Source organism: Pseudomonas sp. HTZ2, from assembly GCF_033173945.1.
GTDB classification, from domain to species: domain Bacteria; phylum Pseudomonadota; class Gammaproteobacteria; order Pseudomonadales; family Pseudomonadaceae; genus Aquipseudomonas; species Aquipseudomonas guariconensis.
In genome coordinates, this window is the sequence record NZ_CP137332.1 from 2,223,727 (window position 1) to 2,280,943 (window position 57,217).

Genomic DNA, 57,217 nt, shown 5'->3' on the forward strand with positions numbered 1-57,217 from the left:
GCGGTGGGCGAGCCCAAGGTCGCCGATGTCCAGGCCAGCGGCGAGCGCGCCGTGTTGCTGACGGCGGTCGGGGCAGGCAATACCAGCCTGATGCTGTGGACCGCCTGTGCACCGGCCCCCCACCGGGCCATGCTGTTCGTCAAAGGCCGGGCCAGCGCGGACATGGCCGAAGACACGATGCTGCCTTCCCAGGACCCTCAATTGCCCAGCCAAGTGCAGGCCGATATCCGCTTCGTCGAAGTGCAGCGCAACAAATACAAGGAAGCCGGGGCGCGGCTGTTCTTCAAAGGATCGAACAACAGCCTGATCGGCTCACCGGGTACTGTGCCTGGGACCCGCGTCACACCTGGCGCTGTGCCGATCGCCCGGCCGTTGATTCCGCTCGACGACAACGTGTTCAACATTGTCTGGGGCGGTGGCAGCAGCCGCTTTCTGGCGGCGATCAATGCGCTGGAAACCAGCGGCTTCGCCTACACCCTTGCCCGTCCGAGCCTGACCGTGCTCAGTGGCATGACCGCCAGTTTTCTCGCGGGCGGCGAAATCCCTATCCCGGTGCCGAGCACCGGCAGCGACAGCGTGTCGATCGAATACAAAGAGTTTGGCGTGCGCCTGGCCCTGACGCCGACCGTGGTCAGCCGCGACCGCATTAATCTGAAGGTCGCGCCGGAAGTCAGCGAGCTGGATTACACCAACGCGGTGAATATCGCCGGCACCCAGGTGCCGGGGCTTAAAGTCCGGCGTACCGACACCAGCATTTCGCTGGCCGATGGGGAAAGCTTCATCATCAGTGGCCTGGTCAGCAGCAGCACCCGCTCGGGTGTGGACAAGTTCCCGGGCCTTGGCAACCTGCCCATTCTCGGTGCGTTCTTCCGTCAGTCGACGGTCAATCGCGAAGACACCGAGCTACTGATGATCGTCACGCCTCACCTGGTCCAGCCGCTGGCCGCCAATGCCCGTTTGCCGGAGCTGCCGGGCGAGCGTCTGCGCACCTACGACCCCAGCTGGGGGCAGCTGTTTTTCCTGGAAAACGGCAATTTCGAAGGCCGTAGCGGGTTATCACGATGAGCGAGAGCCTGAACCAGACCTACCTGGCCATCACCCGCAACGAGGAGGACCTGCGCTGGCTGCAGGGCGCGCTCGCCCCGCTCGGCCAAGTGATCGGTGCCAGTGGCGGTAGCCTCGACGAGTTGCTGGCTTTGGTCGACGTGACCTTCAGCAACCTGCTGTTCATTGGCCTGGACCGCGAGCAGTTGATCAATCAGTGCGCTCTGATCGAGGGTGTGCTGGAAGCCAAGCCGATGTTGGCCATCGTGGCCTTGGGCGATGGCATGGACAACCAACTGGTCCTGCACGCCATGCGCGCCGGTGCCCGTGACTTCGTCGCCTACGGCTCGCGCGCCAGCGAAGTGGCAGGTTTGGTGCGGCGCCTGAGCAAGCGGCTGCCGGCGGTCACCAGCAACCCAAGCCTGGGCGGGCTGACGGTGCTCTACGGGGCCCAGGCCGCAGCCGATGGCGCATTGCTGACCACCCACCTGGCGCGGGTGGTGCAGGAGAGCGGCCAGCAAGCCTTGCTGCTCGACCTTGGCCTGCCGCGGGGGGACAGCCTGACTTTGCTCGGGTTGGAGGCATCGTTCTATTTCGGCGACGCCCTGCGCCATTTGCGTCGGCTCGATGGCACCCTCATCGACAGCGCCTTCCCTCGTGACAAGGGCGGTCTGCGCATCCTGGCCTACGCCGACAGCGACGATCCGCTGCAACAGACCAGCGCGGCCGAGCTGTACATGTTGCTCAGTGCCCTGCGCCAGCACTTCCAGCACATCGTGGTCAACCTCACCGGCCAGGCCGACAACGATGCCTTGCGCACCATCGTCAGCCATTGCGACAAGCTGATCGTCTATACCGACCAGAACATCCTCGACTGCCGGCGCAACCTGGAGGTGCTCGAGCAGTGGCGCGACCGGGGCATCAAGCTCGACCATGCCGTGCTGCTGGTGGACCGCTACCTGCGCAACGTGGCGCCGGATGCCGATGCTTTGGCCAAGCGCTATGGCCTGACCTTGCTCAAGGCGTTGCCCTACAGCCCTGAGGTGCGCCTGAATGCCAAGAACCAGGGGCTGAGTCTGTTCGAGCTGGCCCCCCGGGAGAGCCTGACCCAGGCCTTGCATTACCTCGGCGAGCGATTGGCGCGGCGCTCGGAGCACCTGGCCAAGCCCACCCCCACTACCTGGCTGCGCCGCCTGTGGAGCCATAAATGAGTGCCGACGAACCCTTTGGCGGCCCGCGCCACGCGGGGGCCGACCCGCAGGCACTCAAGCGTGCCCTGCACCGCTTCGTCATCGATGCCATCGAAGACAGCGGCCGCAACCTGCTCGAAGGCGCGCGGCCTGCCCTCACCCAGTTCGTCGTGGAGCAGGTCGGCGACTACGTGGCACGCCTGCACCTGGCGCTGTCGCGCTACGAGACCGAGCGCCTGGCCGAGGAGCTGGTCGATGAGCTGACCGGTTATGGCCCGCTGGAGGTGCTGCTGCGCGATGCCAGTGTCACGGAGATCCTGGTCAACGGCCCGCACCGGGTTTTCGTCGAGCGGGCCGGGATGCTCCAGCGCACCGACCTGCGCTTCATCGACGCCCATCACGTGGAGCGAGTGATGCAGCGCATTCTCGCGCCGCTCGGGCGTCGCCTGGATGAATCCTCGCCGATGGTCGACGCCCGCCTGCCCGATGGCAGCCGTGTCAATGCGATCATCCCGCCGGTGGCGCTGGACGGGCCTTGCCTGTCGATCCGCAAGTTCCGCCAGGACATGCTCAAGAGCGCCGACCTGCTGGCCACCCGTGCCATCGACCAGGCCATCTTCGACTTCTTCGAGCGGGCCGTGGCTCGGCGCTGCAATATCCTGGTCAGCGGCGGCACGGGCACGGGCAAGACCACCTTGCTCAACATCCTCAGCCAGATGATCTCTCCCCATGAGCGCCTGGTGACCATCGAAGACGTGGCGGAGTTGCAGCTGCACCACCCGCACGTGGTGCGCCTGGAAACCCGGCCACCGAACGCCGAAGGGCATGGCGAGATCAAGGCCAGCGAGCTGATCCGCAACGCCTTGCGGATGCGCCCGGACCGCATCCTGCTCGGCGAGATCCGCGGAGCCGAAGTGCTCGACGTGCTCACCGCGATGAACACCGGGCACGATGGCTCGATGAGCACGGTGCACGCCAACACCGCGCAGGATGCCTTGCTGCGCCTGGAGACCCTGGTGGGGCTGACGGGGCGCCAGGTGGCCGAGAAGACGCTGCGCCAGATGGTCTGCGCGGCGCTCGATGTGGTGATTCAGCTGACCCGCCTGGCCGATGGCCGGCGTTGCGTCAGCGAGGTGCTGGAGGTGGTCGGGGTGCGTGACGACGTGTATGTCACCAATACCTTGTTCCGCCTCGACCGGCGCGGCGGCGAGGGCTTCTTGCGCGATGCCCCCAACCCGGCGGGCGCCAAGCTGCGCCAGGACGGGGTGATGTGATGGGCCCGCTGCTGCTGGCACTGGCGCCTTTGTTGCTGGGCGTGGCCTTGCTGCTGTTTCGCCGAGGTCAGTACAAACGCCGCGAGGAGCGCATCCTGCAGCGCTTGGGACGTGCCTACCAGAGCGTGCGAACCGCCACGGTGCGGCGTGACTGGCTCGACCCGTTGTTGCAGCGTGCGGGGCTGGCCCAGGGCGAGTTCAGCCTGCGCCCTTGGTTGACAGGCTGGCTGGGCCTGGTCGCGTTGGCCTTGTTGTTGGCCGGCTGGGTCGCGGCCGTGCTGGTGCTGACCGCGCTGCCACTGCTGGCCTACCTGTACCTGAGCTGGCGCTGTCGCCGCCGTCTGGCGCTGATCGTCGAACAACTGCCTGGGCTGCTGGACTACAGCGTGCGCAGCCTCAAGGCCGGCCGCACGCTCAGCGATGCGGTGCTCGGTGGGATCGAAGGCACGCGCGAGCCGTTGCGTTCGGCCATGGGCCGTGTGCAGCGCAACGTGCGCATGGGTGTGCCTCTGGAGGAGGCCGTGCATGAGCTGGCTGAACTGTACGAGCAGGACGAGCTGCGGCTGTTCGCCTTGGGGCTGCGCATCAACCAGCATTATGGCGGCAACGCCAGCGAGCTGATGGAGAACCTGATCAAGCTTATCCGCGAACGTGAGCAAGGGGCTCGCCAGCTCAGGGCCATGACCGGTGAGACACGGATCACCGCCTGGATTCTCGGCGCTTTGCCGCTGACCATGGTTGGCTACTTCTTGCTGGGTAACCCCGGCTACCTGATGGCCATGTGGCGCGACAGCCAGGGGCAGATGATGTTGCTGTTCGCCTTCGCCCTGCAGGCGGTGGGGTGTCTGATGCTGTGGCGCATGATGAGGAGCCTGTGACCATGGCCTGGCTGATCTGTGCCCTTTGCCTGTTCGCAGGCTTTGTCCTGTTGAGCTTGCAGGCGCTGCGCCAGGTCCGCGCCCGGCAGATGATCGCACGGCGTTTGCAAGGCCAGCTGGCCCGTGAGGAGCGGCTGGGAGACTGGCTGCATTGGCTGGGCAACTCGGCCTTGGGCCGACGTCTGCAGACCCTGGACAGCGAAACCCAGACCCTGCTGGAGCGAGTGGGTTGGCGTCGTAGCCGTCACCGGGCGTTGTTCGCGGCCGTGCAACTGGGGCTGCCGGTGTTGGCGGCGGGCCTGACGCTGTTGCTACAGCAGGGCCTGGTGTCGGGCGGCTTTGGCCATGGGGTGGTGTTGCCCCTGTGTGCCCTGGGGGTGGGCTACCTGCTGCCCAAGCGCCTGCTGGCGATGGCCGCATTGCGCCGCCAGCAGCGCATCGCCCAGGAGGTGAGCCTGGTGATCCCGCTGCTGCGCATTTTGTTCGAGAGCGGCTTGGCGGTCGAACAGGCCCTGCGGGTGCTGAGCCACGAGAGCCGCACGTTGGTGCCGCATGTGAGTGAAGAGCTGCGGCTGGTCCTGCAACGCGTGGACTCCGGGCTTGCGTTGGGGCCGGAGTTGGAAAAGACCGCACGCCTGCTGGCGGTGGACGAATTCATCGACACCTGCGTGATCCTGCGCCAGTTGCTGGTGCAGGGCAGCGGTGCGATGAAGTCGCTGCTGGGCCTTAAGACCTTGCTCGATGATCGGCGCCTGACGCGTCTGCAGGAGCGGGTTTCGAAGATGTCGGCAAAGATGTCGGCGGTGATGATGATGTTCTTGTTCCCGGCCTTGATCATCGTCCTGGCCGGACCGGGTTTCACCGCACTGACGCGGGCCCTGGCGTTCTGAGGAAGGAAGAGTCGGATGAAAGCGATCCTGTTGTTCACCGGTCTGTTTTTGCTGGCAGGCTGTGCGGGCCAGCCACCCGAGGGGTTTGCCAGGTTGCTGGGCACCTCGTCCTGCGGCAAGCCCACCGCCGACCAGCAACTGGCACTGAACCTGGCGGACGAGATGCTCAACGACGGGCGCCCGCACGCCAGCTATGCGCACCTGCAGCAACTGCCGGACGACCTCGATCAGGTGCGCTTGCGCAAAGCCAAGGTGCTGCGCCTGCTTGGGCGCAGCGAAGCCGAACCGCTTTACCGCAGCCTGCTCGGCGGCTGCCTGGCGGCCGAAGCCGAGCATGGCCTGGGCCAGCTTGCCTCGGCGCGGGGGGACGATGTACAGGCGCTGCGCAACTTGCAGCGGGCGGTGCTTCTGGCGCCAACCGACGAGAAGGTGCGCAATGACCTGGGAGTGGTGCTGATGAACCTGGGCGATCATGAACAGGCGCGCTTCGAGTTCCTGACCGCCATCGAGCTCAAGGACGACAACCCGCTGCCGGCAGTCAACCTGGTGACCCTGTCGCTGGTCGAGGACAATTGGCAGCAGGCCGCCGACCTGGTGACCCGGCTAGGGCTCAAGCCGGAGCAGTTCGCCGAGGCCCAGGCGCGGGCCAAGCAGTTGAAGGAGACCGGGCGTGGCTCGGTGGGTTGAAGACAAAGGAGGCGTTGCCATGTTCAAGCCAATGATGGTTGTGCTCTGCCTTTCCTGCCCACTGCTCGCTCAGGCCGAGGACCCACCTCGCCGGCCGCCGCCGGACACTGGCGCCGAAGCCTGGTTGCGGGTGCAGGCGAGCAACCAGCAGGCCTCGCCGAAACCCCAGAGGCAGAGCGCGAAGGAGCGGGAGTTGTCCCTACAGCGCTGGCTGGACAGCTACAAGTATCCGATCCCCGATGCCTTCCGCTATCAGTCGATGAGCACCACCGGTAACTGACGCAGCCAACGCCTGCCGGTCCTGCGCAGACCATGAGCGCGGCACGCTACCTGTGGGAACGGGCATCGGCGAGCGAGCCGGCAACAGGCTACAAGCCTGTGCCGTTCAGTGGGTGGAGAAGCGCTGGCTCAGCGGCGAAGCGCCTGGCATCAGCGCCAAGGCCAGTTGGGTGCGGTTGTGCATGTGGGTCAGACGCAGCACCTGCGACACGTAGAGCTTGACGGTGTTCTCGGTAATCCCGAGCTCACAGGCGATCTGGTAGTTGGTCTTGCCCTTGCCCACGAGCCTGGCCACTTCCAGCTGACGCGGCGAGAGCTTGTCGAAGACCGGGGGCAGCTCGGCCTCGGGCTCTTCGAGGTCCGTGGCGCGGCGATGCATGCCTTGGCCGCGGGCTTTCTCCAGGTCTTGGTAAAGGATATCGATGGACTCGGCCAGCTCCTGCAAGCGTTGGTTCAGGTGCCCCAGTTCATGAATGTTGCGTTGGCGTTCGAGCAGCGCTTGCTCCTGGCGTCGCACGCCTTCGAGCAGCTCCTGCAGGTCGACGGGCTTCTGGTAGTAATCGGCGAACCCTTCCCGCAGGGCGCGGATGATGTCCTGCTTCTCGGCTTGTCCGGTCAGCATGATCGCTTCGAACACGCGCTGGCGACCGGTGAGTTTCTTGAGCGCATGGACCATCTCGATGCCATCGATCTGGGGGAGGTGTAGATCGCACAGGACCAAGCCGATCTGCTCGTCGGCCTGGTAGCGCTCAATGCCTTGCATGGCGCTGTTGGCCGGGGTGCAGGCGTAGCCGTGAAGTTCGAGATATTCACACAGCTGTTCGACCACCTCTGGCTGGTCATCGACGACCAGAATCTTCACCGTGCTGGGCTGTTTGTTCACGATCAACTCCCTGTTCGTTCTGGGCCCTTGTTCCTGCGCATGAACGCTAAAGACGGTAGCTGGTGTTGGTGGTTTTGTACAAGGTTTGTATAGTTTTTGGTGTCGTTACTGAATCCATACGGCTGTCAGCAGAAAACCCACCAGCACATAGGGCGCGAAGGGTTGTTTGTCGCCGACTTCCTCGGCCAGTTTCTGCAGGCGCTTTTTCACCTTGGGATTGAGCAGGATCCACAGCCTGCGGCGGCCAAGCAGCCAGGCCAGCACGGTGATGCCGGCGCCGATGAAAGTGCCAAGCACGTACGGGGGGCTGGTGGCCAGGGCCAGGGCGCCCATCAGCTTGACGTCGCCAGCGCCGAAGCGGCCAAGCATGTAGCCGGGGAGGGTGAGCAGCATGACGATGGCCAGTGCCCAACCGGCATCGCTGGGTTCGGCGCCGATCCAGCTGCGCCCGGTGGCGAACAACCAGACCAAGGCACAAGCCGCAACGCCCAGGGTCAGAGCGTTGGAGAGCTGCCGTTCGCGGATATCTTGTTCGGTGCACAAGGCAAGCCACATCAGGAGAACAATGCTTTGCATTGGCAAAATGCCATCCCTATTCGTTGAACGGTTCTATGCTGTGTTTCAGGTGTCATAGTCAGGGTAGACGCGAACATGAAAGCAAGCCTGGCAAGACGGCAAAAAGGTGCGGCTGCCATCGAGTTCGTCGCAGTCTTCATGGTTTTTTTCGCGGTGTTCTACGGGTTGGTCAGCTATGCGTTGCCGATGCTGATGGTGCAGTCGTTCAACCAGGCGGCCAGCGAGGCGGTGCGCCGCTGCGTGGCGCTCGAGCCCGGCAGCGCCTTGGCCAGCTACAGCGCCGTGGCACAGCAGGCGATCGACCAGCAGCTGTCCTGGATGCCCGCGGCCTTGGGCTTCAGCGCGGTCAAGGATGCCAAGGTCGAGTTGAGCGGGAAGCTGTTGACCGTAACCATTCAATACCCGCGTGAGCGCCTGACCCGCGTGTTGCCATTGCTGGTGCTGCCTGTGATCGGTGAAGTACCACGCTTGCCCGAGCAGTTGCAGGCCAAAGCGAGTCTGCAACTGTGACCGGGCTGTTCGACCGTTGGCGCGGCGGCACGCAGCCAGCTGTTTCCGAGCCTGAGGCGCCTGCCGCCGTTGGCCTGCAACTGTGGCTCGATGGGCAAGGCAGCGTGCAGCGCTTGTCTGGGCCGTTGCGCACCTTGTTGGCGTTGCCCTTCAAAGGTGGTGGCCGGGTCCAGGACTACCTGGAGCGGCACAGCTGGCTGGTGCTGGAAGGGCAGCCTGCCGATTGGCAGGGGCAACCCTTGGATCTGGATTTTCGCACTGCCACGGGCAACCCCCTGTGTACCCGTGGCTGGGTGATGCGCCAGGGCGATGGCTGGTTGTTGCAGCTGTTCGATATCGGCGACCTGCTGCTCGAGCGGACCCACGCCTGGCAGCATCAAGGCGAGTGGCAGTTGGCAAAGGACATCGACCGCGCCTTGCGCGAGTGCAGCGCGGAGCGTTTGACCCAATGTGTGGCGGTGCAATTGCAGCATCTGGCCGAGCACTGGCATGTGCCCGCCGTGCGCCTGATGCTGCCGCAGGCTTCGGGTTGGCGCACCTTCGCCGGTAACGAGACACCTTGGCCGTGGCCGGGCGACGCCCGCCTGCAATCCTGGCTGGACGGTCTGTCGGCGCAACCTCAGACAGCCGCCACGCTGCCTGCAGAACTGCTGACCCTGTGTGGCGGCGTTTCGCTGTTCGTGCTGCCGTACCTTGAAGGCTCGCAGGTCCAGGCCTGGCTGCTGTGTGCCGGCGGGCAGCAGATGCCCGCCGATGCGCACCTGTTGTGGCAGGCCTTGATCGAACCTGTGCTCAGCCGTTATCGGCATGCCCGGCTGCAACAGCAGAGCGGTTACCTGGCGCAGTTGCAGCAACAACTGGGCGCAGGTTGGTGGGCCTGGTCACGCGAGGACGGCCTGCACCTGGACCCGACCCTGGCCGCGCGTCTTGATCTGCCCCACCACCCCAGCCTGGAGCAGTGGCTTGCGCGGCTTCACCCTGCCGACCGGGAGCCGGCGCGCCTGGCCCTGGAGCAGGCCTGCATGGGCGATGACTTGAGCCTGAGCGTGCGTGTGCCGGCGCTCCAAGGGCATGGCGATCCGGCCTGGCTGCATTGGGTGGGCCGGTTGCAGGGCAGCGAGCTGCGCGGTTTTCTGCTCGACATCAGTGCGCTCAAGGCGCAGGAGCTGCAGACGAGCGCGGCGCGCACACGCCTGGAAAGCCTGATCGCCAGTTCACCGGCGGTGATCTACATACAGCGCTACGCCGAAGGTGCGTTGCACAGCGAATTCTTCAGCGCCAGCTTGATGCCGCTGCTGGGCTGGACGCCGGACAGCGAACAGGCCCGCCAGCCGGGCCTGGCCGTGCATCCGGACGACCGCGCATTGTGGCTGGAGCGTACCCGCACCTTGCTGCGCGAGGGCCAGGCCCGTAGCCGCTACCGTCTGCGCGATAGCCGGGGTGGCTACCACTGGATACTCGATGAGGCGCGACTGCTGCGCAACGATATTGGCCAGCCGCTGGAGGTGGTCGGCTTGTGGCTGGATGTCAGCGAGGCCACCGAGGCCGCCGACCGGGTACGCCAGAGCGAGGAGCGCTACCGGGTGCTGGTAGAGGACTCTCCGGCGATGATCTGCCGTTATCGTCCAGACCTGGCCCTGGTGTTCGGCAACCGACCCTTGGCCGACTACCTGCACTGCGCGCCGGAGCAACTGGAGGGTATGAACCTCGGCCAGTGGCTCTCGCAGGAGCAGCGTGAAGCGTTCCTGGCGCGGCTGCAACTGCTGACCCCCGAGCAACCGATGAGCAGCGCGGAGATCTGCCTGCAGTTGCCTGGTCGCGAGCACGCCTGGTGGGTCTGGGCCGACCGCGGGCTGTTCGATGAGCAGGGGCGGCTGCTGGAGATCCAGGCAGTGGGCCGTGACAACACCGAAGTGCGACGCAGCCAGCGGCACCTGCTGCAAGGCGCCAAGATGGCGACGCTCGGCGAGTTGACCACCGGCCTGCTGCATGAAATCAACCAGCCACTGAACGTCATGCGCATGGCGGCGGCCAATGCCCTGAAACGCCTGGAGAACGGCACGGCCGAGCCTGCCTATCTGGAGGATAAGTTGCACCGCATCGAAGCGCAGATCGAGCGTACCGCACGGCTGGTGGACCACATGCGCGTGTTCGGGCGCCGCTCCGAGGTCGAGCGTCAGCGCTTCGCAGCCTGGAGCGCGGTGCAGGAGGCGACGGCGATGCTCGAGGAAAGCCTGCGCGGCAAGGGCGTCTCCCTGCGGATCGAGACGCCCGAGGACCAACCGCAGGTGCTGGGGCACAAGGATCAACTGGAGCAGGTAATGATCAACCTCATGATCAATGCCCGCGATGCCCTGCTCGAACAACGCTGCGCCGAGCCCTGGATCAGCATCCGCCAGACCTTGCAGCCTGGGCAGCTGTGCCTGTGGGTGGAGGACAACGGCGGCGGCATCGACCCGCAGGTCCAGGCGCGTATTTTCGAGCCGTTCTTTACCACCAAACCGGCGGGTGTCGGCACCGGGCTAGGACTGTCGGTGAGCCATGGCATCATCGAAGCCATGGAAGGCAGCCTGAGCGTGGCCAACGGAGCCGAGGGCGCGTGCTTCAGGGTGTGTCTGCCGGTTTACAGCACCAACTGAGCGCGGCCGCTGGAACAACTGAGGTTCGCCCCGACTTCGGCGTTGACCAGATCGATGCCGAGCATCTTGAGGAGCATTTCCACCAACGGATCGATGATCGGGCTGAGCAGGTTCTTGATCAGCGGTTCGAGGATGCTCTTCACACCGTCGAGCAGGCCTGCGGTCAACACCAAGATCTTGCCCAGGCCACTGTTCGCAGTGGGTTCGTAGGCCTCCAGGTGGATCCCCAGCAAGGTGTCGCTGAGGCTGCCCACCACATTGCTGTTGGCGGTCGCCATCGCCTGATAGCGCGGATCGAGACCAATATCGGGCGGCTCGCTCGCGCCTTGGAAGACCAAGTCATGTTCGCCCTGGCCGTACCCCAGTACCTTGCTGTCGACACGCACGCCGATGCCGCCACCGGCGAAGGGCACGCGGGTGCCGCAGACTGGCGGCAGGATCAACACGCGGCTGCAGACATTGGTGCCGATGTCGATCAAAGGCAGGGCCTTGTTCGCAGCGGTGCCCTGGGCGAAAAACGTGTCGGGCGAGTCGAACCTGCCCACCGAGATCTTCACGGCGGAGCGGTCGGTGAGGGTAGTGAGGCGCTTGGGGGAGCAACTGTAACTGCTCGTCAACGGCGGCTTGAGGCGGCTGGTGGCTTCGCCTATCTCCAGGCCGATATCCAGGTGAAGCTTGTCCGGCATCAGCTTGATGTCGCTGACCTTGCACGGAATGCCCAGGCTACAGGTCAGCGATTGCACGGTGCCGAACAGGTTCAGGCTGAGCAGATTGTTCAGCACGTTGGTCAAGGGGGCCGCCAGGTCGAGCACGGCGTTTACCAGGCCGACGACGCTGTCCAGCAACGGCAGATCGACCGACACCAGGACTTTGACCTGGGCGGTATGCACCCTGAGCTCATCTTTTGATGGGTCACCCACCGAGGAAATCTGTTGTGGCTCTATGACTTTCACCCGTACTCGACCATTGGCCAGGCCAAGCACGCTGGGCGAGAGGTCGATGCCTGCGGCGCTGTCGCTGGCTGCGACCATGAGCATGCCATGGACCAACTGAAGCAACTGAAGGCTAGCATCGAGCCCGGCCTTGGCGGTGCCGTTCTGGATATCGACCAGCTCCCCCAGATGCAATGAACTGCCGCTGCCGGCCAGTGCCACCTTGCCCAGGTTCGATACCACGTCAACCGCGGTGCCACTTTGCTGCAGGACTTTCACGGCGGCTTGCAGCAGTTGGGTTGCGCTGGCGTTCGTGTCGAGCAGGGTCTGGTAGTCGCCGGCTTTGATGTTCAGGTCCACTGCCAACTGATCCAGGTACTTGAGTAGATTGAGTTGGGTGTCGGCCAGGCCCTGCCAGCCGGCAACGTCGAGCTGCAGGTTGCCACCCAGGGGGGCGAGCAGAGCATTGAGCAGCGCCGCCTGGCGGGTGTCGATCTTCACCAGTGTGCTGCGGATTCGCAGCATCGCCTGCGGTTGCGTGGGCACTGAGGCCACGGCGCTGGCAGTCAAAGTGCTGGTCAAGGGCAAACCATCGCCTTTGACCAAGGCAAAGACACCGGCGGCAACGCTGGTGGGGACGGTGTTGCTGACCTGCACCCTGATTGCCTCATTGCGCGAGGCATCGACGGTGAAGGTGCGCAGGTGGTCGGCCCCGGTTTGCACATGGCCACAACTGGCCACCAGCGGGTTGCTCGGATCATGGCCATTGCGGGTGGCGGCGGTGCGCGCAAGGGTGGGGGCCTGGGGACCGGTGCCGGTGCACACGGCGTGCTGGCCAGCCGCCTCCAATGCTGCCATGTCGGCGATGCGCTGAAGTTTACGCTGCTCCAGATAAAGCCGGCCGCTGTCGACCACCAGCAGCATGAACAGCAGGGCAAGGCCCAGCGTGAGCGCGGCCATCAGGCCGATCGCGCCGCGTTGGCGTGCGGGATAACGAAGAACCACGGGCACTCCTTTGCAGGCCTCTGGCCAAGCAGCGCGGCGGCGGTGAAAGGAGTGTAGTAAAGGTGATGGCTAATTGCCGTGTTTGCTTGGTCGATCGTGACGACCTTGCCGGCCCGTGTTCGCGGCTTATCCCGCGAACACGGGCGAAGCCCGTGCCATCACTGCATCGTCTGTTTACTGCCGGCGCGGTGGATAGTGCGACATCACCTGGGTGACGGTCTTCTGGATCGCAGTGTTGCGTTCTTCCGGGCCGGGCGGGTAGTTGTTCATGATCTGTTCGGCGCTGGCACGCCAGACCAGCTTGCCGTCACGACCGTCGAACATGTCCACCTGGATGGTCGCGACCTTGTAGTCGACGCTACGGGTCTCGTTGTACATCGGCCCGCCCCAATAACCTCCCCAGTACCCACCCCAGGCGCCGCCGTAGTTGGTGGTGATCTGCTGCTGGCGTTCCTCGACGATGAGGTAGGCGCGTACCTTCACATCGGCCTGGGCATTGCCCTGCACCGGTCTCAGGCCGCGTTGGTCGAGCTGGTCGGCCACGGCCTGGCGGATGCGCTGCTCGGTCAGGTCGCTCTTGATCCGTGGGTCGTCCGGGCGGTACTGCAACGCCGGTTCCTGCCAGGCCCAGCTGCGGTAGGCAGCGAAGTCACGGCTGGCGTCGAAATCCTGGGTGACGTTGTTGTTGGCGCAGGCGGTGAGCAACAACGCGAATGACAACAGAACGAGGCGGCGCAACATGATGGTTCTCCGTTGGACACTAACTGGGAGGATAGCCGCTCAGCGCCTTGCCCACTGACTCGCGCAAAGCGTTTTCGCGGTCCCGAGGCGAGTCCTTGCCGCTGCCACTCTCGGCGCTGGCGCTCCATACCGGTTGGCCGTCGCGCGCGTCGAACAGGTCGATGCGCACCACCATGACTTCGACTTCATAGGTGCGCACGATCGGCACGCTGCCATAGGCGCCATAGCCATTGCGATAACCGCCATAGCCGATGCTGCCGTAGGGGTACGGGCCGTAGTAGGGGTCGTAATAGTCGTAGTCACGCACCTGGCGCAGGCGACGCTCCAGACGGATATCGGCGCTTACCAGAAGGTCCGCGGCATTGCCGCGTGCAGGACGCAAACCATGCTGGTCGAGGGCGCTGCTGACCGCCTCGGCCAGTTGCGCAGGGTCGGCGTTGGCATTGGCACTTGGCGGCTGGCCGTCGCGCCAGCGCCAGCTGCGATAGCGGCCGTAGTCGCGCGGCGGTGCAGGATAAGCGCTGGCATCGAAGGTGTTGGCTGCCTGGGCCGGTGCCGGCGGCAATGGCCGGCTACTGGCGACATAAGGGTTGCTGCCCTGGCAGGCAGCCAGGGTCAGGGTGAGCAATGCCAGGCAGAGTTGCGGGTACGGCATGGGGTCCTCCCGGCAAGCGGGTCAATGCGGTCGGCAGATCCAGTGCAGATAGCGGCCAAGCCCAGCGAAGCTGGGGTGGCGGCGATGTGCGAGCTCCATCTCCAGTAGGTCGAGCAGCTCGGCCTTGGCCTGGAAGTCCTTGGGCATGTAGTCATGGAACACCCGCACGCCACTTTCACTTTCGACTTGCCACATGGGTTCAAGTTGCGCCTTGAGCTCCCTTGGATCAAGCGGTTTCTGCGGAGTCAGGCTCTGGCTTTCACCCGCTAGGCGGTTGCTGCGCAACTTGCGGAAATGGCCTTTGAGCAGGTTGCGGTAGACCAGCGCGTCGCGGTTGTAGAACGCCAAGGACAACCAGCCGGCAGGTGCGGTCAACTGGTGCAGCACCGGCAGGATGCTCTCGGGTTCGGCCAGCCATTCCAGCACGGCGTGGCACAGCACAAGGTCGAACGGCTCGGTCAGCTGGCCGAGCAGGTCCTGCCAGGGCGCCTGGATGAAGGTGGCTGCCTGGCCGGCCTCGGCAAAGCGGGCGCGGGCACCGTCGAGCATGGGCGCGGCGGGTTCGGCGAGGGTCAGGTGGTGGCCGCGTTCGGCCAGCCACAGGGCCATGTGGCCCAAGCCTGCGCCGATGTCCAGCACGCGCAAGGGACGGTCGGGCAGGGCTTCGGCGAGGTCGGCCTGAAGGACCGCGAGGCGGATCGCGCCTTTGGCGCCGCCATAGATCTTCTCGGCGAAACGGGTGGCCAATTCATCGAAATGACGGTCGTTCATTTGGCGAAGCGCCTCTCGCTGTCAGCTAGCTTGGCACGCACCACTTCGTTCATGTCCAGCCCCAGTTCGCTGCACAGCAGCAACAGGTAGAGGACGATATCGCCCACTTCCTGGCCGGCGTGGGCGAGTTTTTCAGGGGGAAGCTGGCGCGACTGATCCTCGGTCAGCCATTGGAAGATCTCCACCAGTTCAGCCATTTCGACACTGGCCGCCATGGCCAGGTTCTTGGGGCTGTGGAAGCCGCGCCAGTCGTTGGTGTCGCGGATCCGGTGCAGGCGTTCAGTCAGTTCTTGCAGGTTCATTGGGCTCTCCTAATGGCGCATAGCTTCGGATGAGCCTGGCTGCAAAGCAAGCGCCTCGGGCTGCATGGCAGCCCCAGGGCTAGAGCGGGGACCAGCGCCCGAGCATGTGCACCAGCGCCCCATGCCCCTCCAGGCGCAGCACACCTTCCGGCCCGGCTTCGCTGGCACTGAGCACCACCTCCGAAGGCAAGCGCACGGGTTTGTGGAAATCCACCGCGAAGGCATAGCCGCTGGCCGGCAGATGGCCGCGCAAGGCGGCCATCGCCATGGCCTTGGTCCACATGCCATGGGCGATGGCGGTAGGGAAGCCGAACAGGCGGGCGCTGGAGGCGCTCAGGTGGATCGGATTGTAGTCGCCGCACACCTTGGCGTAGCGCCGGCCAATATCACTGTCGGCGTACCACCGGGTGACCTCCGGCAGGTTGCCGGGTTCGACGGTCTGCACCTCGTCCTCCTGGCCTTCCAAACGCAGGCCGCGCACCAGCATCCGGCTGGTTTCCCGCCAGAGCAGACCCAGCCCATCCTCGGCCTCGGTGACCAGATCGAAGGTGCCGCCTTTGGCGTGGGGCTGCAGGTTGTCGGCGTAGACCGCAAAGCGCAGGCCATCGATACCGCCCAGCGGACGATGGACCTGGATTTCGTTGTGCAGGTGGACCAAACCGAGCAGCGGGAAAGGGAAGCGATGGGCCGTGAGCAACTGGAGCTGCAGGGTGAAGGCCATGATGTGGGGATAGGTCGGCGGCAGGCGGCCGTGGTCGGCGAAATGGCACAGTCGGCGATAGGCCGCCAGGTTGTCGGGCTGAACCCGCAGGAAACAGCGCAGGCCGGCCTCGGGCAATCGGTCGCCGCTGATACCGCGTTTGCGCAACGCCCGCAGGTAAAGGCTGGCGCGTGCGTCGGTGTTGTGCAGGTCGTGCCATGAACGGGTCATTGTCATGCCCCCATCAGTGCCTGGCCGCAGACCCGCAGGACTTGGCCATTGACCGCGCCCGTGCCGGGCTGGCTGAGCCAGGCGATGGCCTCGGCGACGTCCTGTGGCACGCCGCCCTGGCCCAGCGAACTCAGGCGTCGTCCGGCTTCGCGCAGGCCCATGGGCATGGCGGCGGTCATGTGGGTTTCGATAAAGCCTGGGGCCACGGCATTGATGCTGGCGCCCTGCTTGGCCAGCTTGGGTGCCCAGGCTTGGGCGAAGCCGATCAGGCCGGCCTTGCTCGCTGCGTAATTGGACTGCCCGCGATTGCCGCCGATGCCGCTGACCGAGGCGAGCAGGGTGATGCGCGCCCCGTCGTGAAGCTTGCCGGCGTCGAACAACGCTTGGGTCAGGACTTGCGGGGCCTTGAGGTTCACGGCCAGCACCGCGTCCCAATATTCGGGCGTCATGTTGGCCAGGGTCTTGTCGCGGGTGATGCCGGCGTTGTGCACCAGGATGTCGAGGCCGTCGGGCAGGGCTTCGACCAGCTTGGCTGGGGCATCGCTGGCGCAGATGTCCAGGGCCAGGGCCTCGCCACCCAGGCGGGCGGCAAGGGCGTCGAGGTCTTTTTGTGCCTGTGGAACATCCAGCAGGATGACGTCCGCGCCATCGCGGGCCAGGGTCTCGGCGATGGCTGCGCCAATCCCTCGGGCGGCACCGGTCACCAGGGCGCGGCGGCCGGCCAGCGGGCGGGTCCAGTCCTCGACGTGGTTGGCGCAAGGGCCCAGGCGCAGAACTTGGCCGCTGATGAAGGCACTGCGGGGCGACAGGAAGAAGCGCAAGGCGCCTTCGAGCTGGTCTTCGGCGGCCTTGTCGACATACAGCAACTGCACGGTGGCACCGTCGCGCAGTTCCTTGCCCAGTGAACGGCTGAAGCCTTCCAGGGCGCGCTGGGCCACGCTGGCCTGCGGGTCGTCGAGTCTTTCGGGCGCGCGCCCGAGGATCACCACATGGGCGCAGCGGGCCAAGCTGCGCAGCAGCGGCTGGAAGAACTCACGCAATTGGCGCAAATCGTCGCTGTCGGCCAGATGGCTGGCATCGAATACCACGGCCTTGAGCTTCGGCCCCAGGCCGGCGACCCAGGTCTGCGCCTGCAGCCCTTCGCCGTTGAAGCTGTAGAGGGTGTCGGTCAGGCGTGGAGCGATGGCCTCCACCTGGACTGCCAGGGGCCCACCTCCGAGCACCAGGGCACCCTCCACGGGACGCAGGCGCCCTGCCTGCCATCGCTCCAGCGGCGCCGGACGGGGCAGGCCCAAGGCATCGACGAGGCGTCGGCCAAGGTTGGAGTTGGCAAAGCCGAGATAGCGGTCGCTCATGTGCGGGTCTCCCAGGGGACAAGCTTGCAAGTGTGGACCAAGTTTGTGTCGAGGTCGTTCGACTGCGGTAAAAACACCTAGTCTGTACGGATCAAATTGTTTCAGAAGGAACATGCGCCATGGTTTCACCCCGCCGCGTCGCGATCCTGGGCGCCAACCGAATACCGTTTGCCCGCTCCAACGGCGTCTATGCCAAGGCTAGCAACCAGGCGATGCTCACCGCCGCGCTCGAGGGCCTCATTGAGCGCTGCCATCTGCATGGCTTGCGCCTGGGCGAGGTGGCCGCGGGCGCGGTGGTCAAACATGCCCGCGACATGAGCCTGACCCGCGAGAGCGTGCTGGGCTCACGACTTTCGGCACAGACACCGGCCTATGACCTTCAGCTGGCCTGTGGCACGGGCCTGGAGGTGGCGCTGCTGTCGGCCAACAAGATTGCCCTCGGGCAGATCGACTGTGCCATCGCCGGCGGCGTGGACACCGCCTCGGACGCCCCGATCGCCGTCAGCCCGGGCCTGCGGCGCATCCTGTTGCAGGCCAACAGCGCCAGAACCTGGCCCGAGCGGCTCAAGCCGTTCCTCAAGCTGCGTCCCAGGCACTTTCTACCTGAACTGCCGCGTATCGAAGAGGCGCGCACGGGGCTGTCGATGGGCGAGCATTGCGAGCGCATGGCGCAGACCTGGCAGATTGGTCGTGCCGAGCAGGACGAGCTAGCCCTGCTCAGTCATCAACGTCTGCTGGCCTCGTTCGATGAGGGCTGGCATGAGGACTTGCTCACGCCTTACCTGGGCCTGGCTAGGGACAACAACCTGCGTGCGGACCTGACCTTGGAGCAGTTGGCCAAGCTCAAGCCCGCGTTCGACCGCAGCGGGCAGGGCACCCTGACGGCCGGCAACTCCACACCGCTGACCGATGGCGCATCACTGGTATTGCTGGGCACCGAAGAATGGGCCAGGGAGCACGACTTGCCTGTGCTGGCGTATGTGGTGGATGGCGAGACCGCTGCAGTGGATTTCGTCACCGGTCACGAAGGGCTGTTGATGGCGCCTGTCTACGCGGTACCTCGGTTGTTGGCGCGTAATGGGCTGACCCTGCAGGATTTCGACTACTACGAGATTCACGAGGCCTTCGCCGCCCAGGTGCTGTGCACGCTCAAGGCCTGGGAGGATGAGGAGTACTGCCGCACGCGCCTGGGCCTTGCGCAGCCGTTGGGCGCCATCGATCGCAGCAAGCTCAATGTCAAAGGCAGCTCCCTGGCGACAGGGCATCCGTTCGCGGCTACCGGCGGGCGCATCCTGGCGAACATGGCCAAGTTGCTGGCCACGGCCGGTAAGGGCCGAGGACTGATCTCCATTTGCGCGGCGGGAGGGCAGGGGGTGACGATGATCGTCGAGCGGTGAGGGGCGGCTGGGGCTGCCGTGCAGCCCATCGCAGGCTGTCGCCAGCTCCCACTGGCGCAGTAGCCGATGAACCTTGGCTGTTAGGCTCCGTTGGGCTCCACACCTGGGCGTTGCAGTTCTAGCGCCCGCAGGTCGTGGCCCGTTCGCGGGCAATCGGAGGTGAAACCGCTGCTCCGATTGACCCGCTAAGGGCATGACTCAGGTACGGAACCTGCGCACCAGTGCATCCAGCTCATTGGACAGCCCCGCCAGGCTCTCGGAGTCCTGACGTGCGGCCTGGGCCAGCTCGGCCACCAACTGTGCATCGCCGTGGATCTGGCTGATGTGGCGGTTGATGTCCTCGGCCACCTGATGTTGCTCTTCGGCGGCAGTGGCGATCTGGGTGTTCATGTCGCGAATGATGTCCACCGACTCGCGGATCTGCCCGAAACTGTCACGCGCCAGGCCAATGCGGCTGACCGACTGCTGCGAGACCTCGAGGCTTGCGTGCATCTGCTCTGCGACCTCGGCGGTGCGCGAGGCGAGGTTGCCCAGCAGGCCGTCGATCTCGGCAGTGGAATCGGCGGTGCGCTTAGCCAAGGCGCGGACTTCGTCGGCGACCACGGCAAAGCCACGGCCTTGCTCGCCGGCGCGGGCGGCTTCGATGGCGGCGTTCAGGGCCAGCAGGTTGGTCTGTTCGGCGATCGAACGGATGGTGCCGAGAATCGACTGGATGGCATTGCTGTCGCGTTCCAGTTGCTGGATCGACTGGGCCGACTGCTCGATCTCCTGGCTCAGGCGGTCCACGCTTTGCACCGCCGCGTCGATCTGCTGCTGGCCTTCGCGGGCCTGCTGCTGGCCGCTGTCGGCCGACTGCGCGGCCTGGCTGCAGGAGCGGGCCACTTCGTTGGCGGTGGCGACCATTTCGTGGAAGGCGGTGGAAACCATGTCCACCGACTCGCGTTGGCGGCTGGCCGCTTCGCTCATGTCGCTGGAGACGCGGGTCGAGCTGCTGGAGGTATGCAGGATCTGCCCGGCGGCGGCGCCGATGTGCTGGATCAAACTGCGGATGGCGCCGAGGAACTGGTTGAACCAGTTGGCCAGTTGCGCGGTTTCGTCGCGGCCGTGGATCTCCAGGCTGCGGGTCAGGTCGCCTTCGCCCTGGGCGATGTCTTCCAGGCCGCTGCTGACGCTATTGATCGGCCGCACGATGAGTTTGGCGAAGGCCGCGCCGACACCTGCGAACAGCAAGGCCAGGACCAGGGCGATGGTGCCGATCACCCAGGTCAGGCGGGTGGTGGTCTGCATGACTTCGTCGTGGCGGATCAGGCCGATGAAGGTCCAGCCCGTCTGGGCGTCGGGATAGATGTTGGCCATGTAGCGTTCGCCGCCCAGCTCTACTTCGACCAGGCCCTTGTCGGCCTTGGCCAGGGTGGCATAGCCGTCGCCGAAGCTGTCCAGTTGCTTGAAGTTGTGGTTGGGGTCGCGCGGGTCGACGATCACGTTGCCGTTTTTCTCGACCAACATCAGGTAGCCGGTTTCGCCCAGCTTGATCTGCTTGAGCAGATCAGTCAGTCCATTGAGCGACACATCGATACTCACGACGCCGCCCAGGCTGCCCAGTGCGTTGCCCACCGCGCGTACCACACTGATCTGCACCACGTCGCCGGATGCCCAGTAGTAAGGTGCAGTGCGCAAGGTCTTGCCGGGGTTGGCCAGGGCCAGCTGGTACCAGGGGCGCTGGCGGGGGTCGTAGTTGGCGAAGGTGTCGTCGTTCGGCCAGCCGACGTAGCCGCCGTCGCTCACGCCGTAGGAGATGTAGGCATAGCTGGGATGGGCCTCGGCCAGGCGGGTCATGAACTCGAAGACTTGTTTGTCCTGCTCGCCCAGCTCCCGGGTCGGGTTGGCGGTCAGGTACTTGTTCAGGTTGTTGCCGGTCGCTGCGACCACCGGTTGTGCCGCAATGTAGTTCACGTTCTGCTCGATGCCCTGGAAGAACAGGTTCATCGCATTGCCGACTTGGCGGATTTCCCGGCTGCTGTTGCCGAGGAAGTCTTCACGGGCTTCACTGCGCAGGTTGAGCACCACCAAGGTGGCCACGAGGACGATGGGCAGGCCCGCGATAATGGCGAAGGCCCAGGTCAGTTTTTGCTTGATGTTCATCCACGATCCCCGATTGTTTTTATCGATACCTGAGGCAGGTGTCTTAGACATCGGCAGCATTCGGCTTTTTTGTAGGGGAGTGCCCAGATTTATTAGCCAAAATCGTGTTTTGTGACCGATCGGTCATGATTTGCGCCCAGCCTGCAGCAGCGACCTAGGGCCGCTCCTGCAGAGCAGGATCAGGCGCAGCAGCTCTTGCCGTTGGCCAGGTCCTTGAGGATCGGGCAGTCCGGACGGTCATTGCCCTGACAGTGGGCAGCCAGGTCGCTGAGCGTGTCACGCAGACTGACCAGTTCCTCGATCCGCTTGTTCAGCGCCTCGATGTGTTGCATCGCCAGGGCTTTGACGTCTGCGCTGGCGCGCTGGCGGTCCTGCCAGAGGGTCAGCAGCTTGGCCACCTCCTCCAGGGAAAACCCCAGGTCACGCGAGCGCTTGATGAACGCCAGGGTGTGCAGATCGTCCTGTTGGTACAGGCGATAGCCACTGTCGCTGCGCACGGCCGGCTTGAGCAGGCCGATGGACTCGTAGTAACGGATCATCTTGGTGCTGAGCCCGCTGCTGCGGGCGGCCTGGCCGATGTTCATGGATGCTCCTGCGCGTTGTCGGTGGGCTTCCAGGTCTTGAGCCACAGAGCGTTGCTCACCACGCTGACACTCGACAAGGCCATGGCGGCGCCGGCCAGCACGGGGTTGAGCAGGCCGAACGCGGCCAGTGGAATGCCGATCAGGTTGTAGATGAAAGCCCAGAACAGGTTCTGGCGGATCTTGGCGTAGGTCTTGCGGCTGATCTCCAGCGCCGCAGGCACCAGGCGCGGATCGCCGCGCATGAGGGTGATGCCGGCGGCTTGCATGGCCACGTCGGTGCCGCCACCCATGGCGATACCGATGTCGGCAGCCGCCAGGGCCGGAGCGTCGTTGATGCCATCGCCGACCATCGCCACCACCCCGTCGCGCTTGAGCGCGGCCACGGTGGCGGCTTTGTCTGCGGGCAGCACTTCGGCATGGACATCATCGATCCCAAGAGCATCGGCCACGACCTTGGCGCTGCCCCGATTGTCGCCGGTCAGCAGGTGGCTGCTGATGTGTTGCGCATGCAAGGCTTCGATAGCGTGTCCGGCACCGGGCTTGAGGCTGTCACCGAAGGCGAACAGGCCCAGCACCCGCTGTTGCGGTTGGCGTTCGATCAGCCACGACAGCGTGCGGCCCTCGGCCTCCCAGGCTTGGGCCTGGGTGGCGAGTTCGCCAGGCGACAGGGTGCTTTCATCAAGCAGACGGCGGTTGCCCAGGGCCAGTTCGCGCTCGCCGACACGCCCGGCGATGCCACGGCCGGTGAGCGATTGGCTGTCGGCCACTTGCGGCACGTCCAGGCCCTGTTCGGCACAGGCATCGAGCACGGCCTTGGCCAAGGGATGTTCGCTGCCGCGTTGCAAGGCACCGGCCAGCTGGAACAGTTCGCCGGTGTCGCCGTGGAGGGCTTGGCTATGGACCACGCGAGGGCTTCCTGAGGTCAGAGTGCCGGTCTTGTCGAACACCACGCGATTGACCGCGTGGGCGCGCTCCAGCGCCTCGGCATCCTTGATGAGGATGCCATGGCGGGCGGCGACACCGGTGCCTGCCATGATCGCCGCAGGCGTGGCCAGGCCCAGGGCACAGGGGCAAGCGATGACCAGCACGGCGACGGCATTGATCAGCGCGGTTTCCAGCGGCGCACCGGCCAGCCACCAGCCAATCAAGGTGATCAAGGCGATCACCAGCACCGCCGGAACGAATACCTGGCTGACCCGATCCACCAGCTTCTGGATCGGCGCTTTGGCCGCCTGGGCATCTTCGACCAGACGGATGATCCGGGCCAGCACGGTTTCGGTGCCCAGCGCCTGGGTACGGATCAACAGGCGGCCTTCGCCGTTGATCGCGCCGCCGGTGACGGCGTCGCCCGGCTGCTTGGGCACCGGCAGGCTCTCGCCGCTGATCAGGGCTTCATCGGCATGGCTGCTACCTTCGAGCACCTCGCCGTCGACCGGGAATCGCTCGCCAGGTTTGACCAGCACCAGATCACCCAGGCGCAACTGGTTGATGGGCACGTCTTCCTCTCGGCCGTCGACCACCCGCACGGCCCGGTCCGGGCGCAGGGCTTCCAGGGCTCGGATGGCGCTGGCAGTCTGGCGTTTGGCGCGGCTTTCCAGGTACTTACCCAGCAACACCAGAGCGATCACCACCGCCGAGGCCTCGAAATACAGGTGCGGCTGCATGCCTGACGGGGCCTGGGCCCACTGGTACAGGCTCAGGCCATAGCCCGCGCTGGTACCCAGGGCCACCAGCAGGTCCATGTTGCCGGCACCAGCGCGCACGGCTTTCCAGGCAGCCACATAGAAGCGCGCGCCGAGGATGAACTGGACAGGCGTGGCCAGCAGAAACTGCACCCAGGCCGGGAGCATCCAGTGCAGACCGAAGGGTTGCACAATCATGGGCAGTACCAAGGGCAGCGCCAGCAACAGTGCGGCACCGACGGCCAGGCGCTCGTTGCGTAGGCGACGCTGGGCGTCGGCCTGGTCGTCACGTGCGGCCTGGGGCAGGCTGGCGCTATAGCCTGCCTTTTGCACGGCATCGATCAGTAGGGTGTCGTCGAGCCCCTGGAGGACTTCGAGGTGGGCGCGTTCGCTGGCTAGGTTGACGTTGACCTGCTCGACCCCCGGCACTTTGGCGAGGGCGCGTTCGACCCGGCCCACGCAACTGGCGCAGGTCATGCCGACGATCTGCAGTTCGAGAGTGCGGGTGGGAACGCCATAACCGGCCTCTCGAACTGCGTCGACGAGGGCGGGAAGGCTGTCGGCCGGGGCCTGGACCCTGGCCTGTTCGGTGGCGAGATTGACGCTGACCTGTTCAGCGCCGGTGACCTTGCGCAGTGCGCGCTCTACCCGGCCAGCACAGCTGGCGCAGGTCATGCCGGAGATCGGCAGGTCGAACGTGGTGGATGCGGACATGGCTCTCCTCCTTGGACAGGCCTTCAGCATCAACCTTGCCACACGGGGAAGGTCAATACCCCAAGCCGGCCCTCTTCAACTGCAGCCCATTGGCACCCATGGCGATGCGGTATTTGCTGATCTGTCCGGCCTGTAGGCTCAGGCGTGTGCTGCGTTGGTCTTCGATACCGGGCGCGCAGCCGGGCACCTGTCCTGGCAACAGGCGCAGGCGGACGTCCACCGGGCCGGGTGGCAAATTGAAGGAGGTGGACTGCTCCTGGAACAGGCGCCCGGAGAGCTGGTCGTTGAGGTAGATGCCGATCTCGCAACTGGTGGCCACTTCCAGGCGTTCCCGGGAAATGATCAGCACGCTGTAGTCCGAGTTGCCTTCGGCGCTGGCTGGCGGCACCGCGGCCAGTGTGCCCAGCAATCCAACCAGGCCCAATGCTGCCCTGAACATGAAGAATCTCCTGCTTGCCAAATCGTCAAAGGCGCAGCTTGGCCGAGCCGCGCGCGGATTTCCAGCCCGGCCGGTCAACGCAATACTTGACCTTGCCATGATGGTAAGGACGAGACTGCGAAAAACCCCTGAAGGAGACACCCGATGCAAGTGTTCAATGTTCAAGGCATGACCTGCGGCCATTGCGTGAAGGCGGTAACCCGAGCGGTGCAGGCACAGGATGCGGCTGCCCAGGTGCAGGTCGATCTGCCGAGCCAGCAAGTGCGCGTACAGAGCCAGTTGGCTGCCGAGCAGATCCTGGCGGCGATTCGTGAGGAAGGTTACCAGGCTGAGCAAGCCTGATCGTCCGGGGGTGCATGGCGCCCCCATTTATTACAAAGGTTTTCAAGCTGATCGGGCCCAGTGCAGGTAGACTGACGCACTTGCTTAGCCAGCTATGGATTCCCGATGAACCTGCGAATAGTGTTGATCCTGGGCGCCCTCAGTGCGTTCGGGCCCCTGGCGATCGACTTCTACCTGCCCGCTTTCCCCGCCATGGCGCAAGCCTTCGGCACCGACGAAAAGCACGTCCAGACCACACTGGCGGCCTACTTCCTCGGCCTGTCGCTCGGCCAGTTGGCCTATGGCCCGGTGGCCGATCGCTTCGGCCGACGTACGCCGCTGCTGTTCGGCATCACTCTGTTCACCCTGGCTTCCCTGGCTTGTGCCTATGCACCGAACCTCCAGACGCTGGTGCTGGCGCGTTTCGTCCAGGCCCTGGGCGGTTGCGCGGGGATGGTACTGTCGCGGGCCATTGTCAGCGACAAGTGCGACCCGGTGGCCTCGGCCAAGGTGTTCTCGCAGTTGATGCTGGTGATGGGGCTGGCGCCGATCCTGGCACCGATGCTAGGCGGGGTGCTGGTCAATGTGTCGGGCTGGCAGTCGATTTTCCTGGCCTTGAGCCTGTTCAGTGCGGCTTGTCTGCTCGCGGTGAGCCTGGGGCTGCCGGAAAGCCTGCCGCCGGACATGCCTCGCCAACCGCTGTCCGGTGCCTTGCGCCAGTACCTGCGTTTGATCGGTGATCGGGTGTTCCTGGGGCACGCTCTGACCGGTGGAATCGCCATTGCCGGTATGTTCGCCTACATCGCCGGCTCCCCCTTCGTGTTCATCAAGCTGTATGGCGTTCCCGCCGAGCACTATGGCTGGCTGTTCGGCACCAATGCCGCAGGCTTCATCCTCATGGCCCAGGTCAATGCGCGTCTGCTGGCCAAGCGCGGCCCGGCATTCCTGTTGGCGCGGGCGGTGTGGTTGTACCTGCTGGCGGGCTTGGCACTGCTGTGCGTCGCGGCGTTGCGGCCGGAGTCGTTGTGGCCACTGCTGGTGCCGTTGTTCCTGTGCATCGCAAGCCTGGGCTGCATCATCCCCAACGCATCGGCGTGCGCCATGAGCGGTCAAGGCGCCAGGGCCGGTAGTGCCTCGGCCTTGATGGGCTGCGCGCAGTTCAGCGTCGCTGCCGGCGCGGCAGCGCTGGTGGGCGTGCTGCACGATGGCAGTGCGGTGCCCATGGCCTTGGTGATCAGCTTGTGTGGCGTGCTGGTCGTCAGTGTCGCGATGTTGACTCGGCGCTTGCAGGCCAGGCGTCCCGCATGAGGGGGTGAGGCGCCTGCAGGCGACTTTCCAGCGTGGCAACGAACGAGCGAGCTTCGGCTTCGCTGCGGAAACTCACCACATGCTGATCGAGCCGGACTTGCCACGGGCAGTTGGGGTTGCGGTTCGAAGCACTGACGACAATCTTCATCGCGGCATACCTCCAATGGGCGGGAGCCGAAGCAGTTTAGCGCTGCCACTTGCGGGTGCCATGGCTTGGTGCAGGCCTTCGGACTGACGGTCGTGCCTCTGGTCGGGGGGACGCCCGGTCGGTTCGGGCAATGTTCAGTAGCATGTGGAAGCTTCGCTTTGGCCTGCCGTACATGAGGAAGGTTTGCGTCGGTATTGTTTCCTGCATTGAGCTGAGACTGTCGGCCTCTGTGGGACCGCGTGCTCGCTGTCATGGGGCCACCGGTTACATGGCGCTCTGGCCGAAGCCTGGCGCAACGCCGCAAGCCTGGCCGAGGGTGATACCCCCCAATGCTGTTCTGCTCTGTGGACGCCGGCTGCCGGCGCAGGCGCAAGGCCTGTAGCGACTTATACTGGCTAGCCCGGCCAGTACCAGCGAGAGAGATTTCCCTGCCAGGGAACGGCAAGAGACTGCGTCGATTCGAGCGCGACCGGAGCGCCTTGCGTCGTTTGCGGGCTCCGGCGTATCCGTTCTTGCCAGTTCCGGCAGAGGCGCCACGCTGGCGGTTGGCCGATAGGAACCGACGTGATCATGCAGGGAGTTGGAAATGAAAGCAGTCAGCAGTATCGCCCAGATCGCCGGCCTGATGGCCGACCCCAAGCGCAGCGCCATGTTATGGGCATTGATCGACGGGGTCCCTCGCCCTGCCGATGAGTTGGCCCTGATGACCGGCCTGACCTCGTCGTCCGCCTGTGCGCACCTGTCGCTGTTGTCGTCGGCGGGCCTGCTCAGGCTGGAGTCACGTGGCCGCAAGCGGTATTTCCGTCTCGCCACGCCGCAGGTGGGAGCGGCGGTGGAAGCCTTGGCCAGCGTGCATCTCGAAAGCCGCGGGCAAGGAAACACACAAGCCACACCTTTGCAGGTGCCCATGTCCATGCGTCGGGCGCGCCGCTGTGGCGACCATCTCGGGGGAGAGCTGGCGGCCGATCTGCTGCATCGGCTGATCGTAGCCGGGTGGCTGGAAGGCACCCAGCAGCAGCCGAGGGTCAGCCTCGAAGGCCGGGCCCAATTGGCCGCTGTCGGGGTCTACACCGAGGCGTTGGCATCCGGTCAGAAGAACGGCTGCATGATTTGTCACTGCAATGAATGGAGCGATCAGGGGCCGCACCTGGGAGGCAGCCTGGGCCACGCTTTGTTCAGGCTGTTCCTGCAATCGGGTTGGCTGTGCGAACAGGAAGGCTCGCGGGCGTTGCAGATCTCTCCACTGGGCGTCCAGCAGATCAACCGTATCGCCCGCATGCCAGCCTTGCAGGTTGGCTAGGGGCTAGCCCGGGCGGGCCAGCCATAGGGGCAAGCTATCGAACCAGGCGGGCGTCCAGGCTGTTTTGCGCCAGGCGTCGGGCTTGATCCTGGGTCATGCCCAGGTGGGTGTGCAAGGCATGGAAGTTCTCGGTGATATAGCCACCAAAGTAGGCCGGATCATCGGAGTTCACTGTCACCTTCACGCCACGCTCGAGCATGTCGAGAATGTTGTGCTGACCCATGTGCTCGAACACACATAACTTGGTATTCGACAGCGGGCACACTGTCAGCGGGATCTGCTCGTCGATGATGCGCTGCATCAGCCGTTCGTCTTCGATGGCGCGTACACCATGATCGATGCGTTGGACCTTCAGCAGGTCGAGGGCTTCCCAGATGTACTCGGGCGGGCCTTCCTCACCGGCATGGGCGACGGTCAGGAAGCCTTCGCTGCGGGCGCGGTCGAAGACGCGCTGGAACTTGCTCGGCGGATGGCCTTTTTCCGAACTGTCCAGGCCCACGGCGATGAAAGCATCACGCCAGGGCAGCGCCTGGTCGAGGGTCTGTTGTGCTTGCTCTTCGCTGAGGTGGCGCAGGAAGCTCAGGATCAGGCCGCTGCCGATGCCCAGCTGTTCGCGGCCATCCTTGAGGGCCTGGCTGATGCCATTGAGCACCACTTCGAAGGGGATGCCCCGATCGGTGTGGGTCTGCGGGTCGAAAAAGGGTTCGGTATGCACCACGTTCTGGGCTTTGCAACGTTGCAGGTAGGCCCAGGTCAGGTCGTAGAAGTCCTGCTCGGTTCGCAGTACATCGGCACCTTGGTAATAAAGGTCGAGAAATTCCTGCAGGTTGTTGAAGGCATAGGCGCTGCGCAGGGTTTCCACATCGGCCCAGGGCAGGGCGATCCTGTTGCGTTCGGCCAGGGCGAACAGCAGTTCCGGCTCCAGCGAGCCCTCCAGGTGCATGTGCAGTTCGGCCTTGGGCAAGGCGTTGAGCCAGTCATACATAGGTGTAGTCTCGATCAGGTACGGTTCGCGCCATTCTACAGGGCGTGCGCGGCAACTGCGCAGCCCGCTCATGACACAAGGCCGCCCCAAGGATCCCGTGTGGGCCCGTGGGGCTGCCTTGTGTCATGACGAGGCTGAGGGCTTCTGCCTCCGTGCAGGATCAGCCGGCGATCAGCTGGGCGGCAGCTTGGCGGTGGTCAGCAATCAGGCCTTGTACATCCAGACCCTCGATCTGCCCGTCGATGACGCGCCATTGGCCTGCGACCATGACCCGGTCGGCGCGGTCGGCACCACACAGCAGCAGCGCCGAGAGTGGATCGTGGCTACCGGAGAAGCGCAGCTCGTCGAGCTTGAACAGCGCCAGATCTGCCTGCTTGCCGACGGCCAGCTCGCCAATGTCGCTACGTCCCAGCAGACGTGCCGAGCCTCGGGTCGCCCAGCCCAGGGCTCGCTCGGGGGTGATCTGCTCGGCGCCATAGCGCAGGCGCTGCAGGTACAGGGCCTGACGGGCTTCGAGGATCATGTTCGAAGCATCGTTGGAGGCCGAACCGTCGACGCCGAGGCCAACCGGTGCGCCGGCGGCTTCCAGTTCCACGGTCGGGCAGATGCCGGAAGCCAGGCGCATGTTCGAGCTCGGGCAATGGCAGATGCCGGTGCCGGCCTCGCCCAGGCGGGCAATTTCCTCGTTGTTGAAGTGAATGCCATGGGCGAGCCAAGTGCGCGGGCCGAGCCAGCCAACGCTGTCCAGGTAATCGACGGTACGCAGGCCGAAGCGCTGCAGGCAGAAGTCCTCTTCATCGAGGGTTTCGGCCAGGTGGGTGTGCAGGCGCACGTCCAGCTCGTCGGCCAGGGCAGCGCTGGCGCGCATGATCTCGGGGGTCACCGAGAAGGGCGAACAGGGTGCCAGCGCGATCTGGATGCGTGCGCCATCGCCGCGCTCGTGGTAGCTGTGGATAAGTCGTTGGCTGTCGGCCAGGATCACTTCGCCCTGTTGCACGGTCTGCTGTGGCGGCAGGCCACCGTCGGCCTCTCCCAGGCTCATGGAGCCGCGGGTCAGCATGGCGCGCATGCCCAGCTTGCGCACGGCTTCGACTTGGACGTCGATGGCGTTGTCCAGGCCCTGTGGGAACAGGTAGTGATGGTCGGCGGCGGTGGTGCAGCCGGACAGCAGCAGCTCCGCCAGGGCGACCTGGCTGGCCAGCTCCAGCTTGGCTGGGGTGAGGCGTGCCCAGACCGGGTAGAGGGTTTTCAGCCAGGGAAACAGCGGCTGGTTGACCACCGGTCCCCAGGCGCGGGTGAGGGTCTGGTAGAAGTGATGATGGGTGTTGATCAGGCCTGGCAGCACTACGTGCTCACGGGCGTCGAAGGTCTGGTCGCAGGGCTTGCTGGGTGTTTCGCCAAGGGCGAGCAGTTCGGTGATGCGGCCATCTTCGATGACCAGGCCGCCACGGGCGTCGGTGCCGTTGGCAGTGAAGATGGCAAGGGGGGATTTCAACCAGGTACGGGTCGCAGGCATGGTGCCGGCTCCTCTGAAAGTGGGTTCAGGTTAGCCAGCTCAGTGTTGCCCTGTCTGCTGATCCAGGTTCGCCGTGGGCGAGGCTCGCAGTCTACTGCCTCGCCACACGGCTTTCAATTCACCAGACGAGCGCTTCACCTTTGTAATTGATAAAGCGCAGCCCTGCATTGCCGCTTTGCGCCTTGACCTGATCGAGCATGCCACGGGTACTGGTGAGCACATCGATTTCGGCATTCTCGCCGCCCATTTCGGTCTTCACCCAGCCCGGGTGCATGGCCAGAACGCACAGGTCCGGACGCTGCAACTCGACCACGAAGCTGTTGATCATCGAATTGAGTGCAGCCTTGCTGGCCTTGTACAGGCAGATCTCGCCACCATCGGGAATGGTCACGCTGCCCAGGATTGAGCTCATGAAGGCCAGCACGCCAGTGCCCTCCCGTACCTGGCCGGCCAGGCGACGGGCGACGCGAATCGGTGCCACGGCATTGGTCATGAACAGCTCGCCCAGCGCGGCGGTGCCTACTGTTTCCAGGTCTTGCGGCAGTGGGCCCATGACCCCGGCGTTGATGAACAGCAGATCCAGTACTTCACCCTGCAGGCGTTGACGCAGAGCATCGAGCTGGGCGGTGTCGTTCATTTCCAGGGTCTCGATGCGCACGCCAGGCACGGCGCGCAGGGCCTCGGCCTTTTGCGGGTCGCGTACGGTGGCGATGATGTTCCAGCCGTCCTCGTGCAGACGTTGCACCAGGCCCAGGCCCAGCCCGCGGGAGGCGCCGATGATCAGGGCGGTTCTGGTAGTGGACATGAGGGGCTCCTTGATCTTTGAAAGTCGGGGTATTGAGGATAATTCAGCGAACCGAATGCTGCCCGGTCGTGACTTGAACAAAAAATGACCATTCGATAGAAGGCCCGTGAATCCGGGCGTTTGCCCCAGGGATGCACGGGTTATCCACAATCCCCTCCACATTATCTGTGAGCAAGGCAGCACGTGATTGCGGGTGCTTCAATCAGGGAAAGGGATCGCTGAATTGGGGATAACTTGCTGTTATTCAGGTGCTTGCGACGCTGTCATGAAAATGTGATCAAAATATGATCAATGCCCTGCAGGCCTTGTGGTGAAAGGGCTGTAATCAAATGCCCCAAGCTTATCCACAGGCGGACCCACAGTAGTTGTGAGCAACCGCAGTGCTTGGGTTACTCACAGGGCGCCAGGCGAATGCGTCCGCGGCTCAGACCCGCCAACTGTTGTTGCAGTGTCTGTAGATGCGCCTCGCCAACCGCAACCTGTAGGTCCACGCCGTTGGCAGTGAACTGTTCGTCCAATACCAGACCGTCGACTTCCGCCAGACGCAGCTTGAGTAGCGCCAGTTCACTGAAGGTACAACTGCAGTGGTACTCGCTGCGTTGGACAAGCAACCGCTTGGGCGCCTGTTGCAGGCATTTATTGGCCCCACCCCCGTAGGCCCGGGCCAAGCCGCCGGTGCCCAGCTGGATGCCGCCATACCAGCGGATCACCAGCACCACGACCTGGTCGCAGTCCTGCGCCTCGATGGCGGCCAGGATCGGCCGACCTGCAGTGCCACCGGGTTCACCGTCGTCGCTGCTGCGGTACTGGGCTCCGAGCTTCCAGGCCCAGCAGTTATGGGTCGCTGCCAGGTCGCTATGGCGTTCGATGAAGCTCATCGCCTCGGCGGCACTGGTGATCGGGCCGGCAAGGGTGATGAAGCGGCTCTTGCGGATTTCCTCGCGGAACTCGCAGAGGTCAAGCAGGGTAGAAGGCATAAGTCCGGGTCAGGCTGTGGGGGTGATGCCGCAGCCTTTGAGAATGATGTGGATAAGGTTGTTGCTGGCGTCTTCCATGTCCTGTTTGGTCAGGCGACTGCGCCCGGTGACCTGGCAGATCTGGGTCGCGAAGTCGGCGTAGTGCTGGGTGCTGCCCCAGAGCAGAAATATCAGGTGGACCGGGTCGACGCGGTCCATCTTGCCAGCATCCATCCAGGCCTGGAACACCGCGGCACGGCCGCGGAACCATTCGCGGTAATCGGCGCTGAAATACTCGCTCAGGCAGTTTCCGCCACTGATGACTTCCATGGCGAAGATCCGCGAGGCCTGCGGGTTGCGCCGGGAAAACTCCATCTTCGTGCGGATGTAGTGGCTCAGCGCTTGGGCAGGGTCGTCCTCGACGCTCAAGGCGTTGAAGGTGCTGTCCCACAGCTCGATGATATTGCTCAGCACGGCGATGTACAGGCCAAGCTTGTTGGTGAAGTAGTAATGCAGGTTCGCTTTGGGCAGGCCGGCCTTCTGGGCGATGGTGTTCATGCTGGTGCCCTTGAAACCATGGCGGGCGAACTCGTCTTCGGCGGCCTGGATGATGGCCTGCTCGTTCTTCTGGCGAATGCGGCCTGCGGGTTTGCCCGAGAGGGGCGGACGATGCGCGGGAACTTCAAGGGTCATGGACGATTCCGTACGAGTCTGTGGCAACGGCTGCCGGACAGATTACCTTCCTCTGAGCACCTGACAAGCATTAGCGGCAGAGTCAGGCATCAACGTGTCGCAGCCAGGCTTTCCAGGAAGCTTTCGAGCACAAGGTTTGGACGCCGCCCCTTGCGTGTGACCCAGCTAAGGCTCAGGTCATAGAAGCGCTCGAGGGGCTTGAGTGCACGCAGGCGCCCCTGCTGAACCCAGAACATCGCGTAGTGGTCAGGCAGATAGCCGATGTAACGCCCGGTGAGGATAAGAAACGCCATGCCTTCGCGGTCCGATGCACTCGCCGTGCAGTGCAGCGCCTGGTAATGCGCCTGGATATCGGCTGGCAGGCGAAAGGTCGGCGCGATGGCGTCCTGGCTGTTGAGGCGTTCGTCGTCGATCTGCTGATCATCTGCGTAGAACAGCGGGTGCCCGACGGCACAGTAGAGCAGCGAGCGTTCGCTGTACAAGGGTTGGTACTCCAGACCCGAAAGCGGGCTGGTCTGTGGCACCACGCCGACATGCAGGCTGCCGTCCAGTACGCCTTGCTCGACCTGGCTGGGGGCGATCATGCGGATCTGGATGCGTACATCGGGGCCACGGTCCTTGAGTTCTGCCAGGGCATGGGTAATGCGCATGTGCGGCAGAGTCACCAGGTTGTCGGTCAGGCCGATGTTCAGCTCGCCGCGCAGATGCTGGTGCAGGCCGTTGACCTCGGTGCGAAAGGTTTCCAGGGCGCTGAGCAGTTGCAGGGCCGAGTGATAAACCTCCCGGCCTTCCTCGGTCAGTGAGAAACCGGCGCGGCCCCGTTGGCACAGACGCAGGCCCAGGCGCTGCTCCAGGTCGTTCATCTGCTGGCTGATCGCCGAGCGGCCGATGCCAAGAACGTTCTCGGCGGCGGAAAAACCTCCGCATTCCACGACGCTGCGGTAGATCTTCAGCAGGCGGATATCGAAGTCGCTGACTTGGGCAAGGGGCTGTGGGCGTTTCACGGGAAGCCTTCAATGGAGTGAGTCAGGGGCGCAACCTTAACCAAACCCTGTGCATAAATCAGTCGGCGAGCTGCAACCGTTCATTGCATATCTGCCTGCCCAGGCCCCTGACGGACGGATACCGGCGTATCGACCAAGTAATTGATCAGTAGCGGGTTATTGGTATGTGTTGATCTTGTCGAGCTTAAGTTTAGCCTGCATGAATCTAAAGATTAGAAAAGCGGCATTTTTCTTACGTTAGTCCCGTGACAACTTAGCTGCAACAACATCCATCGTTGCCTAATCGTCTTCCGAGGAACCGCCGATGAACATGCCCGCAACCGCCACCACCGGTATCGCAAGCCAGCTCAAGCTGGACGCCCACTGGATGCCCTACACCGCCAACCGCAACTTCCAGCGCGATCCACGCCTGATCGTGGCGGCCGAAGGCAACCACTTGGTCGATGACAAGGGCCGCAAGGTGTTCGATGCACTGTCTGGCCTGTGGACCTGTGGCGCTGGGCACACCCGCAAGGAAATCACCGAGGCCGTTTCGCGCCAGATGGGCGTGCTGGACTATTCGCCAGCCTTCCAGTTCGGCCACCCGCTGGCATTCCAGCTGGCGGAGAAAATCACTGAGCTGACCCCGGGCGATCTGAACCACGTCTTCTTCACCAACTCCGGTTCCGAGTGCTGCGACACCGCGCTGAAGATGGTGCGTGCCTACTGGCGCCTGAAAGGCCAGGCGACCAAGACCAAGATCATCGGCCGTGCCCGTGGCTATCACGGCGTGAACATTGCCGGTACCAGCCTCGGTGGCGTGAACGGCAACCGCAAGCTGTTCGGCCAATTGCTGGATGTCGACCACCTGCCTCATACCGTGCTGCCGGGCAACGCCTTCACTAAAGGCATGCCGGAAGAGGGCGGTATCGCCCTGGCGGACGAGATGCTCAAGCTGATCGAGCTGCACGATGCCTCGAACATTGCCGCCGTGATCGTCGAACCGTTGGCTGGCTCGGCTGGCGTTCTGCCGCCACCGAAGGGCTATCTCAAGCGTCTGCGCGAGATCTGCACTCAGCACAACATTCTTTTGATTTTCGATGAAGTGATCACCGGCTTCGGTCGCATGGGCGCCATGACCGGCTCCGAAGCGTTCGGCGTGACCCCGGACCTGATGTGCATCGCCAAGCAGGTCACCAACGGCGCCATCCCGATGGGCGCGGTGATCGCCAGCAGCGAGATCTACCAGACCTTCATGAACCAGCCGACGCCGGAATACGCCGTGGAATTCCCTCACGGCTACACCTACTCGGCCCATCCTGTGGCCTGCGCTGCCGGTATCGCTGCGCTGGACTTGCTGCAGAAGGAAAACCTGGTGCAATCCGCAGCCGAGCTGGCGCCGCACTTCGAGAAAGTGCTGCACGGTATCAAGGGCACCAAGAACGTCGTCGACATCCGCAACTATGGACTGGCCGGCGCCATCCAGATCGCCGCCCGTGACGGCGATGCCATCGTGCGTCCGTACGAGGCTGCAATGAAACTGTGGAAAGCAGGCTTCTATGTCCGCTTCGGCGGCGACACGCTGCAGTTCGGCCCAACCTTCAACACCCAGCCGCAGGAACTGGATCGCCTGTTCGACGCGGTGGGCGAAGCCCTGAACCAGATCGACTGATTTCTTCCGACTCTGACGGCAGGCGCATGTTCATGCGCCTGCATCAACCTTCTTTATCTGGAGTTTTGCATGAGCATCGTTCAGCACCTGATCAACGGCGAGCTGGTTTCCAAGGGTGAGCGCACCGCCGATGTCTTCAACCCGTCCACCGGCGAGAGTTCCCGCAAGGTCGAACTGGCCAGCCGCGCAACCATTCAAGAAGCCATCGACGCAGCCAAGGCAGCCTTCCCGGCCTGGCGCAATATGCCGCCGGCCAAGCGTGCCCAAGTGATGTTTCGCTTCAAGCAACTGCTGGAGCAGAACGAAGCACGTATCTCGCAATTGATCAGCGAAGAGCACGGCAAGACCCTGGAAGACGCTGCGGGTGAGCTCAAGCGCGGTATCGAGAACGTCGAGTTCGCCTGCGCCGCACCCGAGCTGCTCAAGGGCGAATACAGCCGCAACGTAGGTCCGAACATCGACGCATGGTCCGACTTCCAGCCGCTGGGCATCGTTGCCGGTATCACCCCGTTCAACTTCCCGGCCATGGTGCCGCTGTGGATGTACCCGCTGGCCATCGTCTGTGGCAACGCCTTCATCCTCAAACCGTCCGAGCGTGACCCGAGCTCGACCCTGTTCATCGCCCAATTGCTGCATGAGGCCGGCCTGCCCAAAGGCATCCTGAATGTCGTCCATGGCGACAAGGAAGCGGTCGACGCATTGATTGAAGCGCCAGAGGTCAAGGCCTTGAGCTTCGTCGGTTCGACGCCGATCGCCGAATACATCTATGCCGAAGGCACCAAGCGCGGCAAGCGTGTCCAGGCTCTGGGCGGCGCCAAGAACCACGCGGTACTGATGCCCGACGCCGACCTGGACAACGCCGTCAGTGCGCTGATGGGGGCGGCTTATGGTTCTTGCGGCGAGCGCTGCATGGCCATCTCGGTTGCCGTGTGCGTGGGCGACCAGGTCGCCGATGCGCTGATCGCCAAGCTGGAGCCGCAGATCAAGGCGCTGAAGATCGGCGCCGGTACCTCCTGTGGCCTGGACATGGGCCCGCTGGTGACCGCGGCTGCCCGTGACAAAGTGGTTGGCTACATCGATGACGGTGTGGCGGCTGGTGCCAAGTTGGTCGTCGATGGGCGTGGTCTGCGCGTGACCGGCCATGAGGATGGCTATTTCGTGGGCGGCACCCTGTTCGACCACGTCACGCCAGAAATGCGCATCTATAAAGAAGAGATCTTCGGCCCTGTGCTGTGCGTGGTACGTGTGAAGAGCCTCGAAGAGGCCATGCAACTGATCAACGAGCATGAATATGGCAACGGCACCTGCATCTTCACCCGTGACGGTGAAGCGGCGCGCCTGTTCTGCGACGAGATCGAAGTCGGCATGGTAGGGGTGAACGTGCCGTTGCCGGTACCGGTTGCCTACCATAGCTTCGGTGGCTGGAAGCGTTCGCTGTTCGGCGATCTGCATGCTTATGGCCCGGATGGTGTGCGCTTCTATACCCGTCGCAAGGCTATCACCCAGCGTTGGCCACAGCGTGCCAGCCATGAGGCTTCGCAGTTCGCGTTCCCAAGCCTGTAAGAGATAGAGCAAGCCCAAAAGCAAAACGGGGAGGCCGCCAGGCCACCCCGTTTTGCTTTTCAGCCGGATTAAGGTTTTTTGAAAATAAGTGTTGACGGGGTTTCGAATCCCCTTATAATGCGCCCCACTTCCGACGCAGTCGAAACGCAAAACTCCTTGATAATCAACGAGTTGAACGGAACCGAAAGTTCGCAACCACAACGATCACATATCCGAATTGGCTGGAGTGTCATAAGACAGTCTGGCAACAGAATTTCTTGACGACCATAGAGCATTGGAACCACCTGATCCCATCCCGAACTCAGTAGTGAAACGATGCATCGCCGATGGTAGTGTGGGGCTTCCCCATGTGAGAGTAGGTCATCGTCAAGATTCATTTCGCAAAACCCCTATCTGCGTGAGCAGGTAGGGGTTTTGTCTTTAAGTAGAGAGACCAGAAATTCGCAGGCACGTCCGAGGGACGGGCCAGCACACAGAATTTCTTGACGACCATAGAGCGTTGGAACCACCTGATCCCATCCCGAACTCAGAAGTGAAACGACGCATCGCCGATGGTAGTGTGGGGCTTCCCCATGTGAGAGTAGGTCATCGTCAAGATTCAAACCCAAAGCCCCTGTTCGCGATGCGAACAGGGGCTTTGTCTTTTCCGGCTGTCACACTGCTGTTCTGCGCACCTTACCGCTACGTCGTGCCTGTAGCTTGCGCCACCAGATGTACACCCCTGTGATCGATAACGCTGCGATCACCACCCCTAAAATCGCAATCAGCACCTGCCCCGCGACTCCGATGATGCGCCCCCCATGAATGGGAAGCTGCAAACGATAGAACTGCTCACCCAGCGTGCCTTCTCCGGCAATTTCCTGCCCTATTAGCTGGCCATCGGTGCCGTGAAAGAACAGCCAGGACTTACCATGGGTTTGTGTATCGTGCTGGCCAAACCCCGCGCCATAAAAGTTGTACTCGAAGCTGTAATAGAGCTCACCGATCGGTGCGCTCAGTCCAAGCCTTGCGCCTTCCTCCTGCGCGCGTTGATACGTCTGTTGATAGGTAAGCTGTGTCACACCCAGGGCTTCCTTGGGCATGACGCCCCGGGCTTCGTAGACACTCGGCTCAACGGGTGAAAACAACGAAATGGCGGGTTTGAAGACCTGGGCCGGCAGGTTCATCGCCACACTGCTGATGGCGATGGGCAACAGTAGTAGCCACAGCCATAAGCCGCTGGCTCTGTGGATATCCATGTTCAGTCGATACGCGTGCCCGCCCTTGATCTTCCAGGCGGTGCTCCATTTGCGCCAGAACGGCCGGTCGCGGGGCAGGGTGAGTAATACAGCGATGAGGCAATCCACGACCCAGAGGATCGCCACCACACCCATCAGCACAATCCCCCAATTGCCCGGCAGAGTCAGGCTGTAATGTAGCTCCAGCATGAACGGCATGAAGTTCTCGCGTGAGAAGCAGCATTCGCCCCAGTAGCGCTGGCCCAAAGTCTCACCGCTGACCGGATCGAGATAGAACACGGTGTTCTTCTCGTCATAGGGCTTGCCGGACTGTGGATCGTTGCGTGGAACCATCGCCAGCAGCGCGGAGTGCCCCGCCTCCTGTGGATATTCCATGTACCAGACTTGCAGCCGCGGATACTGGGTCTGCAACTTGTCCACAAGCGTGCCGGGTTGTTGCAGCGCCCCGGTGGCCGAAGCTTCGTAGAAACCTGGGTTGAGCCATTCGTCGAGTTCGTGATGGAAGGCCAGCACGCTGCCAGTCAGGCCGGCGACGGCCAGAAACGCTGCCGTGGCCAGGCCAAGGTAGCGGTGCAACAGGACATAGAGTTGACGCATTTACAGGTCTCCAGGAAAGCGCCGGAAACGAAAAAGCCAGCACCTGGGTCAGGAGCTGGCTTCGAGCATGGAAAGGAACGAGTCAGAACTGATAGCTGACCGTGGCACTGACATTGCGTTCTTCGCCCATGTAGCAGTAGTTCAGGCTCGCACAAGACGCGACGTAGGATTCGTTGGTCAGGTTATTGGCGTTGAGTCGCACATCCATTCCCTTGAGCCCGACCTTACCCAGGTCATAACCGACCGAGGCGTCGAACAAGGTATAGGAGGGAACCTTCGTGCTGTTTTCCGCATCGACCCAGCTATAACCCACATAACGCACGCCGCCACCCAGGCGCAGGCCATCAAGCGGGCCTTGGAGGAAGTTGTAGTCGGCCCACAGCGAATACATCTGTTCCGGCGCCTGGGTCGGCGAACGGCCTTTATTGTCCAGGCCTGGGGTCACCAAGCTCGGCATCGATTTGGTGTATTCGATGTCGGTGTAGGTATAACCCCCTATCAGCTTGAAACTGTCGGTCACCTGCACATGAGCTTCCAGCTCCAGGCCCTGGGAGCGAACCTCGCCCACCGCACGATAGAACTCTTCGTTCGGTTGCTTGGAGGCCAGGTTCTCTTGCTCGATGCGGAACACCGAGGCCGTGAACAAGTTGTCCGTGCCGGGCGGTTGGTACTTGATACCGGTCTCCCACTGCGTGCCTTCGGTCGGCGCGAGCGGACGGCCGTTCTGGTCGGATACGGTGTTGGGGTTGAACGACTCGGAGTAGCTCACGTAAGGCGCAACGCCGTTTTCGAACAGGTACAGCACACCCGCACGGGTGGTGAACTTGGAACGGTCGTCGTTGACCTTGGTATCGGTGTCGCGGTTCTCCTCCGATACCTTGACCCAGTCCTGACGCAGGCCCAGGGAGAAGCGCCATTGGTCCAGTTCGACCAGATCCTGTAGGTACACGCCGGTTTGCTGCAGACGCCGCAGGTAGTTGTTTTCGCCGAGGACCTGAAGGTTGCCGTTGCCATAGTGCGGGTTACCGGCATCCAACGGATCGACAGTGCCGTAGCGCCAGGTCACATCGGCCTTGCGCCGCTGATAGTCGGCGCCGAGCAAAACGGTGTGTTTAGCAGCGCCTGTGAAGAATTCCGCCTGGAGCATGTTATCGACGATAAACGAATGCAGGCGTTCGTCGCCGCCGGTATAGGCGCGGTTGAGGATGTTGCTGGTGGCATCCGCCCAGCCAGCCGAATAGACCTGGTCCATCGACACATCCGAATCTTGATAGCGGAAGTTCTGACGTGCGGTGAAGACATCATTGAAGCGATGTTCGAATTGGTAGCTGAACGACTGCTGGGTGCGCTCGTAATCGTCGATGTCCGGTTCGCCCTCGAAGAAGTGGTCGGACAAACGCAGGCCGTTGCGAGGGTGCAGCATGCCATCGGCCGGGTTGCCGCCGTGATAACCGCCATTGGGGTCGTGCTGCAGGTAGGCCTGCAAGGTCAGTGATGTGTCTTCGCTAAAGTCGATGCTGACCGCAGGTGCGATTGCGTAGCGTTCTTCCTTGTTGTGATCGAATTGAGTGTCCGAAGCGTCCGCAAGACCAGTCAGGCGATAGGCGATGCGTTTGTCGTCATCCAGCGGGCCGCTGAAGTCGAAACCCATGCCACGTTGGCCCTGGGTGCCAACTGTGGCCTGGATCTGATGGTAAGGATCAAACAGTGGCTTCTTGGTGGTCAGTGCCACCAGCCCGCCTGGCGAGCTGCGGCCATACAGCACGGAGGAGGGCCCCTTGAGGATGTCGATGCGCTCGAGGAAGTACGGATCCACCTGCATGGTGCTGTAGGTGCCGTTATCGCCCATGGATTTCAGGCCGTCTACGTAGATGTTATCCACAGACCCGTCGTTGAAGCCGCGCATGGCTACGTAGTCGTAGCGATGGGTCGCGCCGTAAGGGTTGGTCAAGACGCCAGGGGTGTAACGCATGGCCTGGGCGACGGTCTGGGAGCCCTGGTCGTCCATCTGCTGGCGAGTGACCACCGAGACCGACTGGGTGGTTTCCAGGATCGGCATGCTGGTCTTGGTGGCCACTTGGCTATGAGTGGCGTTGTAGCCTTCCATGCTGCCCAAGGCATTGCCCAGGGTGAAGCTGCGGATGTCGGTGCTTGGCAACGACAGCGCAGCATCCTCAGGCTGCGCGCGCAGCACATAGCTGCTTGCGTCCTGGCTGACGGCTTCCAGCCCTGTGCCATTGAGCAACTGGCGCAGGGCCTGGTCGATGACGTACTGGCCCCGTAAGCCAGGCGATTGCAGCTTACCTGTCATCTGCGGGGTGCTCGACAAGGTAATGCCCGCCTGGCGGGCGAACTGGTTGAGCACGTCATCCAGATTTCCGGCGGGGATCGAGTACGGCTGGCTCATACCCACCGGATCGGCGGCCAGGACATGTGGAGCAACGCCCAAGAAACCGAGGGTCGTGCCGAGCAGGGCTGCGCGTATGGCTCGGCCTAGAAAAACGCAATTCAAGACAGGTCGAAAATCATTCTTATCGACGGTGCTTAGTTGAGGCAAGGCATCTGGCATGGAAAAGGTCCGTGGGTTCGGTAAGGGCTGAAGGAGTCGCTTACTGTCCTAGCCGGACTTGCGAGAAAAACCCGCCAGAAAAACCTGCAGGAAAATGAAAAATCAGGCCAGCCGTTCCAGGCGGACCCACCAGCGGGTGCGTTGACGAACGAATACCGGTAGCGTCTGCGGCAACAATTGCAGCAGTTTGTCGGTGTCCTCCAGGCGGAACACGCCAGACAGCCGTAGGTCGGCGATGTCCTCAGTGCATCCCAGGTAGCCATGGCGATAGCGGCTCACCTCCCCCAGGAAGTCGGCCAGACGCATGTCGCGGGTGACAATCAGCCCCTCGGCCCAAGCGCTGGCGTCCATCGGCTGTCGTTCGATCGGTCGCGGCCCGAGGGCATCCACGCGCCAGGACTGGCCAGGGGTGATCCACTGCAACGGCGCGCCATCGGGCCGGTGCAGGGCTACCTTGCCCTGGCTGACGCTGATGCGTGTGCAATCGGCGTCCTGACGCACCACGACCTGGCCACCGAAATCTTCGAGGAGGGCGTCACGAGTCTGGATCAACAAGGGGCGCTGTGCGTCATTGCATGTGAGCATGAGTTCGCCCTGGCGCAGCTGGATGAGCCGCTGGCGTTCGTCGAAAGCCAAATTCACGGCGCTGCGGGTGTTGAGCTGCAGCAATGAGCCGTCCTCAAGCGCAATGCTTCGGCGTTCGCCTGTGCCTGTGGCGTAGTCCGAGGCCCAACTGCTCAGTGCCTGTTGATCCTTGCCCAGCCAGGCAGCCGTACCGACCAGGGCGAGCCCGCCTAACAGCTTGAGTGCCTGGCGTCGGTTCAAGCGGCGTTGGCTGGTTTCGAGGGTCTGAAGGGCGACGTTGACGCCCGCCATGGCACGCAGGTCCAGATCCTGGTGCAGGCTCACGACACGCTGCCAGGCCACTTCATGCGCATGATCGGCGCTGCGCCATTGTTCGCATTGCAGCTGCAGCGCAGGGGTATGGCCACTTTCACGCAGGCGCAGGAGCCACTGGATGGCTTGTTTGACTACCTTGGGCGAAGGCGGGCAGACGCCTATCGGCTCATGGCTCATCGTCATAACGCAGCTGGTAGCAGTGATACAGCGCGTCCGCCACATAACGTTCGACAGAGCGCAGGGAGATACCCATTTGTTCGGCGACTGCCTTGTGGCTCAGTCCTTCGCATTGGGCGAGCAGGAAGGCGCGGCGGACCTTGGGCTTGAGGCCGTCGAGCATGCGCGCAATGCGCTCGAGCAGTTCCAGCATCAGTTCGCGGGTTTCGGCCGAGGGCGCTTCGGCCAGCGGTAGGTTGGCCAGCGCTTCGAGGTAGGCTCGTTCAACCTCTTCGCGTCGCCAGTGATCAATCACCAAGCCACGCGCTACCGTGCGCAGAAAGGCGCGCGGGGCGTTGAGTTCCAGGTGATCGCGTTGCAGCAGACGCACGAAGGTGTCATGGGCGAGGTCTGCGGCATCGGCGGCATTGCCCAGCTTGCTGCGCAACCAATTGTGCAGCCAGCCGTGATGATGGCTGTAGAGCGTATGCACGGAATCTCTGAAAGACATGGAGGCGCGCTGTGCTGTTAGGTGTTAATGATAATAAGTCTCATTGTTAGCGGGCTGGAATTATTTTGCAACTGCCTTGAGCGGTGGGCTCGTCGTGCGGGCCCTACCTGCAGGTTTTAGCGTGCTGCCTGGCTGTCCAGATAGTTGCGAATGGTGCGCGATGCGTTGTTCAGGTGCCGCTCCAGTACGCTGACGGCTTCGTCCACCTGCTTTGCGCTGGCGGCATCGACCAACGCAATGTGATCGTCCTGAGTCAGCTTGCCCAGGCCCATCGAGGACAGGTGAAAACGCAGGAAGCGTTCTTCCTCGTTGAGCTCGATCTCGATCATGCGCAGCAGCTTCTGGTTGCGCGCCTTGCTGTAGAGCGTCATATGCAGCAAGCGGTTGAGACGGCCGATGTCTGCATGGCGGGTTTCGTGCTCCAACTGCTGGATATAGCCGCGTGCCAGGGCGATGTCTTCTGGTTCGAGCAGGGGAACCGACTGGCGTAGCGCCTCGGACTCGAGCATGACTCGCAATTCATAAGTATCGACCGCATCCTCGCCGATCAGTGGGGCAACCACGGCGCCCTTGTGCATCACCACTTGCAGCAGGGACTGCGCTTCCAGCTGGCGTAGGGCTTCGCGCACGGGCATGCGGCTGACGCCGAACAACGTGGCGATCTCCTGCTGCCGCAGGGCGGTCCCAGGTGGCAGGCGGCCGTCGACAATGGCGCTGCGCAGACGCTCTTCGATCACGCTGCGTGCCAGATGCGCTGGCACCTGTTCGCCGCCCAGAACAGTTTTCAGAAGTCGGGGTTTTTCGGCCACGTGGACGTCTGCCTTGATAGAAATTGGATCCAATAACACTAGAAAGCAGCGAAGGGGGTGTCAAACCAACGCGATAACAGGCGCTGAGCCGACTGGCATGGCGCGAAGAACGGCTATCGTGAAGGAAGTCCCGTAGTAAGGGAAGCGCTACTTCATGCAGCGATAAATCCGCACCGTCCGAGGATTTTCGAAGCTTTACAAGGCATGATGCGCAAGCGTTTGCGCGGGGCGACTCCAATAGTTTTGTGATGATCGTCACAGGGGCGCAATGAAACTTGTTTCCTGTGAATCGGCGTCTAGGCTGTCTGGAACAGGCGTGCTGGTTTGAGTCTGTGAAGATACCGACCAGCGAATTGACACTATTCTGCGGGAGTGCTGTACAATTGACGCCTGCTAAGCTGTGCTCTTTGATCTGATGTTTTTTTGACGCTTTGCGTTCTGACAAAGTGCACCGATATTTTTGATCTCCGACAAATGGATGTGCGGCATCTATCGGTAAAACGTCGGTCCTGAATTACAGAGTCATAGTTTTGGCGAAAATCATTCCTTCTTTGGCCATTCCCGGCCTGAGTGCCGAGCACTGCCAGTTCCACACCCAAGGACTGTACTGGGTGGCCTGTGACACGGCCGAAGATGCCAGCGCGATTTGCCGCCAGGTCATCGAGGCAATGACAGGCGATGCCAAAGCGACGCTGATCGACAGTGCGCAGGGGGTGCGCGAAATCGTCGATGGGCTTGCTCCGGACCGTGGACCGGGGCAACTCGCCTTGTACCAAGCCCAGCCTCATGCCGCACGCCATCTTGCCCAAGACCTGCCACGCATCGACCCGACCGGTCGCGTGATCGTGGCCCGGGTATCGGCGACGGATTGGGAGGACAGCGACATAGGGAGTTGGTGTCGCGAAATGGCCGACAGCCTTCGTGATGCGGGCAGCGTCCTGTTGATGGTCAGCGAAGGGCAGAGCGTCTGGCTGCTCGAGCAGCTGCGTAGGTGCAATCAGGATCTCGATGGGTTGGCCCAGCTCTATCGTGGCCAGGGTGGGGTACGTTACCTGTTGCATTATTGGCGCAACGCGCTGGGTGTCGTTGGCACCGAAGATATCGAACTGACGCGTCACACCGGTGGTTTCGTGCTTGCAGGCCGTCCTCAACCGCTGGCCGAGACCGGCGGCGACGAGCTTCTGTTCCTGGCCCAGCGACAGGTGCTGGAAGGCGCGCCGGCCTTCTCCGAGCACTGGCAATTGTTCGATAGCATCAGCGAACTGGGTGCCAGGGCTGGTGTGGCGGTGTCCGCCACGGTGATCTTCCCCATGGACGGCGGGCAGCGCCTGGACGTTCTCGCGCGGCAACTGCACACCCTGCGCCTGTTGCGGGGCAACGCCCTGAAACTGGTGGTGCGCGAAATGGCACCAACGCTTCGCTATCAGGACGAGCAATTGCTGCTGGCCTGTGGTGCCAGCTTGATCGTGCCTTTCGGCGCCAGCCTTTCACGCTTCCTGACTCAGGTCGACAGCATCCAGGGCTACACCTGGCGCCGTCGGCTGCCGGCTGACTTCGATGCGTTGCTGGCTCGCCTGCGGCCGCTGCCGATATCGGGCCTGGTCTCACCGCGCGCCTTCGCCGATGCCGTGCTGCAGATGTGGCAGGGCATGCGCAACGGGGAAATCGTCCACCAGCTACTGGTGCTGCGTCCCGCCCCTGGTCTGTCCTCCTTGCAAGCGTGTTCACGCAGTATCTTCCGCCGCGACGGGGATATCGCCTGCGTGGTCGACGACATGCTGTACCTGTTCCTCTTCGCTTGCCGCGCCGAAGGCGTCGAGCAAGCGCTGGACCACATTTTCCAATTGTCCTGGCGGGAGCTGTTCATCGGCCGGGAACTGCTTGTCACGCCTGAAAGCCTCGGTGCGCCGGCATTCATGGATGAGACGCAGCCGGTGGCACCGGTTGCCGATGCGGCCAGCGTGCCGATGTCCAAGGTCCGTGCCGTATTGCAGCCAAGGCCCATATCGCTGCCACGACGAGGCAAGGCATGAATTTCGAGCAACTGCTGCAAGTCATCGGCATCAGTGCGCTTGGCACGCTGATCCTGGCGTTCGCTCTGCTGCGCCTGAAAACCTGGGTGCAGAGCTGGTTGAAACACCGTTTGCCGCCACGTCACATGAAAGCTGCGGGCGTGCGTCGACGTGGGGAGAAGCATGAGTAACTCGATGGTCATTGCCCACCCACTGTCCCGTTGGCCGGGCCTGGGCGCCTGGAACCTGTATTTCCTGGCGAAGTTCGTCATGCTCGCCGCGGGGCTGCTGGACTTCCAGCCGTTGCCCAACCTGCTGTTCGCAGCCTTCCTGATGGTGCCACTGCCAGGGCGCTGGTTACGTGTCGTGCGGCAACTGGTGGCTGTGCCGATCGGCGTCGCTTTGTTTTATCAGGACACCTGGCTGCCGCCATTCGAGCGTCTGCTCGCGCAGCCCGGTGTGCTCGATTTCACGCCTGACTACATGCTGGAACTGCTGGGCCGCTTCATCAATTGGTACTTGGTGGGCGCCTTGTTGTTGACGGTGGTGGGCTACTTCTACCTAAGACACTGGTTGCGCCTGAGCACCCTGAGTGTGGTCGGACTGCTGTGGCTGGCCGCAAGCGGATTGCCGTCGATCACGCCGGTCACCTCGCGCCAGGTCGTGACCGACGTTGCTACGCAGGAGGCAGCTGCCGTGGCAGCAGACGATGCCACGCTCAATGCCAAGCTGGATAGCTTCTTCGACCGCGAGCGCCAGCGGGTCACCGCCTTCCCGGTGGTCAAGCCCGATGAGCAACCTTTCGATTTGTTGGTGATCAACGTCTGCTCCCTGGCCTGGGATGACCTCACCGCTGTCGGCCTGCATGAAAACCCACTGTTCTCGCGCCTGGACGTGATCTTCGACCAGTTCAACTCGGCTACCTCGTACAGTGGCCCGGCCGCGATCCGCGTGTTGCGGGCCAGCTGTGGCCAGCCCTCGCATGAAATGCTCTACAAGCCGGCACCCGATCAGTGCCTGTTGTTCGATAACCTCGCCCGGCTGGGCTTCGAGCGTGAGACATTGCTCAACCACAGTGGGCACTTCGATAACTTCCTGGGTGACATCACTACCCAGCACATGCCGCAGCCGAGCCTGTCCAGCACCGACTTCCGCCGCTCGCTGGTCGGTTTCGATGGCTCGCCTATCGCCAGTGATCTGGAGGTGCTGCAAGGCTGGTGGGGGCGCCGCCAGGCGTCGGGAGCAGCGCATGTCTCGCTGTTCTACAACACCATCAGCCTGCATGACGGCAATCGCATAGTGACTGCTGATGGGGGAACCCGTATGGCGGACTACAACACCCGCGCGACGCGTCTGTTCGATGACCTGGGCAAATTCCTGGATGAACTGCAACGCAGCGGTCGCCGAGTCGTCGTGGCGATCGTACCGGAGCACGGCGCGGCGCTGCACGGCGACCGCATGCAGCTGCCCGGCATGCGCGAGATCCCTACGCCATCGATCACCCATGTGCCGGTAGGGCTCAAGTTCATCGGCATGGATCAAACAGGCCGGCGCGAGCCTCTGCATGTCTCGGCGCCCACCAGCTACCTGGCCCTGTCCGAACTGGTATCGCGCGTCTATGCCAACCAGGGAGCCGGCCAGGTCCTGGATTTGCCTGGTGTGCTGAAAGATTTGCCCACCACCGAACATGTCGCTGAAACGTCCGGCGCCCAGGTAATGGATTTCCAAGGCACCAGCTACATGCGTCTGCAAGGCCAGCCGAACTGGCAACCGATCCCGAAGGAGAGCAACTGATGACAAGGAAAGCAGATCCCGCTGATCGCAGTGATGACATCGCCCGGTTGCGTCAGCATCTGGATATGCCCGAACTGAACTACCAGGACATCTCGTTGATGGTGGGGGTGCGCGAGGCGCTGCGGCGCTGGCCCTTGCTGGGAGAAAGCTGTGCGAAGTCCATGAGTGACCTCGCCCATGAGATAGCTCCAGCGCCCAAGGCTACCGCGCGATGACCAGCCTTGCGCTGCATGGGCTGCGTGGCGGCCTGGGGCGTAGCTCCGTGCTCGCCGCGTTGGGGCATGCCCTGCGGGAACTGGGTGAGCGGGTGCTGCTGGTCGACTTATGCTCGAACAACCTGTTGGGCCTGCACTTCAATCTGCCGCTGGTTGGATGCGACGGTTGGGCGAACGCCGAACGGGACGGTCGCCCGTTCGGCGATCAGGTATTCGAAGTGTTCGACGGCTTATGCGTGATGCCCTTCGGCGAGCTTGACGAACCGGCCCTGGCCGAGCTGAGCGGGACATTCAACCCTGGGATCTGGAGTGCCCGCCAGGCGCAGTTGGTCCGGCACTTCGACTGGGTGCTATTCGATTTGCCATCTTCGGGCGCCTTGCGTGAAGTGGAGGTCGATGTACGTGTACTGGTCGCAGAAGCTGAAATGACCAGCCACATTTTGCTGGAGCGCCAGGCGCCGGAGCGCTTCGATCTGCTGCTTATCAACCGTTTCGACGCGGCCAGTCGCTTGCAGAGCGATGTGCTGATGGTCTGGCGCAGGCTTTACCACAACCGCCTTCCTCTGCAGGTGATACATCGCGACGAGGCATTCGTCGAGGCGCTGGCCTGCAAGGCTCCGGTCGGCCACTACGCCCCCCAGAGCCTGGCCTCCCGTGACGTACAGAGCCTAGCTGTGCGCTGCCTGACGAGGCGTCGATCGTGAAACTGTCGCCGGCCAATGCCTACCACTACTACTCCCACCTAGGTGCGGCGCGCCTGACTGCGCTGGTGTTCACCCTGGGCACCTGGCTGGCCTTCCTTCTGCTGCGTCTGGAGTCCCCGGCCTGGCAAGCGCTGCTGGCTGATCGGCGGCGGCTGTTCCCGCAAGTGGCCGGCAAACCGCCGACCTTGGGCGACCCACTGCGCTTGCTGATCCAAGGTGCGTGGTTGTTGATCCGACACGAGCCGCAACCGCGCAAACCGTCCGCGCTGGCCCGCGGCTGCCGCGCCCTGTTTGACGCCGGGGCCGCCCTGCTGCAACGCCTGCGTCGCCTTCGCTTGCACATGGTCGAGAAGTTGCGGCGGGTGCCCAGCCAGGTGCGCACCAGCACTTGGCAGCGTAACGCCGCCCAACAGCTGCGGGGCCTGAGCAAAGGTGCCCGGCGCGCGTTCTACTTTGTGCTCACGGTGTGCGCCCTTGCACTGGCGCTGCTGTGCGTGACCGAGCCATTCGGCTACCTGGCCCAGCTGATGTTCATTCTGCTGCTGTGGGGCATCGCCATGCTGGTGCGCCACATGCCCGGTCGCTTCCCGACCCTGATGTTGATCATCCTCTCGACGATCATTTCCTGCCGTTACCTGTGGTGGCGCTACACCTCCACGCTCAACTGGAACGATACGTTGGACCTGGTGTGCGGGCTGACCCTGCTGATTGCCGAGACCTACTCCTGGTTCGTGCTGATCCTGGGTTATATCCAGACCTGCTGGCCACTGGAGCGCAAGCCGGCGAACCTGCCGGAGCAGCTTACCGAGTGGCCGACCGTGGACCTGATGATCCCCACCTACAACGAGGACCTCTCGGTGGTGCGTACCACTGTGCTCGCGGCGCTGGGCCTGGACTGGCCGCGCGAGCGTCTGCGCATCTACCTGCTCGACGATGGCCGCCGCGATAACTTCCGCGCCTTTGCTGAGGAAATGGGTGTTGGTTACATCATCCGTCCCGACAACAAGCACGCCAAGGCTGGCAACCTGAATCACGCCCTGGGTGTCACCGACGGCGAGCTGATCGCGATCTTCGACTGCGACCATGTGCCGGTGCGTTCCTTCCTGCAGATGACGGTGGGCTGGTTCCTCAAGGACCCACGCCTGGCGCTGGTGCAGACACCTCACCATTTCTTCTCGCCTGACCCGTTCGAGCGCAACCTGGGCACCTTCCGCAACCGCCCCAACGAAGGCGAGTTGTTCTACGGCCTGATCCAGGATGGCAACGACATGTGGAACGCGGCCTTCTTCTGCGGTTCCTGTGCCGTGCTGCGGCGTACTGCCCTGGAAGACATCGGCGGGTTCGCCGTGGAGACCGTGACCGAAGACGCCCATACCGCCTTGCGCCTGCACCGCCATGGCTGGAACTCCGCCTACCTGCGCCTGCCGCAGGCAGCTGGTCTGGCTACCGAGAGCCTGTCGGCGCACATCGGCCAGCGAATTCGTTGGGCGCGCGGGATGGTACAGATCTTCCGCACCGACAACCCCTTGTTCGGTCGTGGCCTGAGCCTGTTCCAGCGGGTGTGCTATGCCAATGCCATGCTGCACTTCCTGGCCGGCCTGCCGCGTCTGGTGTTCCTGACCGCGCCGTTGGCGTTCCTGCTGCTGCATGCCTACATCATCTATGCACCGGCGCTGATGATCCTGCTCTACGTACTGCCGCACATGATCCACGCCAGCCTGACCAACTCGCGCATGCAGGGCAAATACCGGCGCACCTTCTGGGGTGAGGTCTACGAGACCGTGCTGGCGTGGTACATCGCACGGCCCACCACGGTGGCCCTGTTCGCGCCGAAGAAGGGCAAGTTCAACGTCACCGCCAAAGGCGGGTTGATGGAGGAGAGCCAGTTCGACTGGCGTATCGCCCAGCCTTATTTGTTGTTGGCGGTGCTCAATTTCGTCGGGCTCGGCTTCGCGGTCTGGCGCCTGTTCACCGGCCCGACCGAAGAGATCGGCACGGTCATCGTCAGTTCGCTCTGGGTGACCTACAACCTGTTGATCATCGGTGCTGCGACCGCTGTGGCCGCCGAGGTGCGCCAGGTTCGACGTGCGCACCGGGTGCAGATGCACCTGCCGGCTGCGCTGGTTCTTGAGAACGGTCACGCCTATCCGTGCACCCTGGTGGACTATTCGGACAGCGGTATCGGCCTTGAGCTGGGTGACGGCCTGGCACCGAAGACCGGTGGCCGGGTGCGTCTGCTGCTCAGCCGAGGGGAGCGTGAGTTCGCCTTCGATGCACGAATCACCCGCCGGGTTGGGCGCCACCTCGGCCTGACCTTCGATGAACTGGACACACAGCAACGCATCGACCTGGTGCACTGCACCTTCGCCCGTGCCGACGCTTGGCTGGCCTGGCAGGAGGCGCATCAGCACGACCGCCCGCTGCAAAGCCTGGTCGATGTGCTGAAGCTGGGTGGCGTCGGCTACCTGCGACTGCTCGAGTACGTTCCGGTGCGGCTGTTGGGGCCGGTACGACCTCTGGTCGTGCTGGCGCGCTGGCTGGCCACCTTCATGCCGCGCACCCCGCGGCCTCTCCCTTCCACGAATCTTTCAACCCGAGACGCATCATGACTCGTTACCCCGCACGTACCTGGGGCCTGGCGATGGCGCTGCTCGCCTGCGTGTTCCAGGCCACCGCCGACACCACCCCGTCCACCCCCGAGGCCGTTGCCGAGCCGGTGGTACCCAACTGGCCCGTGGCGAGAACGTTCGAGCAGCTCGGGCATCCTGCCGACACCCTGTTGCTCGGTGTGCGCAACAGCGAGCAGATCGAATTCGGCCTGCGGCGCGACCGCCTCGCCACCGAGGCGGTCCTGCAGCTGGACTACACGCCATCGCCGGCGCTGCTGCCGACCCTGTCGCACCTGCGCGTCTACCTCAATGATGAGCTGATGGGCGTGTTGCCGGTGGAAAAGGACCAGCTTGGCCAGCGCGTCCAGCGTCAGCTGCCGCTCGATCCCAAGCTGATCAGTGACTTCAACCGGGTGCGTCTGGAGTTCGTCGGGCACTACGCCGACGTCTGTGAAGACCCCGCGCACAGCGGCCTGTGGCTGAACCTCAATCGCAAGAGCGAGGTTCATCTGCGCGAGCAGGCCCTGGCGATGGAAAACGACCTGGCCTTCTTCCCGTTGCCGTTCTTCGACGCGCGCGATACCGGCAAGGTTGACCTGCCGGTGGTCTTCGCCGCGAGCCCGACGCTGGGGGAGCAACGTGCCGCCACGATTCTCGCGTCCTATTTCGGCAGCCAGGCGGGTTGGCGCAAGGCGACCTTCCCGGTGCTCTTCGATAGCCTGCCGGCTGCAGGCGACAAGCCAAAGCCGGCGATCGTCTTTGCCAGCAACGAGCGTCGTCCGGCATTTCTGGCCGACTACGAGAAGTTCCCGCGGGTGGACGGCCCGGTGGTGCAACTGATCGACCATCCGAGCGATCGTTGGAGCAAGCTGCTGCTGGTGCTGGGGCGCAACGACGAGGACCTGGTCAAGGCTGCCTCGGCATTGGCGGTGGGCAACAACCTGTTCCGTGGCGACCGAGTGAAGATCGAACAGATGAGCGATCTGCAGCCTCGCAAGCCATACGATGCGCCGAACTGGACCCGCACCGACCGTCCGGTACGTTTCGCCGAGTTGCTCGATTACCCGCAGCAGTTGCAGGTCAGCGGCTTGCAACCGAACGCGATCATCCTCGATGTGAACCTGCCGCCAGACCTGTTCGTTTGGCGCAACCAGGGCATTCCGTTGCGCACGCTGTATCGCTACACGCCGCCGGCGGTCACGGACGAATCGCGCCTGACCATCAGTGTCAATGATCAATACATCACCAGCATGCCGCTGGTGGGCAATGATCGCCGTGGCGGCACGCTCGAAGAGCTGCGCCTGAGTGTACTGTCCAGCGACAGCACCGCGTTGAGCGAGCAGGCGTTGGTACCTGCGCTGAAGATCGGTGACCGCAACCGCCTGCGGTTCGACTTCAGCTTCGCCAGTAAGCTCGGCAGCTCTCAGCGTGATCAGTGCCAGACCTCCTTGCCGGTGGACGTACGCGCGGCCATCGACGAGAACTCCACCATCGACCTCTCCGGTTATCACCACTACATCGCCATGCCAGACCTGCGTGCCTTCGCCCGCAGCGGTTTCCCGTTCAGCCGCATGGCAGATCTGTCCGAAACCCAGGTCTTGGTACCCGCCAAACCGACGCCGATGCAGGTGGGTATTCTGCTCGATGTGGTAGGTAGCATTGCCGGTCAAGTCGGCTACCCGGCCTTAGGGATTCGCCTGATCGACGACTGGAAGCAAGCGGCCTCGGCGGATGCCGACCTGCTGGTTATCGGCACATTGCCCCAGGAGCTGGCCCAGGAGCGCAACCTTGGCCTGCTGCTCAACGCCCAGCGCGACTGGCTGGCGCAAGGACGCTCCACAAACATGCCCGGTCGCCACCGGTTCGACACATCGCCCGTGCCGGCCAGCAGCCATGTGGCAATCAGTGCCCAGGCGCCGATCGGCGCGATCACAGGGCTCAAGTCTCCCTTCCACGAGCAGCGCAGCGTGGTCGCCTTGCTGGGCAATACCGATGCCGACTATGCGCTGCTGCGTGAGGCGCTCGGCGATACCGGCAAGCTCGATGCGGTAGCCGGCTCGGTCACCCTGGTGCGATCCAGCGGGGTGAGCAGCCAGTTCGTGGGCGAGCATTATTTTGTCGGCCAGTTGCCCTGGTGGCTGCTGTTGTGGTTCCACCTGTCCGAGCAGCCGTTATTGCTCGCGGTCCTTGCCACCATCAGCGTGCTGTTGTTCGCCTTCCTGCTGTGGCGCGCGCTGCGTTGGGCTGCCCGACGCCGGCTGGGTGAGGCTGACTGATCATGTGGCGGTTTGTGCTGATGCTGGCGCTGAGCCTGCCCGCAATCGCGGGCGCAGCGCCAAACTGTCCTTGGCCGGCCTGGGAGCGTTTGCGCACAGAGCTGGTGAGTGTGGACGGACGCGTGCTGGACCCCAGTGATGAGCGCCTGATTACCACCTCCGAAGGGCAGAGCTATGGGCTGTTCTTCGCCTTAGTGGCCAATGACCGGGCAACCTTCGCTCAACTGCTGCGCTGGACCAGCAACAACCTGGCCGAAGGAGACCTCTCGAGCCATTTGCCGGCCTGGTTGTGGGGGCGTGACGCCAAGGGCAAGTGGCAGGTACTCGACCCCAACAATGCCAGCGACGCTGACCTTTGGATCGCCTACAGCCTGCTTGAGGCGGGGCGTTTGTGGAACGAACCCAGCTATACCCAGCTGGGTCAGCACCTGCTATGGCGCATCAGCGCTCAAACCCTGCGCAAACTGCCTGGCCTGGGCATCATGCTGCTGCCGGCGGACTACGGTTTTGACGATGCCCGAGGCTGGCGCCTTAACCCGAGCTATCTGCCACCGCAACTGCTGGACCGCTTCGCCCTGGTCGACCCCCTGTGGGGCGAGCTTGCGGGCAACACCCGTCGGCTGCTGCGCGATGCCTCTCCCAAAGGCTTTGCGCCCGACTGGCTGCTATGGACGCCCACCGGCAAGATCGAGCCCGACCCGCAACATGGGAGTGCCGGCGACTATGACGCCATTCGTGTCTATCTGTGGGTAGGCATGCTTGCCAAGGACGCTGCCCAACGGGTTGAACTACTCCAGCATTTCGCGCCGATGGCCATGCTGACGACACAAAAGGGACAGCCGCCGGAAACCGTAGACGCCCGTAGTGGCCAGGCTCGTGGTGGCGGACCAGGTGGTTTCTCGGCCGCACTGCTGCCATTGCTGGCCGTGACACCGAATGCCGACGAAGGGCTGCGCGCCCAGCGCCAGCGAATAAAGGATCATCCGATAGAGCCTCGTGCGTACTACAGCCAGATGTTGGCGTTGTTCGGCCAGGGCTGGGATGAGGCGCGGTATCGCTTTGACAAGGAGGGTCGCTTGTTGCCGGCCTGGAGTACGTCATGTACCGATTGATTAGCATCGTGCTGCTCACAGGGCTTTGCAGCCAGGTTGCCGCGCAACCGACTGACCGCAGCGAGCAACGCCAATGGCTGCTGGAGCAGATCCGCATGGGCGAGGCTTTGCACCGCGATGATCTGGTTCGCGATGCGCTGGGTCGCTTGCGCCTGCTTGAGCCGCGCGACGCCGAGGTGCTGTTCGCTTCGTTGCGCCTGGCCCTGCGCGAGCGTGATCAGGACCAGGTCACCCAGTTCATGGCGCGCATTAGCCAGGAGGCGCCCGGTAGCGTCCAGGAGCACAAGGCCAAGCGTCTGATCGAGTTGCAGCAGCCGGAGGCAACCCGGCGCCTACAACAGGCACGCCTGTTCGCAGTGACCGGGCGCAATCAGGAGGCGCTGGAGATTTACGATCAGTTGTTCGCGGGTGAGCCGCCCAGTCTGGAGCTGGCGCTGGACTACTGGCGTGTGCGCAGCGCCTTGCCTGGCCAGCGGCGCGAAGCGATCGAGCAATTGCAGGCTCTGGATCGGCAGTACCCAGGGAATGCTGGGCTGCGCCAGACCCTGGTGGGGCTGCTGTTTGCTGAGAAACGAGATCCCGAGGCGCTGGCCCTGCTCGAATTGCTCTCACGTGATCCAGGCGCACGCGATTCTGCTGCGCAGCGTGAATTCGACTATCTCTCTGGGCAGCCCGTGGGCGCTGCCAGCGTGGCGGCCTGGAAAGCTTTCGTCCAACGCTATCCGGCATCACCGCTGTTACCCCAGGCCAACCAGACCCTTGCCCAGCAACGTCAATTGATCGCCGATCCCGCTTGGCAGGCCGGTCAGCGTGGCAAGCAGTTGCTCGACCAAGGGCGTAACGCCGAGGCTGAGGCCCAGTTGCGCCGTGCCTTGCGCCAATACCCCGACGATGCCAGCCTGCACGGCGCCTTGGGTTATGCGTTGATGCGCCAGAGCCGTTTCGAGGACGCCAACGCCGCGTTTCGTCTGGCTGCCACCAAGGAGCAGGACACCTATTGGATCAGTCAGTGGAAGGATCTGGAGTCGTCCAGCCATTACTGGATGCAATTGAAGAAAGCCGACCAGGCGCTGGAACGGCGCGATATTTCCACCGCCCGTGCGATCTATCAACAGGCGCGTCAGCAGCGGCCCCAGGATGAATTCGCCGTGCTTGGCTTGGCCGACGTGGCGGTCGCCGAGGGCGATCCGACCACTGCTGAGCGGTTGTACCTTCAGGTTCGGCGCATGGCGCCGGACAACGAGAGTGCTGTGCGCGGCCTGATGCGGATCTACCAAGCACAATCACCCGACAAGGCGCGTGCCTACCTTAACGGCCTGCCACCTCGGCAACAGGCAATGTTCGCCAGCCTGCGCCGCAGCCTGGAACTGGAGCAATTGCGCAGCGAAGCCGATGCAGCCGTGCAGCGGCAGGACTGGGCAGCGGCAAGCCCAGCGCTGAAGCGGGCAGTCGAGTTGGCGCCAGATGAACCCTGGCTGGTTTACCAACTCGCCGGCAGCCTTCGTCAGCAAGGGCGTATCGGCGAGGCCGATGCCGCCTTTGCCAAGCTGTTGCAACGGCATCCGACCGACCCGCAAGCGCGCTATGCCCATGGCCTGTTCCTGGAGTCCACTGACCGTGATGCCTTGGCACTGGATAGCCTTGCCGGTGTCCCCAAAGGTGCATGGACCGACGACATGCATGCCCTTGAAAAGCGCGCGCGGCGCCGTATCACTCTGGCTCAAGCGCGACAGTTGCGCGACCAGGGGCGCGAAGCCGAGGCAAGCGCACTGCTCGAGGCCGGGATTGCCCGCGGCGAAGGCGACACCGATGACCTACTGATGCTCGCGGACTGGGCGGCGACCCGGGGGGATCACAGCACAGCCCGAACGTACTTCGAACGCGTGCTGGAGCGCCAGCCGGAGCAACCTGAGGCCCGCCTTGGGTTGATCGAGGGCTGGATAGCCGAAGGCAACCTGCCCCGAGCACGCCAGGCCCTGGAGCGGCGTGCGCCCCAGTTCCCGCCCGGGCAGATCGACGCACAGCGGCGTCTGGCTAATGCCTGGCCGGCAGTGGGCGACCGGGCGCAGGCGGCGTCGCTGCTAGACCGTCTGGTGGCCGAGCAAGCCCAGCCTGATCCGCTATTGCGTCGAGATGCTGCGCGATTGGCAGTGCAGCAGGACCCGCAACGAGCACTGGATCTTTACGCCGCGGCGATGGCCGATGCCGACCTGCTCGAGCGCCGCGCGGTGCAACCAAGGGACGATCGGGCGCTGACCTATGCGAGCCGCGCCAAGGACGAGGATGACTGGCTGGCGCGTAGCCTGCGCAGCGACGTCGATGAGCTGTACCGTCAGCAGAATCCCAGCATCACGCTGATGCATGACTATGGCTGGCGCAATGACGATGGAACTCCTGGGATCTCTGAGCTCAAGAGGCAGACGACTCTGTTTCATGCCGACATGCCCCTGCAGGATGGCAAGGCGTTCGTGCGCCTGGAGCGGATTGGCCTGGATGCGGGCAGCTTCGATCTCGAAGATGGCCAGCACACCGAGGCCTTCGGCACCTGCCAGGTCCGCGGTACCACCCGTTCGGGTGATCCGCTGCCGGCCGGATGTCCTGGCGGCTCGCAGACGGCCAATGGCCGGATCATGGCAGTGGGCTGGGAAGGCGAGCGCTGGGCTGCCGACCTCGGTACTACCGATGGCTTCGAGGTCAACAACTGGCTAGGCGGTGCAACGGTCAATGGCGACCTGGGAGAGCTTGGCTGGTCGCTGACCGCCTCACGGCGGCCGATGAGCAATTCGCTGCTTTCGTTTGGTGGTGCCAAGGACCCGCGCACGGGCGTGCGTTGGGGCGGGGTCACCGCTAACGGCGCAACGCTCGGGCTGAGCTGGGACCAGGGCGGCGACGATGGTGTATGGGCCAGCCTCGGTCATCATTGGCTGTATGGTGAGAATGTCACCGACAACCAACGTACCCGAGC

49 protein-coding genes, 2 rRNA genes and 1 pseudogene (2 of these 52 running past the window's edge) are annotated in these 57,217 nt (G+C 63.5%); 26 read left to right on the forward strand and 26 right to left on the reverse strand.

Going from position 1 to position 57,217, the window contains the following annotated elements; genetic code table 11:
* The 7 genes in view from R6G97_RS10285 to R6G97_RS10315 are tightly spaced (at most 19 nt apart) and all read left to right on the forward strand, a layout consistent with a single transcriptional unit that may run on beyond the window.
* Positions 1-1,065 carry the 3' portion of a type II and III secretion system protein family protein gene (locus tag R6G97_RS10285; RefSeq protein WP_043207876.1) on the forward strand. 180 nt of this gene lie to the left of the window's left edge, so only the last 1,065 of its 1,245 coding nucleotides appear in the window; its start codon lies beyond the left edge, outside the window; its stop codon occupies positions 1,063-1,065.
* Positions 1,062-2,255 (forward strand): pilus assembly protein, encoded by a 1,194-nt coding sequence (locus R6G97_RS10290; protein ID WP_043207875.1) that lies wholly within the window; start codon positions 1,062-1,064, stop codon positions 2,253-2,255. Before R6G97_RS10285 ends, R6G97_RS10290 begins: the two co-directional genes overlap by 4 nt.
* Positions 2,252-3,508, forward strand: coding sequence for a CpaF family protein (locus tag R6G97_RS10295; RefSeq protein ID WP_043207873.1), 1,257 nt, complete (start codon positions 2,252-2,254; stop codon positions 3,506-3,508). Before R6G97_RS10290 ends, R6G97_RS10295 begins: the two co-directional genes overlap by 4 nt.
* Positions 3,505-4,386: a type II secretion system F family protein gene (locus tag R6G97_RS10300; RefSeq protein ID WP_043207872.1), complete on the forward strand. Its 882-nt coding sequence runs from the start codon at positions 3,505-3,507 to the stop codon at positions 4,384-4,386. The genes R6G97_RS10295 and R6G97_RS10300 overlap by 4 nt, the downstream gene beginning before the upstream one ends.
* 2 nt (positions 4,387-4,388) lie before the next feature.
* The gene (locus R6G97_RS10305) at positions 4,389-5,276 is read left to right on the forward strand and encodes a type II secretion system F family protein (protein ID WP_090343098.1); all 888 of its coding nucleotides are present in this window, start codon (positions 4,389-4,391) and stop codon (positions 5,274-5,276) included.
* A 15-nt stretch (positions 5,277-5,291) separates the two neighbouring features.
* Entirely contained in the window at positions 5,292-5,963 is a 672-nt protein-coding gene (locus tag R6G97_RS10310) for a hypothetical protein (protein WP_317848065.1), read from the forward strand.
* Between the two features lie 19 nt (positions 5,964-5,982).
* Positions 5,983-6,243, forward strand: coding sequence for a DUF3613 domain-containing protein (locus R6G97_RS10315; protein ID WP_090343093.1), 261 nt, complete (start codon positions 5,983-5,985; stop codon positions 6,241-6,243).
* A gap of 105 nt (positions 6,244-6,348) precedes the next feature.
* On the opposite strand, the gene R6G97_RS10320 is transcribed toward R6G97_RS10315, so the two are convergent.
* Positions 6,349-7,125 (reverse strand): response regulator transcription factor, encoded by a 777-nt coding sequence (locus R6G97_RS10320; protein WP_043207980.1) that lies wholly within the window; start codon positions 7,123-7,125, stop codon positions 6,349-6,351.
* 105 nt (positions 7,126-7,230) lie between these two features.
* Complete coding sequence (locus tag R6G97_RS10325; RefSeq protein WP_043207863.1) at positions 7,231-7,701, reverse strand: A24 family peptidase; 471 nt, start codon at positions 7,699-7,701, stop codon at positions 7,231-7,233.
* Positions 7,702-7,776: 75 nt separating this feature from the next.
* Here R6G97_RS10325 and R6G97_RS10330 point away from each other — a divergent pair, with 75 nt between their 5' ends.
* Both R6G97_RS10330 and R6G97_RS10335 read left to right on the forward strand, forming a co-directional pair.
* On the forward strand, positions 7,777-8,211 hold the full coding sequence (locus R6G97_RS10330) for a TadE/TadG family type IV pilus assembly protein (protein ID WP_043207861.1): 435 nt from the start codon (positions 7,777-7,779) through the stop codon (positions 8,209-8,211).
* Entirely contained in the window at positions 8,208-10,850 is a 2,643-nt protein-coding gene (locus R6G97_RS10335; protein ID WP_317848066.1) for a PAS domain-containing sensor histidine kinase, read from the forward strand. The genes R6G97_RS10330 and R6G97_RS10335 overlap by 4 nt, the downstream gene beginning before the upstream one ends.
* Here R6G97_RS10335 and R6G97_RS10340 read toward each other — a convergent pair.
* From R6G97_RS10340 to R6G97_RS10370, 7 genes are all read right to left on the reverse strand, one after another.
* Positions 10,835-12,787, reverse strand: a complete 1,953-nt coding sequence (locus R6G97_RS10340) for a pilus assembly protein TadG-related protein (protein ID WP_043207857.1) — start codon at positions 12,785-12,787, stop codon at positions 10,835-10,837. The genes R6G97_RS10335 and R6G97_RS10340 overlap by 16 nt on opposite strands.
* A 174-nt stretch (positions 12,788-12,961) precedes the next feature.
* Positions 12,962-13,528: a DUF4136 domain-containing protein gene (locus tag R6G97_RS10345; RefSeq protein ID WP_070572672.1), complete on the reverse strand. Its 567-nt coding sequence runs from the start codon at positions 13,526-13,528 to the stop codon at positions 12,962-12,964.
* A 19-nt stretch (positions 13,529-13,547) separates the two neighbouring features.
* On the reverse strand, positions 13,548-14,183 hold the full coding sequence (locus tag R6G97_RS10350) for a DUF4136 domain-containing protein (RefSeq protein WP_043207854.1): 636 nt from the start codon (positions 14,181-14,183) through the stop codon (positions 13,548-13,550).
* A gap of 21 nt (positions 14,184-14,204) precedes the next feature.
* On the reverse strand, positions 14,205-14,954 hold the full coding sequence (locus R6G97_RS10355; RefSeq protein WP_090343088.1) for a methyltransferase domain-containing protein: 750 nt from the start codon (positions 14,952-14,954) through the stop codon (positions 14,205-14,207).
* Positions 14,951-15,256: a MazG-like family protein gene (locus R6G97_RS10360; RefSeq protein WP_043207849.1), complete on the reverse strand. Its 306-nt coding sequence runs from the start codon at positions 15,254-15,256 to the stop codon at positions 14,951-14,953. Before R6G97_RS10360 ends, R6G97_RS10355 begins: the two co-directional genes overlap by 4 nt.
* 79 nt (positions 15,257-15,335) lie before the next feature.
* The gene (locus R6G97_RS10365; RefSeq protein WP_317848067.1) at positions 15,336-16,187 is read right to left on the reverse strand and encodes a MaoC family dehydratase; all 852 of its coding nucleotides are present in this window, start codon (positions 16,185-16,187) and stop codon (positions 15,336-15,338) included.
* A 2-nt stretch (positions 16,188-16,189) separates the two neighbouring features.
* Positions 16,190-17,542: a 3-oxoacyl-ACP reductase gene (locus tag R6G97_RS10370; protein WP_317848068.1), complete on the reverse strand. Its 1,353-nt coding sequence runs from the start codon at positions 17,540-17,542 to the stop codon at positions 16,190-16,192.
* A 119-nt stretch (positions 17,543-17,661) separates the two neighbouring features.
* On the opposite strand from R6G97_RS10370, the gene R6G97_RS10375 reads away from it, so the two are divergent.
* A complete protein-coding gene (locus tag R6G97_RS10375; RefSeq protein WP_043207842.1) occupies positions 17,662-18,939 on the forward strand; it encodes an acetyl-CoA C-acetyltransferase in 1,278 nt (425 codons plus the stop codon).
* 198 nt (positions 18,940-19,137) lie between these two features.
* Here R6G97_RS10375 and R6G97_RS24955 read toward each other — a convergent pair whose 3' ends face one another.
* The 5 genes and pseudogenes from R6G97_RS24955 to R6G97_RS10395 form a co-directional block, all read right to left on the reverse strand.
* Positions 19,138-19,905, reverse strand: coding sequence for a methyl-accepting chemotaxis protein (locus R6G97_RS24955; RefSeq protein ID WP_372240773.1), 768 nt, complete (start codon positions 19,903-19,905; stop codon positions 19,138-19,140).
* 90 nt (positions 19,906-19,995) lie between these two features.
* Positions 19,996-21,141 (reverse strand): annotated as a pseudogene (locus tag R6G97_RS24960) (cache domain-containing sensor histidine kinase); the annotation flags it as partial.
* 119 nt (positions 21,142-21,260) lie between these two features.
* Entirely contained in the window at positions 21,261-21,665 is a 405-nt protein-coding gene (gene cueR / locus R6G97_RS10385) for a Cu(I)-responsive transcriptional regulator (RefSeq protein WP_043207839.1), read from the reverse strand.
* Positions 21,662-24,061, reverse strand: coding sequence for a heavy metal translocating P-type ATPase (locus tag R6G97_RS10390; protein WP_090343080.1), 2,400 nt, complete (start codon positions 24,059-24,061; stop codon positions 21,662-21,664). Before R6G97_RS10390 ends, cueR begins: the two co-directional genes overlap by 4 nt.
* A gap of 52 nt (positions 24,062-24,113) precedes the next feature.
* Positions 24,114-24,500 carry a hypothetical protein gene (locus R6G97_RS10395; protein ID WP_043207833.1) on the reverse strand — a complete coding sequence of 129 codons (387 nt, stop codon included), beginning with the start codon at positions 24,498-24,500 and terminating at the stop codon, positions 24,114-24,116.
* A 144-nt stretch (positions 24,501-24,644) separates the two neighbouring features.
* Between R6G97_RS10395 and R6G97_RS10400 the strand changes: the two genes are divergently transcribed.
* Positions 24,645-24,842, forward strand: a complete 198-nt coding sequence (locus R6G97_RS10400) for a heavy-metal-associated domain-containing protein (protein WP_070572655.1) — start codon at positions 24,645-24,647, stop codon at positions 24,840-24,842.
* Positions 24,843-24,947: 105 nt separating this feature from the next.
* Entirely contained in the window at positions 24,948-26,129 is a 1,182-nt protein-coding gene (locus R6G97_RS10405; RefSeq protein WP_317848069.1) for a multidrug effflux MFS transporter, read from the forward strand.
* On the opposite strand, the gene R6G97_RS10410 is transcribed toward R6G97_RS10405, so the two are convergent.
* Positions 26,080-26,277 (reverse strand): hypothetical protein, encoded by a 198-nt coding sequence (locus R6G97_RS10410; protein WP_080642059.1) that lies wholly within the window; start codon positions 26,275-26,277, stop codon positions 26,080-26,082. The genes R6G97_RS10405 and R6G97_RS10410 overlap by 50 nt on opposite strands.
* Positions 26,278-26,863: 586 nt before the next feature.
* Here R6G97_RS10410 and R6G97_RS10415 point away from each other — a divergent pair.
* A complete protein-coding gene (locus tag R6G97_RS10415) occupies positions 26,864-27,577 on the forward strand; it encodes an ArsR/SmtB family transcription factor (protein WP_043207826.1) in 714 nt (237 codons plus the stop codon).
* A 34-nt stretch (positions 27,578-27,611) separates the two neighbouring features.
* Here the strand turns inward: R6G97_RS10415 and R6G97_RS10420 are convergent, their stop codons facing one another.
* From R6G97_RS10420 to R6G97_RS10445, 6 genes are all read right to left on the reverse strand, one after another.
* Positions 27,612-28,562: an adenosine deaminase gene (locus tag R6G97_RS10420; protein WP_102081251.1), complete on the reverse strand. Its 951-nt coding sequence runs from the start codon at positions 28,560-28,562 to the stop codon at positions 27,612-27,614.
* Between the two features lie 160 nt (positions 28,563-28,722).
* Positions 28,723-30,078, reverse strand: coding sequence for an 8-oxoguanine deaminase (locus tag R6G97_RS10425; protein ID WP_043207822.1), 1,356 nt, complete (start codon positions 30,076-30,078; stop codon positions 28,723-28,725).
* 118 nt (positions 30,079-30,196) lie between these two features.
* Positions 30,197-30,883 (reverse strand): SDR family oxidoreductase, encoded by a 687-nt coding sequence (locus R6G97_RS10430; protein WP_043207820.1) that lies wholly within the window; start codon positions 30,881-30,883, stop codon positions 30,197-30,199.
* Positions 30,884-31,272: 389 nt separating this feature from the next.
* A complete protein-coding gene (locus R6G97_RS10435) occupies positions 31,273-31,860 on the reverse strand; it encodes an IMPACT family protein (protein ID WP_182942282.1) in 588 nt (195 codons plus the stop codon).
* 9 nt (positions 31,861-31,869) lie between these two features.
* Positions 31,870-32,532 carry a TetR/AcrR family transcriptional regulator gene (locus tag R6G97_RS10440; protein ID WP_043207817.1) on the reverse strand — a complete coding sequence of 221 codons (663 nt, stop codon included), beginning with the start codon at positions 32,530-32,532 and terminating at the stop codon, positions 31,870-31,872.
* A gap of 89 nt (positions 32,533-32,621) precedes the next feature.
* Positions 32,622-33,536 carry a LysR family transcriptional regulator gene (locus R6G97_RS10445; protein ID WP_043207816.1) on the reverse strand — a complete coding sequence of 305 codons (915 nt, stop codon included), beginning with the start codon at positions 33,534-33,536 and terminating at the stop codon, positions 32,622-32,624.
* A gap of 304 nt (positions 33,537-33,840) precedes the next feature.
* On the opposite strand from R6G97_RS10445, the gene R6G97_RS10450 reads away from it, so the two are divergent.
* The 4 genes from R6G97_RS10450 (at position 33,841) to rrf (R6G97_RS10465) (ending at position 37,347) form a co-directional block, all read left to right on the forward strand.
* A complete protein-coding gene (locus R6G97_RS10450) occupies positions 33,841-35,187 on the forward strand; it encodes an aspartate aminotransferase family protein (RefSeq protein ID WP_070572644.1) in 1,347 nt (448 codons plus the stop codon).
* Between the two features lie 69 nt (positions 35,188-35,256).
* Positions 35,257-36,750, forward strand: a complete 1,494-nt coding sequence (locus R6G97_RS10455) for a CoA-acylating methylmalonate-semialdehyde dehydrogenase (protein WP_043207811.1) — start codon at positions 35,257-35,259, stop codon at positions 36,748-36,750.
* 256 nt (positions 36,751-37,006) lie between these two features.
* A 5S ribosomal RNA gene (gene rrf, locus R6G97_RS10460) occupies positions 37,007-37,122 on the forward strand.
* A gap of 109 nt (positions 37,123-37,231) precedes the next feature.
* A 5S ribosomal RNA gene (rrf, locus tag R6G97_RS10465) occupies positions 37,232-37,347 on the forward strand.
* Positions 37,348-37,403: 56 nt separating this feature from the next.
* Here the strand turns inward: rrf (R6G97_RS10465) and R6G97_RS10470 are convergent.
* The 5 genes from R6G97_RS10470 to R6G97_RS10490 all read right to left on the reverse strand — a co-directional run bounded on the left by R6G97_RS10470 (position 37,404) and on the right by R6G97_RS10490 (position 43,530).
* A complete protein-coding gene (locus R6G97_RS10470; protein ID WP_317848070.1) occupies positions 37,404-38,585 on the reverse strand; it encodes a PepSY-associated TM helix domain-containing protein in 1,182 nt (393 codons plus the stop codon).
* 82 nt (positions 38,586-38,667) lie between these two features.
* Positions 38,668-41,154 carry a TonB-dependent siderophore receptor gene (locus tag R6G97_RS10475; RefSeq protein ID WP_442800214.1) on the reverse strand — a complete coding sequence of 829 codons (2,487 nt, stop codon included), beginning with the start codon at positions 41,152-41,154 and terminating at the stop codon, positions 38,668-38,670.
* 102 nt (positions 41,155-41,256) lie between these two features.
* The gene (locus tag R6G97_RS10480) at positions 41,257-42,237 is read right to left on the reverse strand and encodes a FecR domain-containing protein (RefSeq protein ID WP_269475559.1); all 981 of its coding nucleotides are present in this window, start codon (positions 42,235-42,237) and stop codon (positions 41,257-41,259) included.
* Positions 42,221-42,721: a sigma-70 family RNA polymerase sigma factor gene (locus R6G97_RS10485; protein ID WP_043212089.1), complete on the reverse strand. Its 501-nt coding sequence runs from the start codon at positions 42,719-42,721 to the stop codon at positions 42,221-42,223. The genes R6G97_RS10480 and R6G97_RS10485 overlap by 17 nt, the downstream gene beginning before the upstream one ends.
* Before the next feature lie 116 nt (positions 42,722-42,837).
* Positions 42,838-43,530, reverse strand: a complete 693-nt coding sequence (locus R6G97_RS10490; protein ID WP_197852738.1) for a GntR family transcriptional regulator — start codon at positions 43,528-43,530, stop codon at positions 42,838-42,840.
* Between the two features lie 542 nt (positions 43,531-44,072).
* Here R6G97_RS10490 and bcsE point away from each other — a divergent pair.
* The 9 genes in view from bcsE to bcsC are tightly spaced (at most 2 nt apart) and all read left to right on the forward strand, a layout consistent with a single transcriptional unit that may run on beyond the window.
* Positions 44,073-45,563: a cellulose biosynthesis protein BcsE gene (bcsE, locus tag R6G97_RS10495; protein ID WP_090343543.1), complete on the forward strand. Its 1,491-nt coding sequence runs from the start codon at positions 44,073-44,075 to the stop codon at positions 45,561-45,563.
* Complete coding sequence (bcsF, locus tag R6G97_RS10500; protein ID WP_090343520.1) at positions 45,560-45,733, forward strand: cellulose biosynthesis protein BcsF; 174 nt, start codon at positions 45,560-45,562, stop codon at positions 45,731-45,733. Before bcsE ends, bcsF begins: the two co-directional genes overlap by 4 nt.
* A complete protein-coding gene (gene bcsG / locus R6G97_RS10505; protein WP_317848071.1) occupies positions 45,726-47,336 on the forward strand; it encodes a cellulose biosynthesis protein BcsG in 1,611 nt (536 codons plus the stop codon). The genes bcsF and bcsG overlap by 8 nt, the downstream gene beginning before the upstream one ends.
* Positions 47,333-47,551, forward strand: coding sequence for a cellulose biosynthesis protein BcsR (gene bcsR, locus R6G97_RS10510; protein ID WP_090343513.1), 219 nt, complete (start codon positions 47,333-47,335; stop codon positions 47,549-47,551). The genes bcsG and bcsR overlap by 4 nt, the downstream gene beginning before the upstream one ends.
* Positions 47,548-48,255 carry a cellulose biosynthesis protein BcsQ gene (bcsQ, locus tag R6G97_RS10515; RefSeq protein ID WP_090343510.1) on the forward strand — a complete coding sequence of 236 codons (708 nt, stop codon included), beginning with the start codon at positions 47,548-47,550 and terminating at the stop codon, positions 48,253-48,255. The genes bcsR and bcsQ overlap by 4 nt, the downstream gene beginning before the upstream one ends.
* Entirely contained in the window at positions 48,252-50,864 is a 2,613-nt protein-coding gene (bcsA, locus tag R6G97_RS10520) for a UDP-forming cellulose synthase catalytic subunit (protein ID WP_090343507.1), read from the forward strand. Before bcsQ ends, bcsA begins: the two co-directional genes overlap by 4 nt.
* Positions 50,861-53,140: a cellulose biosynthesis cyclic di-GMP-binding regulatory protein BcsB gene (gene bcsB / locus R6G97_RS10525; RefSeq protein WP_182816906.1), complete on the forward strand. Its 2,280-nt coding sequence runs from the start codon at positions 50,861-50,863 to the stop codon at positions 53,138-53,140. The genes bcsA and bcsB overlap by 4 nt, the downstream gene beginning before the upstream one ends.
* A gap of 2 nt (positions 53,141-53,142) precedes the next feature.
* Positions 53,143-54,252 (forward strand): cellulose synthase complex periplasmic endoglucanase BcsZ, encoded by a 1,110-nt coding sequence (bcsZ, locus tag R6G97_RS10530; RefSeq protein ID WP_102081388.1) that lies wholly within the window; start codon positions 53,143-53,145, stop codon positions 54,250-54,252.
* Positions 54,240-57,217: the 5' portion of a cellulose synthase complex outer membrane protein BcsC gene (gene bcsC / locus R6G97_RS10535; protein WP_317848072.1), read on the forward strand. Its footprint extends 544 nt past the window's final position; 2,978 of the gene's 3,522 nt are visible here — the first part of the coding sequence; its start codon is at positions 54,240-54,242; its stop codon lies off the right edge, out of view. Before bcsZ ends, bcsC begins: the two co-directional genes overlap by 13 nt.

Bases quoted from the DNA above. Each gene is read 5' to 3' on its own strand.
- R6G97_RS10290 (WP_043207875.1), top strand. From the start codon at position 1,062: ATGAGCGAGAGCCTGAACCAGACCTACCTGGCCATCACCCGCAACGAG.
- R6G97_RS10295 (WP_043207873.1), top strand. From the start codon at position 2,252: ATGAGTGCCGACGAACCCTTTGGCGGCCCGCGCCACGCGGGGGCCGAC.
- R6G97_RS10305 (WP_090343098.1), top strand. From the start codon at position 4,389: ATGGCCTGGCTGATCTGTGCCCTTTGCCTGTTCGCAGGCTTTGTCCTG.
- R6G97_RS10310 (WP_317848065.1), top strand. From the start codon at position 5,292: ATGAAAGCGATCCTGTTGTTCACCGGTCTGTTTTTGCTGGCAGGCTGT.
- R6G97_RS10315 (WP_090343093.1), top strand. From the start codon at position 5,983: ATGTTCAAGCCAATGATGGTTGTGCTCTGCCTTTCCTGCCCACTGCTC.
- R6G97_RS10325 (WP_043207863.1), bottom strand. From the start codon at position 7,701: ATGCAAAGCATTGTTCTCCTGATGTGGCTTGCCTTGTGCACCGAACAA.
- R6G97_RS10330 (WP_043207861.1), top strand. From the start codon at position 7,777: ATGAAAGCAAGCCTGGCAAGACGGCAAAAAGGTGCGGCTGCCATCGAG.
- R6G97_RS10345 (WP_070572672.1), bottom strand. From the start codon at position 13,528: ATGTTGCGCCGCCTCGTTCTGTTGTCATTCGCGTTGTTGCTCACCGCC.
- R6G97_RS10350 (WP_043207854.1), bottom strand. From the start codon at position 14,183: ATGCCGTACCCGCAACTCTGCCTGGCATTGCTCACCCTGACCCTGGCT.
- R6G97_RS10355 (WP_090343088.1), bottom strand. From the start codon at position 14,954: ATGAACGACCGTCATTTCGATGAATTGGCCACCCGTTTCGCCGAGAAG.
- R6G97_RS10360 (WP_043207849.1), bottom strand. From the start codon at position 15,256: ATGAACCTGCAAGAACTGACTGAACGCCTGCACCGGATCCGCGACACC.
- R6G97_RS10365 (WP_317848067.1), bottom strand. From the start codon at position 16,187: ATGACCCGTTCATGGCACGACCTGCACAACACCGACGCACGCGCCAGC.
- R6G97_RS10370 (WP_317848068.1), bottom strand. From the start codon at position 17,542: ATGAGCGACCGCTATCTCGGCTTTGCCAACTCCAACCTTGGCCGACGC.
- R6G97_RS10375 (WP_043207842.1), top strand. From the start codon at position 17,662: ATGGTTTCACCCCGCCGCGTCGCGATCCTGGGCGCCAACCGAATACCG.
- R6G97_RS24955 (WP_372240773.1), bottom strand. From the start codon at position 19,905: ATGAGCGAAGCGGCCAGCCGCCAACGCGAGTCGGTGGACATGGTTTCC.
- cueR (WP_043207839.1), bottom strand. From the start codon at position 21,665: ATGAACATCGGCCAGGCCGCCCGCAGCAGCGGGCTCAGCACCAAGATG.
- R6G97_RS10390 (WP_090343080.1), bottom strand. From the start codon at position 24,061: ATGTCCGCATCCACCACGTTCGACCTGCCGATCTCCGGCATGACCTGC.
- R6G97_RS10395 (WP_043207833.1), bottom strand. From the start codon at position 24,500: ATGTTCAGGGCAGCATTGGGCCTGGTTGGATTGCTGGGCACACTGGCC.
- R6G97_RS10400 (WP_070572655.1), top strand. From the start codon at position 24,645: ATGCAAGTGTTCAATGTTCAAGGCATGACCTGCGGCCATTGCGTGAAG.
- R6G97_RS10405 (WP_317848069.1), top strand. From the start codon at position 24,948: ATGAACCTGCGAATAGTGTTGATCCTGGGCGCCCTCAGTGCGTTCGGG.
- R6G97_RS10410 (WP_080642059.1), bottom strand. From the start codon at position 26,277: ATGAAGATTGTCGTCAGTGCTTCGAACCGCAACCCCAACTGCCCGTGG.
- R6G97_RS10415 (WP_043207826.1), top strand. From the start codon at position 26,864: ATGAAAGCAGTCAGCAGTATCGCCCAGATCGCCGGCCTGATGGCCGAC.
- R6G97_RS10420 (WP_102081251.1), bottom strand. From the start codon at position 28,562: ATGTATGACTGGCTCAACGCCTTGCCCAAGGCCGAACTGCACATGCAC.
- R6G97_RS10425 (WP_043207822.1), bottom strand. From the start codon at position 30,078: ATGCCTGCGACCCGTACCTGGTTGAAATCCCCCCTTGCCATCTTCACT.
- R6G97_RS10430 (WP_043207820.1), bottom strand. From the start codon at position 30,883: ATGTCCACTACCAGAACCGCCCTGATCATCGGCGCCTCCCGCGGGCTG.
- R6G97_RS10435 (WP_182942282.1), bottom strand. From the start codon at position 31,860: ATGCCTTCTACCCTGCTTGACCTCTGCGAGTTCCGCGAGGAAATCCGC.
- R6G97_RS10440 (WP_043207817.1), bottom strand. From the start codon at position 32,532: ATGACCCTTGAAGTTCCCGCGCATCGTCCGCCCCTCTCGGGCAAACCC.
- R6G97_RS10450 (WP_070572644.1), top strand. From the start codon at position 33,841: ATGAACATGCCCGCAACCGCCACCACCGGTATCGCAAGCCAGCTCAAG.
- R6G97_RS10455 (WP_043207811.1), top strand. From the start codon at position 35,257: ATGAGCATCGTTCAGCACCTGATCAACGGCGAGCTGGTTTCCAAGGGT.
- R6G97_RS10470 (WP_317848070.1), bottom strand. From the start codon at position 38,585: ATGCGTCAACTCTATGTCCTGTTGCACCGCTACCTTGGCCTGGCCACG.
- R6G97_RS10475 (WP_442800214.1), bottom strand. From the start codon at position 41,154: ATGCCAGATGCCTTGCCTCAACTAAGCACCGTCGATAAGAATGATTTT.
- R6G97_RS10480 (WP_269475559.1), bottom strand. From the start codon at position 42,237: ATGACGATGAGCCATGAGCCGATAGGCGTCTGCCCGCCTTCGCCCAAG.
- R6G97_RS10485 (WP_043212089.1), bottom strand. From the start codon at position 42,721: ATGTCTTTCAGAGATTCCGTGCATACGCTCTACAGCCATCATCACGGC.
- bcsF (WP_090343520.1), top strand. From the start codon at position 45,560: ATGAATTTCGAGCAACTGCTGCAAGTCATCGGCATCAGTGCGCTTGGC.
- bcsG (WP_317848071.1), top strand. From the start codon at position 45,726: ATGAGTAACTCGATGGTCATTGCCCACCCACTGTCCCGTTGGCCGGGC.
- bcsQ (WP_090343510.1), top strand. From the start codon at position 47,548: ATGACCAGCCTTGCGCTGCATGGGCTGCGTGGCGGCCTGGGGCGTAGC.
- bcsB (WP_182816906.1), top strand. From the start codon at position 50,861: ATGACTCGTTACCCCGCACGTACCTGGGGCCTGGCGATGGCGCTGCTC.
- bcsZ (WP_102081388.1), top strand. From the start codon at position 53,143: ATGTGGCGGTTTGTGCTGATGCTGGCGCTGAGCCTGCCCGCAATCGCG.